Source organism: Pseudoalteromonas sp. 5Ae-yellow (assembly GCF_014077565.1).
In the GTDB taxonomy this organism is placed as follows: domain Bacteria; phylum Pseudomonadota; class Gammaproteobacteria; order Enterobacterales; family Alteromonadaceae; genus Pseudoalteromonas.
On record NZ_JACGWD010000027.1, the window covers coordinates 1 to 47,681 of the forward strand.

Annotated in this window: 40 protein-coding genes and 3 pseudogenes; 27 read left to right on the forward strand and 16 right to left on the reverse strand. The window is 38.7% G+C overall.

What is annotated here, in order from left to right:
- Nucleotides 1-172: 172 nt before the first annotated feature.
- On the reverse strand, nucleotides 173-1,210 hold the full coding sequence (locus H4J63_RS09165; protein WP_182196125.1) for a polysaccharide deacetylase family protein: 1,038 nt from the start codon (nucleotides 1,208-1,210) through the stop codon (nucleotides 173-175).
- A gap of 42 nt (nucleotides 1,211-1,252) precedes the next feature.
- On the opposite strand from H4J63_RS09165, the gene H4J63_RS09170 reads away from it, so the two are divergent.
- Nucleotides 1,253-2,524, forward strand: coding sequence for an MATE family efflux transporter (locus tag H4J63_RS09170; RefSeq protein WP_024604503.1), 1,272 nt, complete (start codon nucleotides 1,253-1,255; stop codon nucleotides 2,522-2,524).
- Nucleotides 2,525-2,533: 9 nt separating this feature from the next.
- Here H4J63_RS09170 and H4J63_RS09175 read toward each other — a convergent pair whose 3' ends face one another.
- Together H4J63_RS09175 and nfuA are read right to left on the reverse strand one after the other, a co-directional pair.
- Nucleotides 2,534-2,803, reverse strand: a complete 270-nt coding sequence (locus H4J63_RS09175; protein WP_002959572.1) for a hypothetical protein — start codon at nucleotides 2,801-2,803, stop codon at nucleotides 2,534-2,536.
- 9 nt (nucleotides 2,804-2,812) lie between these two features.
- Complete coding sequence (nfuA, locus tag H4J63_RS09180) at nucleotides 2,813-3,388, reverse strand: Fe-S biogenesis protein NfuA (RefSeq protein ID WP_002959571.1); 576 nt, start codon at nucleotides 3,386-3,388, stop codon at nucleotides 2,813-2,815.
- A gap of 146 nt (nucleotides 3,389-3,534) precedes the next feature.
- Between nfuA and H4J63_RS09185 the strand changes: the two are divergent.
- Nucleotides 3,535-6,089 (forward strand): annotated as a pseudogene (locus H4J63_RS09185) (M14 family zinc carboxypeptidase).
- Nucleotides 6,090-6,312: 223 nt separating this feature from the next.
- Here the strand turns inward: H4J63_RS09185 and H4J63_RS09190 are convergent.
- Nucleotides 6,313-6,990, reverse strand: a complete 678-nt coding sequence (locus H4J63_RS09190) for a ComF family protein (RefSeq protein ID WP_024596110.1) — start codon at nucleotides 6,988-6,990, stop codon at nucleotides 6,313-6,315.
- Between the two features lie 74 nt (nucleotides 6,991-7,064).
- Here H4J63_RS09190 and bioH point away from each other — a divergent pair, with 74 nt between their 5' ends.
- The 3 genes from bioH (at nucleotide 7,065) to H4J63_RS09205 (ending at nucleotide 9,060) form a co-directional block, all read left to right on the forward strand.
- The gene (bioH, locus tag H4J63_RS09195) at nucleotides 7,065-7,802 is read left to right on the forward strand and encodes a pimeloyl-ACP methyl ester esterase BioH (protein ID WP_182196127.1); all 738 of its coding nucleotides are present in this window, start codon (nucleotides 7,065-7,067) and stop codon (nucleotides 7,800-7,802) included.
- A gap of 90 nt (nucleotides 7,803-7,892) precedes the next feature.
- Nucleotides 7,893-8,201 carry a hypothetical protein gene (locus H4J63_RS09200; RefSeq protein ID WP_024604501.1) on the forward strand — a complete coding sequence of 103 codons (309 nt, stop codon included), beginning with the start codon at nucleotides 7,893-7,895 and terminating at the stop codon, nucleotides 8,199-8,201.
- Nucleotides 8,202-8,205: 4 nt separating this feature from the next.
- Nucleotides 8,206-9,060, forward strand: a complete 855-nt coding sequence (locus H4J63_RS09205) for a putative metalloprotease CJM1_0395 family protein (protein ID WP_024604500.1) — start codon at nucleotides 8,206-8,208, stop codon at nucleotides 9,058-9,060.
- Nucleotides 9,061-9,132: 72 nt separating this feature from the next.
- Here the strand turns inward: H4J63_RS09205 and H4J63_RS09210 are convergent, their stop codons facing one another.
- The 4 genes and pseudogenes from H4J63_RS09210 to H4J63_RS09225 all read right to left on the reverse strand — a co-directional run.
- Nucleotides 9,133-11,460 carry a Tex family protein gene (locus tag H4J63_RS09210; protein WP_024594285.1) on the reverse strand — a complete coding sequence of 776 codons (2,328 nt, stop codon included), beginning with the start codon at nucleotides 11,458-11,460 and terminating at the stop codon, nucleotides 9,133-9,135.
- Between the two features lie 168 nt (nucleotides 11,461-11,628).
- Nucleotides 11,629-12,210: a CBS domain-containing protein gene (locus H4J63_RS09215; protein ID WP_024594284.1), complete on the reverse strand. Its 582-nt coding sequence runs from the start codon at nucleotides 12,208-12,210 to the stop codon at nucleotides 11,629-11,631.
- Between the two features lie 50 nt (nucleotides 12,211-12,260).
- Nucleotides 12,261-12,572: a hypothetical protein gene (locus tag H4J63_RS09220; protein WP_033020846.1), complete on the reverse strand. Its 312-nt coding sequence runs from the start codon at nucleotides 12,570-12,572 to the stop codon at nucleotides 12,261-12,263.
- A 116-nt stretch (nucleotides 12,573-12,688) separates the two neighbouring features.
- Nucleotides 12,689-13,027, reverse strand: a pseudogene (locus H4J63_RS09225) (GreA/GreB family elongation factor); the annotation flags it as partial.
- A 106-nt stretch (nucleotides 13,028-13,133) separates the two neighbouring features.
- Here H4J63_RS09225 and gmtY point away from each other — a divergent pair.
- The 4 genes from gmtY to greB all read left to right on the forward strand — a co-directional run bounded on the left by gmtY (nucleotide 13,134) and on the right by greB (nucleotide 18,696).
- A complete protein-coding gene (gmtY, locus tag H4J63_RS09230; protein ID WP_039489106.1) occupies nucleotides 13,134-14,453 on the forward strand; it encodes a gamma-mobile-trio recombinase GmtY in 1,320 nt (439 codons plus the stop codon).
- Nucleotides 14,450-17,182: a VPA1269 family protein gene (locus H4J63_RS09235; protein WP_039489104.1), complete on the forward strand. Its 2,733-nt coding sequence runs from the start codon at nucleotides 14,450-14,452 to the stop codon at nucleotides 17,180-17,182. The genes gmtY and H4J63_RS09235 overlap by 4 nt, the downstream gene beginning before the upstream one ends.
- A gap of 2 nt (nucleotides 17,183-17,184) precedes the next feature.
- Nucleotides 17,185-17,790 carry a gamma-mobile-trio protein GmtX gene (gene gmtX, locus H4J63_RS09240; RefSeq protein WP_039489168.1) on the forward strand — a complete coding sequence of 202 codons (606 nt, stop codon included), beginning with the start codon at nucleotides 17,185-17,187 and terminating at the stop codon, nucleotides 17,788-17,790.
- A gap of 435 nt (nucleotides 17,791-18,225) precedes the next feature.
- Nucleotides 18,226-18,696 (forward strand): transcription elongation factor GreB, encoded by a 471-nt coding sequence (gene greB, locus H4J63_RS09245; protein ID WP_039489102.1) that lies wholly within the window; start codon nucleotides 18,226-18,228, stop codon nucleotides 18,694-18,696.
- Nucleotides 18,697-18,750: 54 nt separating this feature from the next.
- Here greB and H4J63_RS09250 read toward each other — a convergent pair whose 3' ends face one another.
- From H4J63_RS09250 to H4J63_RS09260, 3 genes are all read right to left on the reverse strand, one after another.
- Complete coding sequence (locus H4J63_RS09250; protein ID WP_238719449.1) at nucleotides 18,751-19,206, reverse strand: MerC family mercury resistance protein; 456 nt, start codon at nucleotides 19,204-19,206, stop codon at nucleotides 18,751-18,753.
- A 102-nt stretch (nucleotides 19,207-19,308) separates the two neighbouring features.
- Nucleotides 19,309-19,686 (reverse strand): MerR family transcriptional regulator, encoded by a 378-nt coding sequence (locus H4J63_RS09255; RefSeq protein WP_004588890.1) that lies wholly within the window; start codon nucleotides 19,684-19,686, stop codon nucleotides 19,309-19,311.
- 42 nt (nucleotides 19,687-19,728) lie between these two features.
- Nucleotides 19,729-20,118 carry a Cd(II)/Pb(II)-responsive transcriptional regulator gene (locus H4J63_RS09260; protein WP_004588889.1) on the reverse strand — a complete coding sequence of 130 codons (390 nt, stop codon included), beginning with the start codon at nucleotides 20,116-20,118 and terminating at the stop codon, nucleotides 19,729-19,731.
- 77 nt (nucleotides 20,119-20,195) lie between these two features.
- Here H4J63_RS09260 and H4J63_RS09265 point away from each other — a divergent pair, with 77 nt between their 5' ends.
- The 8 genes from H4J63_RS09265 to H4J63_RS09300 all read left to right on the forward strand — a co-directional run bounded on the left by H4J63_RS09265 (nucleotide 20,196) and on the right by H4J63_RS09300 (nucleotide 30,514).
- Nucleotides 20,196-20,810 carry a cation transporter gene (locus H4J63_RS09265; protein ID WP_004588888.1) on the forward strand — a complete coding sequence of 205 codons (615 nt, stop codon included), beginning with the start codon at nucleotides 20,196-20,198 and terminating at the stop codon, nucleotides 20,808-20,810.
- A gap of 55 nt (nucleotides 20,811-20,865) precedes the next feature.
- Nucleotides 20,866-21,597 (forward strand): transglutaminase family protein, encoded by a 732-nt coding sequence (locus H4J63_RS09270; protein WP_004588887.1) that lies wholly within the window; start codon nucleotides 20,866-20,868, stop codon nucleotides 21,595-21,597.
- Complete coding sequence (locus H4J63_RS09275; RefSeq protein ID WP_004588886.1) at nucleotides 21,584-22,486, forward strand: cation diffusion facilitator family transporter; 903 nt, start codon at nucleotides 21,584-21,586, stop codon at nucleotides 22,484-22,486. Before H4J63_RS09270 ends, H4J63_RS09275 begins: the two co-directional genes overlap by 14 nt.
- 55 nt (nucleotides 22,487-22,541) lie before the next feature.
- Nucleotides 22,542-22,892: a hypothetical protein gene (locus H4J63_RS09280; RefSeq protein WP_004588885.1), complete on the forward strand. Its 351-nt coding sequence runs from the start codon at nucleotides 22,542-22,544 to the stop codon at nucleotides 22,890-22,892.
- 83 nt (nucleotides 22,893-22,975) lie between these two features.
- Nucleotides 22,976-24,193, forward strand: coding sequence for a TolC family protein (locus H4J63_RS09285; RefSeq protein WP_008468875.1), 1,218 nt, complete (start codon nucleotides 22,976-22,978; stop codon nucleotides 24,191-24,193).
- A 64-nt stretch (nucleotides 24,194-24,257) separates the two neighbouring features.
- Entirely contained in the window at nucleotides 24,258-25,514 is a 1,257-nt protein-coding gene (locus H4J63_RS09290) for an efflux RND transporter periplasmic adaptor subunit (RefSeq protein ID WP_002962258.1), read from the forward strand.
- A gap of 11 nt (nucleotides 25,515-25,525) precedes the next feature.
- Nucleotides 25,526-28,726 (forward strand): efflux RND transporter permease subunit, encoded by a 3,201-nt coding sequence (locus H4J63_RS09295; protein WP_004588883.1) that lies wholly within the window; start codon nucleotides 25,526-25,528, stop codon nucleotides 28,724-28,726.
- A 345-nt stretch (nucleotides 28,727-29,071) separates the two neighbouring features.
- Nucleotides 29,072-30,514: an IS1182 family transposase gene (locus tag H4J63_RS09300; RefSeq protein WP_004589456.1), complete on the forward strand. Its 1,443-nt coding sequence runs from the start codon at nucleotides 29,072-29,074 to the stop codon at nucleotides 30,512-30,514.
- Between the two features lie 167 nt (nucleotides 30,515-30,681).
- On the opposite strand, the gene H4J63_RS09305 is transcribed toward H4J63_RS09300, so the two are convergent.
- Nucleotides 30,682-31,305, reverse strand: a complete 624-nt coding sequence (locus H4J63_RS09305; RefSeq protein WP_004589486.1) for a tyrosine-type recombinase/integrase — start codon at nucleotides 31,303-31,305, stop codon at nucleotides 30,682-30,684.
- 349 nt (nucleotides 31,306-31,654) lie between these two features.
- Here H4J63_RS09305 and H4J63_RS09310 point away from each other — a divergent pair, with 349 nt between their 5' ends.
- The 3 genes from H4J63_RS09310 to H4J63_RS09320 all read left to right on the forward strand — a co-directional run bounded on the left by H4J63_RS09310 (nucleotide 31,655) and on the right by H4J63_RS09320 (nucleotide 34,865).
- Nucleotides 31,655-32,488, forward strand: coding sequence for a tyrosine-type recombinase/integrase (locus tag H4J63_RS09310; RefSeq protein WP_182196129.1), 834 nt, complete (start codon nucleotides 31,655-31,657; stop codon nucleotides 32,486-32,488).
- Nucleotides 32,485-33,576, forward strand: a complete 1,092-nt coding sequence (locus tag H4J63_RS09315) for an IS91 family transposase (RefSeq protein WP_182196131.1) — start codon at nucleotides 32,485-32,487, stop codon at nucleotides 33,574-33,576. Before H4J63_RS09310 ends, H4J63_RS09315 begins: the two co-directional genes overlap by 4 nt.
- Nucleotides 33,577-33,935: 359 nt before the next feature.
- Entirely contained in the window at nucleotides 33,936-34,865 is a 930-nt protein-coding gene (locus H4J63_RS09320; RefSeq protein ID WP_004589485.1) for a hypothetical protein, read from the forward strand.
- A 300-nt stretch (nucleotides 34,866-35,165) separates the two neighbouring features.
- Here H4J63_RS09320 and H4J63_RS09325 read toward each other — a convergent pair whose 3' ends face one another.
- The 3 genes from H4J63_RS09325 to H4J63_RS09335 form a co-directional block, all read right to left on the reverse strand.
- The gene (locus tag H4J63_RS09325) at nucleotides 35,166-35,615 is read right to left on the reverse strand and encodes an antitoxin Xre/MbcA/ParS toxin-binding domain-containing protein (RefSeq protein ID WP_182196133.1); all 450 of its coding nucleotides are present in this window, start codon (nucleotides 35,613-35,615) and stop codon (nucleotides 35,166-35,168) included.
- An 88-nt stretch (nucleotides 35,616-35,703) separates the two neighbouring features.
- Entirely contained in the window at nucleotides 35,704-37,137 is a 1,434-nt protein-coding gene (locus H4J63_RS09330) for a DEAD/DEAH box helicase (RefSeq protein WP_182196135.1), read from the reverse strand.
- Nucleotides 37,134-37,658, reverse strand: coding sequence for a hypothetical protein (locus tag H4J63_RS09335; RefSeq protein ID WP_039490532.1), 525 nt, complete (start codon nucleotides 37,656-37,658; stop codon nucleotides 37,134-37,136). Before H4J63_RS09335 ends, H4J63_RS09330 begins: the two co-directional genes overlap by 4 nt.
- Nucleotides 37,659-37,758: 100 nt before the next feature.
- On the opposite strand from H4J63_RS09335, the gene H4J63_RS09340 reads away from it, so the two are divergent.
- From H4J63_RS09340 to H4J63_RS09360, 5 genes are all read left to right on the forward strand, one after another.
- On the forward strand, nucleotides 37,759-37,995 hold the full coding sequence (locus H4J63_RS09340; protein ID WP_004588153.1) for a helix-turn-helix domain-containing protein: 237 nt from the start codon (nucleotides 37,759-37,761) through the stop codon (nucleotides 37,993-37,995).
- 150 nt (nucleotides 37,996-38,145) lie between these two features.
- Nucleotides 38,146-39,612: an N-6 DNA methylase gene (locus tag H4J63_RS09345; RefSeq protein ID WP_182196138.1), complete on the forward strand. Its 1,467-nt coding sequence runs from the start codon at nucleotides 38,146-38,148 to the stop codon at nucleotides 39,610-39,612.
- The gene (locus tag H4J63_RS09350) at nucleotides 39,612-40,763 is read left to right on the forward strand and encodes a restriction endonuclease subunit S (RefSeq protein ID WP_259365596.1); all 1,152 of its coding nucleotides are present in this window, start codon (nucleotides 39,612-39,614) and stop codon (nucleotides 40,761-40,763) included. Before H4J63_RS09345 ends, H4J63_RS09350 begins: the two co-directional genes overlap by 1 nt.
- Nucleotides 40,763-43,273 carry an EcoAI/FtnUII family type I restriction enzme subunit R gene (gene hsdR, locus H4J63_RS09355; RefSeq protein WP_182196143.1) on the forward strand — a complete coding sequence of 837 codons (2,511 nt, stop codon included), beginning with the start codon at nucleotides 40,763-40,765 and terminating at the stop codon, nucleotides 43,271-43,273. The genes H4J63_RS09350 and hsdR overlap by 1 nt, the downstream gene beginning before the upstream one ends.
- 517 nt (nucleotides 43,274-43,790) lie before the next feature.
- The gene (locus H4J63_RS09360; protein WP_182196146.1) at nucleotides 43,791-45,077 is read left to right on the forward strand and encodes a hypothetical protein; all 1,287 of its coding nucleotides are present in this window, start codon (nucleotides 43,791-43,793) and stop codon (nucleotides 45,075-45,077) included.
- A 95-nt stretch (nucleotides 45,078-45,172) separates the two neighbouring features.
- Here the strand turns inward: H4J63_RS09360 and H4J63_RS09365 are convergent.
- Nucleotides 45,173-45,313, reverse strand: a pseudogene (locus H4J63_RS09365) (transcription elongation factor GreB); the annotation flags it as partial.
- Between the two features lie 195 nt (nucleotides 45,314-45,508).
- Between H4J63_RS09365 and ompR the strand changes: the two are divergent.
- Both ompR and envZ read left to right on the forward strand, forming a co-directional pair.
- Entirely contained in the window at nucleotides 45,509-46,228 is a 720-nt protein-coding gene (gene ompR, locus H4J63_RS09370) for a two-component system response regulator OmpR (RefSeq protein WP_024604499.1), read from the forward strand.
- 5 nt (nucleotides 46,229-46,233) lie between these two features.
- The gene (gene envZ / locus H4J63_RS09375) at nucleotides 46,234-47,547 is read left to right on the forward strand and encodes a two-component system sensor histidine kinase EnvZ (RefSeq protein ID WP_024604498.1); all 1,314 of its coding nucleotides are present in this window, start codon (nucleotides 46,234-46,236) and stop codon (nucleotides 47,545-47,547) included.
- The last annotated feature ends 134 nt before the right edge of the window (nucleotides 47,548-47,681 follow it).

Sequence of the window (47,681 nt, forward strand, 5' to 3'; positions counted from 1 at the left end):
TGGCTTGCTTTATCAGCGTTTAGGAAATAAGTTGATAAAATGTGAAGGGTACAGGAGCCGTATACGAGGTCCGTACGTACGGTTCTGTGAGAGGGATGAGGCATAAGCCTCACCCTACTCGATGTGCTCTAGAGTAGTTAATAAAATAACCCAGCGACATTACATCAGGCAGTTAAGGTTTAGGCGCTTCAATTACCCAAGGCTGTGAAAACCAAAAATAATCACTAGGACTTGAAATAGAAGGGGCAGTACAGTTAAAGCGAGAGCGCCCTTCATTAAGTACTTTTGGTGAGGTTATTTCAACTGTATTTTTATTTATCCATTTTAAATCAGCTTGTCCTACGCTTGATACGTAACAGGCAAATTGACTCTTATGGAAATCACCCATATTAAATTCAATTGTGAGTGCGGGTGGATTTTGTTGTGTAACGCTATCTTGATAAGTTAAATTGGTGATATTAAATGCGCGTGAGTTAAGCTTAGTAATAAGAGTTTCTAGTTTGCTGTAAAAGCCTGATGCAGGAAAACGTGGTAAGCGGCTAAAATTAGAATCTTTATTTACAGCGCCGGAGTGCTGACCAATACCCACAAAACCAAGCTCTGTCACAAGTGCTTGCAGCTCGTTATTAAACTCACCATACGGGTATGCTAAGTATTTATAGTCGTGGCCTATTTCTTCTTTTATACGCTTTTGAGAGCTAAGAATATCTTGCTTAATACGTGATTGCCATTGCGCATCAGTTTCGTTTTCAAGCTTAAGGTGTAAGTAATCATGTTGTCCGCTATGATTGGCTATTAATGCCCCTTTTTTAGATAATTCTTTGAGCTTACCCCACCCCATTACGTAACTCATGCCTTCGTCTATTAATTTAGGATTTACAAAGATAGTGTACGGGTAGCCAAACTTTTCTAAAATAGGTGCAGCTTGTTCATAGTTATTGTTATAACCGTCATCAAAGGTGATAGCGACAGTTTTATCAGGTAAGGTTTCACCTTGCTGAAGCGCGCTTATTAACTCATTAAGAGGAATAACGTTAAAGTTGTGCTCTTTTAAATAGCTTAAATGTTTAGTAAAAGTATTCGCGCTAACGCTCGTTACAGCAGGCAGGGTTTCACTAACATGATGATACTGTAAAATAACGGCTGCTTGAGCCCGCACAGATATACTAATGAGGATAAACAATACTAAATGAAACAATTTCTTATACATAATAAGGCACACCATAAAAGCTTGCTGTTGTTAGCGGGTCCGATGATACTATCAAATATCACAGTGCCGTTGTTAGGAATTGTTGATACTGCTGTAATTGGGCACTTAGGAAGCGCTCATTACTTAGCGGGTATTGCCCTTGGCTCTGCAGTTATATCTATTTTATTTTGGCTTGCTGGTTTTTTAAGAATGAGCACCACAGGACTCGTGGCACAAGCGTACGGAAAAAACGATTTAACCCAACTTGCCGCTTTACTTAAACGAAGCCTATTACTTGCAAGCGCAGTGGCTGTGCTATTAATTGTGTTATCCCCATTAATAAAGCACGCTATTGCTTATCTCTCCGCCGCCAATGGCGATGTACTCGCCCAAGCTTATCAGTATTTTAGCATTCGTATTTTTAGTGCTCCAGCAGCATTGTGTAATTTAGTGTTACTGGGTTGGATGCTTGGTGTACATTATGGTCGAGGCCCATTTTATTTATTACTCGTCACTAATATCGTTAATATAGTACTCGATATTTATTTTGTTGTTTATTTAGATTGGGCAGTTGCAGGCGCTGCATGGGCGTCACTTATTGCTGACTATACAGCACTAGTATTTGCACTGTTTTTAGTGGCTAAACTAGCTAAAAAACAAGACATTGATCTAAATGTACCGAACTGGTTGAGTATTAGCAAAATGGCTGAATTATTGAGTTTGAATAGAGATATATTTATTCGCTCTTTAATACTGCAATTATGCTTTAGTTTTATGACATTTTACGCGGCGCGTATAGGCGAAACCACATTAGCTGCTAATGCTGTCTTACTTAACTTTTTAATGTTGGTGAGCTTTGCTCTTGATGGCGTTGCTTACGCCTCTGAGGCAAAAGTAGGGCAAGCTAAAGGCCAAGGAAGTGTTAAGAATATAGAGCTGTGGGTTAAAATAAGCGTATTTTGGGGTATGCTTTTTGGTGTGTTATATAGCCTATTTTTTGCATTATTTGGCAACACCATAATCAAGCTTTTAACCAATGTGCCAGAGGTTATTCAAGAGGCAACGCATTATTTACCATGGATAATAGTATTACCAATTTTGGCCATGAGCTGCTTTTTGTTTGATGGTGTTTTTGTAGGGCTTACGCGAGCAAAGAACATGCGTAACAGTATGATACTTTCAGCTGGAGTTGGCTTTTTTGGTGTGTTTTGGGTGTTTATAGACTTGCAAAATAACGGGTTATGGCTGGCTATGAGCTGTTTTATGTTAATGCGCGGGGTTACATTAATAATTAAATATCACCTCTTAAAAATAAATAATCAGCTATTAGATTAAATAAATGGTTTATTTCCAGAGATCGGGGTCGTGGTGTTTAGGGCCCATATCTTTTAGAACTTGTGAAAAACGATTAGCAAAAATACCGCAGTAGCCCCAACCGGCAAAAAATAATGCGGGGAGTAAAATTATAACGCCAATTATTTGTAAGCTGTAGTGGGTGTAATACCCAATAGATATGAATATCACGGCTAGCACAAACAGTGCTAAGCCGCGAAAAAAGCGCTTTAAGCTCAGCTTAGGATTGCTCCCTAAGCGATAGATAAGCTGCTTTAGCATTTACAAGGCCTAATAGTAAGAGTGATCGCCCGCTTCGTGTTCTGTTATATCAGCAACACCGGTGATTTCTTCAAACTTAGCTATCATTTCTTTTTCAATGCCTTCTTTTAGTGTTACATCGATCATAGAACAACCGTTACAACCACCACCAAACTGAAGTATAGCTATACCTGCAGCTGTAATCTCAACAAGGCTTACTTGACCACCGTGGTTAGCAAGTTGTGGATTTACTTCGGTTTCTAGCATGTGCTGTACACGTTCGTTTAACGATGCATCGTCACCTATTTTACGCGCCTTTGCATTTGGTGCTTTTAGCGTTAACTGAGTACCCATTTTGTCGGTAACAAAATCGATTTCAGCTTCTTCTAAAAATGGCGCACTTTCTGCATCTACAACGGCATCAAAACCGTTAAAGTTTAGGCGAATATCGCTCGCTTCTACAGCGTCTTCTGGACAATAAGACACACCACATTCCGCTTGTGATGAACCAGGGTTTACAACAAACACACGAATATTGGTTTGTTGTGATTGATCTGCTAATAGTTTAGCAAAATGCGCTTGCGCTGTTTCGGAAATAGAAATCATAAAACCATCTATACTTGACTAAATTACTCGGATACTGCGTATCATACTCCGCTCATCGTGTTGCGGCTAGTGTTGAGCGTAAAAAGTTGGCATCTATTTTAAGCAATGGTAGCGTGCAAACAACGAACATTTTTTGAGTGATTTATATGCGTTTGGTATTAACATTAATGGTGGTGTTGCTTAGCTTTTCAAGTGTAGCTAAGCCACTTTCGTATTATTTTGAACAAGATGTAAAATTTGACCCTTCAATTCCTACTCCTGAGCAAGTACTCGGTTACGAAGTAGGAGAGTGGCACGTGAGACATGATCAGCTCGTACGTTATATGGAAATACTTGCTGATAAAAGCGACCGTATAAATTTTGAAGTGATTGGCCACACACATGAACAACGCCCCTTGTCATGCTAACAATTACAGCAGCTGATAAGTTATCAAGCATAGAGCAGACACGCCAAGCTCACTTAGCACGCTTAAGTAACGATGGATCAGATGCTAATTCTACAAAACAGCCTGCCGTTGTATGGATGGGATACAGTGTGCATGGTAATGAGTCATCAGGTAGTAACTCATCTTTGCTGGTGGCGTATTACTTAGCTGCTGCACAAGGCGCTGAAATAGATGAGTTATTAAATAACACGGTTATTTTACTCGACCCTTCGCTTAATCCTGACGGACTTGCTCGTTTTGCTAATTGGGCCAACAGTAACCGAGGTATGAACTTATCAAGCGACCCTAAAACTCGTGAACATGTTGAAAACTGGCCAAGCAGTCGTACCAATCATTACTGGTTTGATTTAAATCTTGACTGGTTATTACTACAACATCCTGAATCGCGCGCGCGTATTGCTAAATTTCATCAGTGGAAACCAAATGTCTTAACCGATTTTCATGAAATGGGACCAAACAGCAGTTACTTTTTTCAGCCAGGTATTCCTAGTCGTAAGCATCCTATAACACCGGATGAAAATGTAACGTTAACTAAAGCGATTGCTAACTATCACGCAAAAACGTTAGATGAAAACAACGCACTGTACTTTACTGAAGAAAGCTTTGACGACTTCTATTACGGTAAAGGTTCAACCTATCCCGATGTAAATGGCGGCATAGGCATTTTATTTGAGCAAGCAAGTTCTCGCGGGCATATCCAAGACACCATAAATGGACCTTTGAGCTTTCCTTTCACTATTAAAAATCAACTATTAACGAGTTTATCTACCTTTAAAGCCGCTGTTGATAACCGCCAAGCATTACTTGATTACCAAGCTAAGTTTTATAATCAAGCTACTGATTTAGCCAGTGATGAAAGCTTTGAAGGTTATGTAATTGAGGGCGCGGATGACAACACTCGTATTAAAGATTTTTTAGGGTTGTTAAAACAGCATCAAATAGATGCTTTTTCGCTTACTAAATCACTCAAGGCAAATGGCAATAACTATACAACCAATAGCTACTTTGTGCCCTTAGCCCAGCCACAGTACCGCCTAATAAAAGCTATTTTTAGCGAGCAAAAAAACTTTGCTGATAACACCTTTTATGATGTATCTGGCTGGACTTTAGCGCATGCGTTCAACTTACCTTTTGCAAAAGTAAAAAGCAGTTGGGGTTTAGAGGTTGCAAGTACACCGTGGCAAAAAGCGGTAAAACCTTCTTTTGCTTCACTTGAGCAAGGCTATGCGTTTGGCTTTTCGTGGGATGATTACCTAGCACCTAAAATGCTAAACAGACTGTTAAAGCAAGGTATTAAAGCGCGTGTAGCGCTAAGCCCATTAACAGCCAAATCAAACTCAAGTGAAGTAAGCTTTGATGCTGGTAGTATTATTGTGCCAGCAGGCTTACAAACGAATAATGATTGGGTTGGAATATTAAATAAAGCACAAAACGAGTTTGGAATTGCAATCAAGCCTATTAACTCAGGTCTTACAAGCAAAGGAGCCGATTTAGGGTCTCGTACAATGGCGGTTGTTAGCGAGCCGAAAGTATTATTGGTAGGTGGTAAAGGCGTAAGCCAGTACGAAGCTGGGGAAGTATGGTATTACCTCGATCGCTTTGTAGGTGTTGCGCCAACAATTGTTGAAATGGAGCGTTTAAACTCTATTGAACTCAGTAATTACAGCCATATAGTACTTGCTCATGGTAACTACAACAGCTTATCTGATACCGACAAAGTGGCTATAAAAAGCTGGGTAAGAAAAGGCGGCGTTATTTGGGGTCACAAAGGCGGCGCTAAATTTTTAGCTGATCAGCAATTACTCAAAGCAAGCTATCTATCAAGACAAGATGTAGCGAGTGCATTTAAAACGACAGGTTTAAGTTATGGCGATAAGGACCATTTAGCAGGACGTCAACGCATTGCAGGAGCTATTTTTAATACTAATGTAGATTTAACTCACCCGCTTACATTTTCACTTAAGCGCAATACATTGCCTGTATTCAAAAACAGTACTTGGTTGCTAGAAGCTTCCGGTGCGCCGTTCGTAAATGTGCTTACCTACACTAAAAATCCATTATTGGCAGGCTTTACCGATGCTGTTAATGTTGAACAAGTTGCTGGTGGTGCGGGCTTAATTGCACACTCGTACGGACGAGGTACAGTAATCGGCATGACCGACGACCCTGTATTTAGAGGTTACTGGTATGGGACTAGTCGACTACTAAGCAATGCTTTATTTTTTGGTCATACGTTTCGTGCAAATGGCGAATAATACCAATTTGCATAATTAAGTGATCTACTTTGAGGATGGAACAACGTGTTGATAGCTAGGCAAAAAGTTCGCTATTTAGTTGGTCTCGGCAATTGCTCCTGCATTGCTCTACCTTCTGCATCCATGCAGTCGTAAATGAGAATTTTTTAACGCCGGTAGCGGTACGTTTAGCCCAACAAAATGATTAAGTATTATTGCGGATTGGTTTAATACTTTTTAATAATTAAATAGGCGTTAAGCAAGTTGTAAAAGCCCACACTTGTTTAGCGCCTGCTTGTTTTAGTGCACTAGTAGCTGCGTTTAATGTTGCCCCTGTCGTCATCACATCATCAACAATAGCGACTGTTTTACCTGCCATGTCTTGTGTACAAATAAAGGCATTTTTTAAGTTTCTTATACGCTTTGCTTTGGATAGCTCCGACTGAGCTTGTGTTTTTTTATCGCGAATAAGAACATTACTTAGTGGGGCGTAATTAGCTAAACAGGGTTGCCATACTTGGCTTACCTGATTAAATCCGCGAGTAATAAAGCGGCTTTTATGAAGAGGTAAAATAATAAAGGTATCTGGCAAGTTAGGGCTTTGCTCAAAAAACTGCGTTAACTGTTTTTGTATAATTTGCTGCAATGCCTTTTTATAATGAATTTGATTATTAAATTTTAGCCTTTTAAGCCAATGCTCAAAGGGAGGTTGATAAAAAGCGCATGCAAATAATTTATCAAACTCGCAATTAGGAAACATCTCAATAATATCAGGTCGATGCAATAAACTCGTATGCTTACTAAAATCAAACAATGGTAAATCTTCAAGGCAATAATCACATAGCCCTAAAGAGGTCGTAATCGAGTTTTGACACTGCACGCAATAAGAGGGAAATAACCAATTTAAAACGGCTTGTTTCACAGACTCGCTCCTTGCATTGCAATCGCCTTTCTAAACGTTATGATGAGCCTAAGTTTGGTAAAGTTTAGGCAAATATGCAAAATGAGTTAGTGTTATTACATGGTTGGGGAATGAATCAGGGCGTATGGCAGTTAGTACAGCCAGAACTTGAGTTTTTATATTCAGGAAATGTACGTAGCCTTGACCTACCGGGATTTGGTAATAGCCTTGTTTGCCCAAGCCCTTATACTTTACATGATGCAGCAGTAATTTTAAGTGGGCAGTTAAAACCTAAATCTATTTTAATGGGATGGTCGTTAGGTGGTTTATTTGCACTGTATATTGCAAAGCATTGGCCCGAAAAAGTGTCAAAAGTAATTTTAATTGCTTCCACCCCTTTTTTTGCAGAATGTGACAATTGGCCCGGAATAAAAGCAAAAGTACTTACCCAATTTAAAGAACAATTAGTTAATCACAGAGAAAAAATAATAGAGCGCTTTTTAGCTATTCAAGCAATGGGTAGCGAGTCGGCGCGTGATGATATAAAGCAACTTAAACAATTGCTAAATCAGTACAGCGCACCCCAAAGCGATGCCCTGAGTGCTGGTTTAGATATTTTACAAAACGACGATTTACGTGACTTATTTGCTCATTGCCTAGTCCCTATTAGAGGAGTATTCGGCCGCCTTGATGCTTTAGTACCTTATAAAGCTATTAGCAAAATGTCAGCACTAAATACTGAGTTTGAATATGAAGTACTAGATAAAGCGTCCCATGCACCATTTATTTCTCATAAAAGTGAGTTTTTATCTGTCGTTAAATCAATGCTTTAAAATAGAGCTAAGAATAGCGCTGTTTAAAGCTTTATTTTGAGCAGAACCTGAGCGATAATTAAACAATGTTTATTTGGTGGAGGTTTTAATATGCCAATCGGATCAGTATTTAATAGTGGTATAGAAGGGTTTAACCGAGCTAGCCAAGGTATTGAAAAAGCCAGTGCTGAGATTAACCGTGCCAGTATAGAACAACAAGATGACGCGCAATTAGCGCAGCAACGTCAGCTTACGGCAGCACGCCCTGAAGAAGCGATTACTGCACCAGTAGCACAACCAGCTCGTGTTGATGAAGCGCTTGTTAACTTAAAAGTTGAAGAGTTTAATGCCAAGGCAAATACGCAATCAATTCAAACGGCCGATGATTTACTTGGCACGTTAATCGATATTAAAGTTTAGTATTATGAATATTGTCACGCCATTTCCGTCTATTAATATAAACACCGCAAATGTTTATACGGAAACCGCACGGCGTGACAACCAACTACGCGAAGTTATTCCGGCTCCCGCATCTAGTAGCGCAAGCAACACAGAAACCAAAGCGCAAAGTGATGCTGAAAAAGCAAAATTGCCAGGTAGTAGCGATGGTGCGACGTATAGCGCAACGGGAAAAATAGCAGGCGAAAAGTCAGTTCAGCAGCGCGATGGAAACTCAGAAAACCCTGAGGGCACTGAGCAAGAAAGTGAAGCAATTGAGAAAAAAGAATCTGAGCAAGAAGAGCTGCAATTAGAACAAGAACAACAACAAATTACAGAACTAAAAGCACGGGATACTGAAGTACGAATACACGAACAAGCACACGCTTCTGTAGGCGGGCAATATGCTGGCTCGCCAAGTTATGAGTATCAACGTGGCCCAGATGGTACTAACTACGCAGTTGGCGGAGAAGTACAAATAGATGTATCAGAAATTCCGGGTGACCCGCAAGCGACTATAGACAAAATGCAAACGGTACGCGCTGCCGCATTAGCGCCTGCAGAGCCTTCGGGAGCTGATCGCTCTATTGATGCAGATGCTACGCAAAAGCTAGCAGCGGCTCAAGCTGAGCTTGCACAACCTGAAAAAGAAGACGACGAAGGCGCAAAAAGTAAACTTGAAGCGTCATTCTCTAGCGATGAAAGCAGCGATACAAAAACAGCTAAAAGTGACGAGCAAACACGTGATGCCGATGTTGAAGCACGGGCGGGGCGTATTGCTAACTTTTATCAAATGGCTACATCGCCAGCGAGCCAAAGTAGTTTTTCAGCGTTAAGTTAATAATTTAGCAAAACATAACCACAAAAAAACCGCTTACGCGGTTTTTTTCGTTTTAGCTTAGTTGTACAAGTATTATTTTTTTACTTTAGCATTAGCGAACGCATCGGCAAATGCATTGCCCATTAACGCATTACCGTTGTCACGTTTAGGCTTTGCAGCGCGAGGTTGCGAATTATTAGCACGTGCTTGTGGCTTTTGCGTAGCTGGAGCTGCTGACTTATTACTTGTGTCAATATCGTCATCTAAGCGCATAGTAAAGCTTATGCGTTTACGTGCAGCGTCTACTTCAACAACTTTAACCTTTACAATATCACCAGCTTTAACAACTTCACGCGGATCTGATATAAATTTATTCGTGATTGCTGAAATATGCACTAGACCATCTTGGTGAACACCTACATCAACAAACGCACCAAAATTAGCAACGTTTGAAACCACGCCTTCTAAAATCATACCTGGTTTTAGGTCACTAATTTTTTCAACACCGGCTTTAAACTCAGCTGTTTTAAATTCAGGGCGAGGATCTCGACCTGGTTTATCAAGCTCAGTAATAATGTCGGTAACGGTTGGTAAGCCAAATTTTTCGTCAGTGTAATCGTTAGCAGCAAGTTTAGTTAAAAAGTCGCTGTTACCAATTAGGTTACTGACATCGACGCTATTGCGTTCACAAATACGTTTAACAACAGGATAAGCTTCAGGGTGAACTGATGAGTTATCTAGAGGATCGCTACCATTGTTAATACGTAAAAAACCAGCCGCTTGTTCAAATGCTTTTGGCCCTAAACGCTCAACCTTTTTAAGCTCACTACGTTTAGTAAATGTGCCGTTAGCATCGCGATAATTAACGATATTTTGCGCTAATGTTTTGTTTAAACCAGATACGCGTGTAAGTAGCGGTACCGATGCCATGTTTAAATCTACGCCTACTGAGTTTACACAGTCTTCAACTACTGAAATAAGGCTTTGGCCTAATTGGCTTTGCGATACATCGTGTTGGTATTGGCCAACGCCAATTGATTTTGGCTCAATTTTAACAAGTTCAGCAAGAGGATCTTGAAGGCGGCGCGCAATAGAGACAGCCCCTCGTATAGAAACATCTAAATCTGGGAATTCATTAGCTGCAAATTCAGAAGCTGAGTAAACCGATGCACCCGCTTCGCTAACCATAATTTTACTAAGCTTAAGTTCGCTGTTTGCTTTCATAAGCTCAGCAACCAACTTATCTGATTCGCGTGATGCAGTACCGTTACCAATCGCAATTAGCTCAACTTTATGCTGACGACAAAGTTGCTCTAACGTACGCACTGATTTATCCCAATGATTTTGTGGTGCATGAGGGAAAATAGTTTGTGTAGCTAGTAATTTACCTGTGCTATCAACAACGGCAATCTTACAGCCAGTACGAAGGCCTGGATCAAGACCTAAAGTAGTACGGGGGCCTGCAGGTGCTGCCATTAATAAATCTTTTAAGTTTTTAGCAAATACGTCGATTGCACCAGCTTCTGCTTTTTCGCGCATTGCTGCAAAAAATTCATTCTCTAGGTGTAATCCTAACTTAATTTTCCACGCCCATTGCACAACGTTTAATAACCAAGGACTTGCCGCTTTATATTTAATATCTAAACGGTAATGGTCAGCAATCATGTTGGCACATAGTTGCGCTGAATTTTCAGCGCTAGGCTCTGGATTAACATTTAACTGAAGTACACCTTCATTTCGGGCTCTAAGCATAGCAAGCGCGCGGTGAGAAGGTACTTTTTTGAGAAGTTCTTGATGCTCAAAGTAGTCACGGTATTTTGCACCCGCTTGCTCTTGGCCTTTAATTACAGTGCTTTCAATTGCGCCGTTTTGGCTTATGTGACTTCTAAATTTAGCAAGTAATTTTGCGTCTTCAGCAAAGCGCTCCATCAAGATAAATTTAGCGCCTTCGAGTACAGCTTTTGTATCTGCAAAGCCTTTTTCAGCATTTACAAACTGCTCTGCTTGTTGCTCTGGGTCAAGGTTAGCATCTTTAAATAGTGCATCTGCAAGTGGCTCTAAACCAGCTTCAATTGCTATTTGGCCTTTAGTACGGCGCTTAGCTTTATAAGGTAGGTATAAATCTTCAAGTTCAGTTTTACTTTGTGCATTGGTTATATCGGCACTTAGCTCTGGCGTTAATTTATTTTGCGATTCGATGGTCGATAAAATAAAACTACGGCGCTCTTCTAGTTCACGTAAATACGATAAACGCTGCTCTAAAAGGCGTAATTGGGTGTCGTCTAGGCCACCGGTAACTTCTTTTCTGTAGCGGGCAATAAAAGGAACAGTTGCGCCTTCATCAAGTAATTTTGTAGCTGCAACAACCTGTTGCTGCTGTGCGTTTAACTCACCGGCTAAACGTGCAGAGATATCGCTCATGCAAAAACCTTTTTATACAATAAAATAAGACCAGAAGCGTGTTACTGGCGCCGTTAATTGCTTGAATAATATCACAGGAGGTAGTAATAAAAAGCTCTTAAAGCAAGCTATTTCACTTGCTTTAAGATGGTTGGGAGGGGAGTAAATCAATTCAACTAAAAGAGCGCCCTAGTGAGGATGCTCAATGTTTTCTAATACTTCACTGAAAGAGTGAGCAATAGGGCTAATATGTAGTGGAATATGTAATGTTTTAGCTATTTGGCGAGCTGAAATTAAACCACAAATTTCGCTACTTGCTGTTGTTACTAATAAAAACATTACACCTTGATGCTCCATTGTTTGCAGCGCATCACCAATACATGCATAGCTTAAACTTTGCATGCTTACACCTGTAAGTCGGCTAATTGGCGTCATAATATCGCGCAAGCTTACTTCACTTCGTGGGGTATTTAAACGCTCTGCAATAATAGTAATTTTAGAGCTTTGTAAATCGGCGCTAGAAACAAGACCAATCAATTTTTGGTTCTCGTCGGTTACTAAAACAAAATCAGATTGTTGTGCACTAACTTGTTTAAGTGCATCTGTAATCGTTGTTGTATGCTCTGCACGAATGGGCGTTTTTTGAGTAAAGTTATTTACCATTTTTAGTGCTGGAGATGATAAATCAATCAATGGTTGGTCATCTGCAAATGTGCTTGCAATAACGCCGTGAGAAACATTTTGAGTACGTAATTCTTTAAAGTTAGACATAGTAGTCACCTTAGTAGTTATAAAATTTAATTAAGTTGTAAAATAATGAATTAAATTAAATAGCTAGGTGGTCCGCGTTGGTATGCAGTGCTAAAAGGTCTGTTTAGATTAGTGCTCTTATAAAAAGAATCTACGACATTAGGAAGTGGTTGAGGCGACCTAAAGGTAATAGTGTTAACGTGAGAGTCTACGTCAAAATCGAGGTTTGCTTGGTCAGGAATATCACAAGTAATAAAGTGATTAGATAGTTTAGCGTTATCAAGGTTTACGTCAGTGTTGCTGGCATGCAGCGTCAAACTTACACTCATTAAAAGTGCAAACAATACGGCATTACTAAATATGCGCTGTACTATGTTTGACATAATCACGACCTTAATTAACTGCTTTCAAATTAAACAAATCAACTTGAATAATTCAGTTATAGCTTATTGTTTTAATTTACACAATCAAAAGTTAACATGATCTGAATCAAAACTTTTTATTTCTTTTTTTGGTAATCGATACTGTTTACATACCACTGCTTTTTTCCCTGAGGAGTGGTCACTTCAAATTCATCATCTACTTGTTTTTTAATCAACGCACGCGCCATAGGTGAGTCTATTGATATGTAATCTTTACGGTCGTAAATTTCATCAGGACCTACAATTCTGAACTTTTTAACTTCACCTTCTTCGTTTTCAATTTCAACCCATGCACCAAAAAATACTTTTCCATCTTGCACGGGAGAGTAGTCAATAATTTTTAAATCAGGTATGCGTTTGCGTAAGTAGCGTACCCGGCGGTCAATTTGGCGCAGCAATCGCTTGTTATACTGATATTATAACCCCACCCAAATATATACTAAAATCACTACTTTAATACTTGTTAGATGATAGAAAAGAGTTAGTATTAAGGAAAAGTAAATATACTATATAATAAAAAGTATGGCATACATCCAAAAAATAAACGTAAAGTATCATGATAAAGAGGCTGGTAGTATTTGTGAGTTACCAGCTCTTTATACAGAGAAAGGTGTCGTGATATCACATATAAGATATCTTGCTTGGTACAGCTCTAAAAGTGAGTCATGGAAAGAGCGCTCTATATTTTCTTTAAAGCTCCTACTCACATATATTGATGTCGTACCAAACTTTGAAAACTCAACTTTATTATTAAAAGGTTTTACTAAAGCACTATTAGTAGGAACAATCGATTACGATAAAATGGATGACGAACTTGGATTGTATTGGAAGGCAAGAAAGCCTAGAGATGCAAATAATATATTATTTCATATAACGCATTACTCTGATTTTTTAGCTTTACAGGAAGGGTTTGACTCATCAAGGATAAACCCCTTCAGAAAAGCAACCAGTTATGAAGAGAGATTAAATTGGTGTGCATATTATCATAAGCACGCAAATGTGTTCCTAAATCATTTATCTAATCAAAATGACGCTGCCTTTAATGCGAAGAGAGTAAGATTCATTGATCGGTTATTAGAGCCTAAAATAAATAATGAAAAAGCGATGAAATTCCCCGATGAGCACTTTGAAAAGCTTCTTTATATTGGAATGGTAAAAGGCTCAACACCAGACTATAAATCTCAAGCTATGACCATGTTATTAAATTATGGTGGATTACGTAAAAGTGAGCTATTTCACCTTTATGTTTCAGATATAACTTTACACCCAATATATCGAGATGAAGCATTAGTTAGGGTCTATCATCCAGAAATAGGCCGCTCACCTGACAGTAGTTTTGCAAATAGGCGAGAATACTTACTCGAAAGCACTTTCTATAAACCAAGAAATACATACCGATTATCAGAAAGACTATATGCGGGTTGGAAGTCACCTTTACTCACAAATAAAGACGGCTATTTTGAAGTGATATTTAACCCGCCTGAAAAAGCAAAAGAATTTTTAATATCTTGGGTTAACTATCTTAAATATCAACGGGTAGAGCCGGCAAAAACAGACACTCACCCATTTGCATTTACCAACTCCACAGGAGCGCCTGAAACGATAAAAAACTTTCAGCGAATTCATAAAAGAGCAGTAAAAAAAATTGGGTTGGAAGTTCAAAAAGAGCTTGGAACTACAGAGCATGGACACAGGCATGCATATGGTTATCGCGCACGACAACTTGGTTTAAGCCAAGTTGAAATTCAAAAAGCAATGCATCATAAGAGCTCTCTATCCTGCTTGGTATATATACAACCAACCTCAGAAGATATTCGTAGTAAGATGAGAGAGATTAAATGAGCAAACTTAAAGGTGACTCGAGCCTTCCATTAAATATACCTGTATCAATAAAAACATTGGGTGAATACAAAGCAATATGCAAAAAAAACGGTATTACTAACTCAAGATTACATTTAGAAAATTACAAAAGCATACCAGGCCTAATTGCACATCCAGAGAGGGTTTTTAAGGATGAGTGGGTGAGCTATAAAGATACATTTGATGTCCCTGATTTTTATTCCTATAAAAAGTTAAAGAGTATTATTAAGCCATTAGCTCTCAAATCACAAAAGGAATACAGGGCATTTGTTAAAAAGCAAGATGACCCTCAAATACCAAATGACCCACAGGGGGTATGGGAAAGTGAATGGGAAAATTGGTTTAAATTTTTAGGTAAAAAAGAGCCTTACAATTTAAAATTTATTGCAAAACCATATATAGCTTGGGCTGTAAAAATAGAAGAATTTATGACCCAAGCATTAGGCGGAGGTTCTAAAAACTCTTTGCTTTGTCGATTCGTTCGAATTTATATAGAAAAACACGATAAAAGCTTAACTCCAGAAGCATTTCTTACAAAGCAAAAGGTTAATATTAGACCCTTAAAGCAAGAATTAGAAAAGTTGAATACCGATAATATGCGGCGTAACTTGATAATTGCAGTGAATGAATTTTTAGACTTTGTAATTACCAACGATCTAACTAGTGAAGATGAGGAGACTGGAGAGATCATTCGTGTAATGGATGCTAGAAATCCTTTATCGCTGCTATCAAATTCAGCAAGTGTGATGTCTCCGCAACGCGCTGAGTCAACTAAACCTTGCTTGCAGTATTACTTTGTTAAAAAGGCCCAAGAGTGGATAATTCCAGCTAATGCAAAAACTTTTAAAGACCTAAAGCATTTGCAAAAATTTGATGCTGATTGGCTGAAAGTATCATCGAAGGAAGTAGATCGAAGTGACCCTGATTGCGTGATAAAAAAGATTGGAGATCAGCTTTATATGTGGTCTCCAATAAATTGGTTGCATACGTTCACTTTAACAAAAGTTCCATTGCGGGGTCGTCAGATTGCATATAATGATTCAGGTGAAGCAGATGATGTAATAGCTAATGTTGATCAAAATGGAAAAATAATTTGGGAAAAAAATAAATCTATTTTTTCGGGGTTAACAAAAAACCAAGCGTTTATTAAAAGAATGCCTGACGAAAACGCAGGGATGTTTATCACTACAAACAAAACAAGTAATAATGGTCAAGGTTATTCAATACCTTGGATACCTGAAGACCTTATTTATTGGTTAGTAAAACTTCGTAAGTGGCAGCAAAAATATAATCCTATAGATAACCCTACGAACTGGTCTAGTTGTAAAAGAACAAATTTAAATGAGTTGCAACTTAAGGCTAAAGGAATAAATTGTTTTTTATTTAGGGCGTATCAGGATATTGAGCCACAAAGTGTTGGTAATTCCCTAACACCAAGGTTAGCTGCCGCACTTTATAATGTTCAACCATCAAATTTAGAGCTTGCAACGCTATCAGGGAAGGAAGCAACGTTAAATCAGTATAAGTCTAAGTATACCCCTCACTCAATGCGTGTGAGCCTTATAACGGCTTATATAATGGAAATGGGGATGCCTATTGAAATAGTTATGAAAGTTGTGGGGCACTCATCAATTGTAATGTCTATTTATTACTGCAAAATTACGCAAGGCGATATTAGAAAGCGATTAGAGCAGGGCGAGAAAGAAGCATTAAAAACGAGGGTTGACGCTACTCAGAGTTTAATTGAACAAAATAAAATAGAGAAAGTAAAAAATGAATTGGTATCAAATAATGAAGAGTTACTAAATTCATTAACAAACTCTATTCCAGCAGGGAACTTCATTTTCAGGGATTATGGTATCTGCCCATATGCCGCAACTCGCTGTGAAGATGGCGGAGAACTTAATGGTAGTGGTACATCATTACGTGTACCGGCTCCATCTGGTTATCTAGGGACGCAAAATTGTCTTCGCTGTCGTCATTTTATTACAGGCCCCGCATTTATTGGTGGGTTGCTATCCATCACTAACGAAATATTATTTCACTCTAACACCCAGTCATCTCAATGCACAAAGTTACAAAGTAAAATTACTATGCTTGAGAAAAGTTTAGACGAATTAGATCGCCGAGAATACGTAGCTAATTTAAAAAATGAAAAAATTGACTTATCAGAGCGTAAAATTCTTGAGTTAAAAATAAGAAAAACTGAGTCAGAATATGAAAGTGCAGCAAAAAAAATGGATATGCTCTTATGTGACTTACAGTCGTCCTACAAGCTAATTAAAATGACACAATCAATAGCTAATCAAAAAGACAGCTTGTCCCTCGTTAAAATGAGTGATTCAGAAATAGAAATATCTTTAGAAGAGACATCTTCATTTGAGCAACTTCAAGAGGTTTGTGAGAATGCAACGATTTATGAGTCGGCCAATGCATCGCATGCCATAATTCCAAGATCTCAACAGTTGGATAAAATGGCTGTATTCAATGAAATATCTCCCGGCTTATTCTTACTCACAGAAGAGCAACAATTGCACGCTGGAAATCAATTAGCGCGCCTTTTAAAGTCTCGTTTAAAAACATGGTCAAAAGTTAGTCGTGTAATTAATTGTGATATTAAGCTCTCCGACCTTCTTGGTGATGAACAGATTTCAAAGTCTGAAATCGAATTTATTAATAAAAATAATACGTTAATTAATAGTGAGTTATGAGTATGTCACCTGAAGATCTACTAACTGAATTACAAAAAGGTTGCTCTACTAAGATTAGTGAAACCCTCGAAGCAATCTATAGGGTTTGTATGGAGCAAAGAAAAAGAGGTGTTGATGACTATTCTATTTCTACAATATCAAAGTTAGGCACTCAACGAGGGGTTCCAAAAGCACAAAGTATTCGTAATAAATCGGGTGAAAAGTATAGAGCACTTATTGCATCATTTGCAGAGAACAGCCCAGTAAAAGATCTTGGTAAGCAAAAGCATCAAGGGTTAGACTGGATAGATGAAATAAACAATCCAAAGCATCGATTACTAGCAAAAATTCAAGCTTCCGAGCTAATTGCGACTCGAAAAAAGCTACAAGAAATTATTCCACCAAACCTTCAAATTGATATTTATGACTACAAGTCTACTGGGCTTGGTTCTGAGCATAAACTATCGAATCAAGAGCGCAGAGCATTAGAATATTTATTATCAAATAGCTTTCAAAGCAAATGGAAATTAACGCCAACGGATTATGGGGAGCTTATTGATGAAAATAAGCATGCTGTTTTTAAAGCGGCTACCCTTGACGCTATAAAAAAAGCTTTAGATTTTTTATAGCCGTAATATCTATAACACACGCTAAAATTTAATTTGCTGTCTGGTTATTATAATCTTTGTAGTTTCAATAAAGGAAAGCTTCATTTGGATAGAAAAATTAAAAGACCCTATAGTTAGGCTTCAAGATAACATTTTCTACTCTCAAGCATTAGCAGCTGAAAAACTAGCAAAGGAGATATAGTACCGATTGGTCCAGTCATAGAATTTTATGAAGGTGGGTAGTCTTCGTCACCAAACTCAAAATAGACTGACTTAGAAGTAGAAGATCTTGAATACCTCATATCTAAAGAGTTTATGCGCCGAGCAGGTTTGGAAGTGGGGCCAAACGGTAGTATATTATCAAGTAATGATAAAGATAACTTTCTCCCGGTTGCAACTTTAGATGCTGTTAAAAAAGCATTGCAGTATTTGTAATATTGGGATGGGGCAAACTAATTGTATACCAATCTAATAACGCGTGAAGGATTAGACAAGCTAAATAAAGAGCTTAATTACCTTTGGCGCGACTACAGACCTGAAATAACAAAAAAAGTAGCTTGGGCTGCTAGCCTTGGCGATCGTTCAGATAATGCCGATTATAAAGAAAATAAAAGATTACTTAGACAGATAGATTCTCGAATTAGGTTCCTTAGAAAGCGCATCGAAGCAGTCAAAGTTATTGACTACTCTCCTCAACAAGTCGGCAAGGTTTTCTTTGGGGCATGGGTAGAGGTTGAAAATGATAATGGTGAAACAAAAGCTTTTCGCATAGTTGGCCCTGATGAGATCTATGGTCGTAACGATTACATTTCTATTGACTCTCCTATGGCCAGAGCGATGCTAAAAAAGGAAGTTGATGATGATTTTCAAGTTAAAACGCCAGTAGGGATAAAAGAGTGGTTTATTAACAAAATTGAGTATAAGTAAAGAGCTAGTACAGCTTATGCAACAACTAATTTGAAAAACTCCGAAAGAGAGTATTTATATTTCAGCCTTCTGAGCTTTAGTCATCAAAATCTCTTTTGGTATAAAGACGGTTAGTCTGCTTAGAGCGAAAAGCAGACATTGACCGTTAATCGTTTCAACGACGGCAATTAGCCATACGTTGCATGTTTGCTCCCTTACTGGTTTTACGATATCCAAAACCGACATAACGACCATTAAGCAAATACCAAAGTAAAATAGGTATGTGCTCCAATCATATAGCCAAAGAGGATAAAGCGTTAATAGCACTGCTACAGGCCCTAGAATGCTGAAGACAGCTCTGGTATGGTTTTTATTTTTGTGCCAGTTGTATAAGTTTACCAATAGTTCCAAAGATGCAAAAATAGGTAAAAGCGTATTTACAGCTATTCCTTCGAAGTGAGAGAAGAAGCCTAGTCCTAATGCCGATGCAAGTGACCTTAATGCAGGGAGGCAGGCCGTGCCGCTAGCCAAACGCCACTAGAGCCTACTCTGTCTAATATTTTATTTATCATTTGAAAGTCTATTGGTTGATATTACCATCATTCTAAACTCCGTATACAAGTACGGAGTCAATCATTTTAATGAGTCAATTATGGGGCAATGTGTTGGATCTTCGTTTTGCATACAGGTATTTGTCATACCCACAATTACTTTCTCTAAACGTTGAAGGTCATTAATTTTGTCTCGAATGATTGCTAACTTTTGTCGGTTTAATAGCTCAACTTGAGCGCAGTTGCTGTCCATAGACATTAGCGATTTTATTTCTCTTAACGTAAAGCCGAGCGCTTTGGCTTTTGTGATAAACCTAAGTTGTCCTGCTATTGATTCGTCATATTGTCTATAACCAGATATTGGTTTTTCAGGTTGTGTAATCAGTCCTTCTCGTTCATAAAAACGAATGGTTTCTACATTTAAATTTAATGATTGTGCTAATTTGCCAATGGTTTTCATTATTGCCTTTGTGAATACTACTAATCTAAAGTTATATTTAGTTCAACTATCTAATGACTTGATAATGCCACAGACTTCAATTGTACCGTCAGACCCGCAAGAGCTTGCCATTAGTTTTAACTCTTTTTTGAGTGCATTCAATTCCTTCATTCGTTGATTAACTAAAGTTAGTTGCCGATCAATTAATGCATTTACACTAGAGCAACTCTCCTCTGGCTTGTTTTTTAATTCAATGAGTCGCTTAATATCATTAAGCGGAATATCTAAACTTCGACAATGCTTTACGAACTCTAGCTCTTTAAATGCCTTATTAGAATACAACCTGAAATTCCCTTCAGTGCGATCAGGATCTGACAGCAAGCCCTCCTTTTCATAATATCGGATGGTTTGTACTGAATACCCCGATGTTTTCGATAACTCACCAATTTTCATAAAATTTCCAAATAAACTTGACCCTATAGTCACTATAGGATTTATAGTTAGAGCATACAAGTTAATCGGAGATGAAAATGAGCGATTGTGGGTGTGAAGTTGAGCTAAAAGATAACCAGCAAAAAACGGTGCTTTATTGGCTTCTGGCTATCAATGCCTCGATGTTTGTTTTTGAAATTGGCTTTGGTTGGTTATCAGAATCAACGGCTTTAATTGCAGATTCGTTAGACATGCTAGCGGATGCAATCGTCTATGCAATTGCACTATACGCGGTGGGAAAGTCAATCCAACATAAGGCTAATGCTGCTTTAGTGAGTGGCTATTTCCAACTGGGGTTAGGCGTGCTAATTCTAATGGATATTGCTAGAAGGCTGTATGGTGAAAGTGAGCCTCACTCTTGGTTTATGATTGGCGTAGGCATGGTTGCTTTAGTTGCAAATGTGATTTGTCTCATCCTTATTCGAAAGCACAACAACGATGAAGTACATATGAGAGCTAGCTGGATATTTTCAGCGAATGATGTAATTGCAAATCTTGGTGTCGTTATCGCAGGCATACTCGTTATGGTGCTGAAACAGCGTTGGCCTGATATCGTCATTGGTAGCATCATTTCAATGTTAATTCTTCGAGGCGCTTACCGAATACTAAGCGATGCTAAACAAGAATTAGCTGTTGCTGAGAAAACACGTTAAACACCAAATGAAGATAAACAATCAACCTTTGGTTGTTCAAAGTAAGGAAACATCAATGAATAGCAAATATCTAGAAAAAACCAAGATAGTAAATTTTGAACACTCTACAATTCAATCATTAATTTCTGAGCGTAATTGGCAAGAACTCGATGACTTCAACAAAATTGGTGCAGCCTACCAATTTGTTAAAGATGAAATATTATTTGGTTACAATGAGAGTGATGATATTTCAGCAAGCAGTGTTTTAGCCGATGGTTACGGACAATGCAATACCAAGGGTAACTTGCTGATGGCTTTGTTACGAGGATTAGGTATTCAATGTCGTTTTCACGGCTTTACTATTGAGCAGCGATTACAAAAAGGAGCTATTCCAACTTATGTATTTTGGTTAGCACCTAAATATATCATTCATAGTTGGATTGAAGTTTATTTCAAGGATCGTTGGATAAACTTAGAAGGCTTTATATTAGATGAACAATATTTAAGTTCACTACAGCACAAATTTAGTCAAATAAAAAACGAATTTTGTGGTTATGGTGTTGCAACAAAGTGTTTCTCTTCGCCAGATACAGATTGGCGTGGTCAAGATACCTATATACAAAAAGAAGGTATTCATGATGATTTTGGTGTTTATAATTCCCCTGATGAGTTTTATCTCGAAAAAGGAACTAACTTATCAGGAATCAAACGTTGGATGTATCAACGAGTGATCCGTCACTTTATCAATTTTAACGTAGTCAATGTAAGAAATTTAAAAGTTCTTGAGGTGGAAAATGCACAATCATAGCCATAGCCATTCGCATGGAAAAGACGACCGTATAGGTTGGACATTTTTCCTTAATGTTTCATTTACTATTATCGAATTTATTGGTGGTTGGCTAACCAACAGTACCGCTATTATGGCTGATGCTGTACATGACCTGGGTGACAGTTTATCTATAGGATTCGCTTGGATACTGAGTCGTTTCTCGGATAAAGAAGCATCCGATAGATTTAGCTATGGCTATCGTCGTCTTACCCTGTTTGGCGCATTAATTAACAGTATTGTATTAGTTATTGGTTCTGTCTGGGTGCTATTTGAAGCAATACCAAGATTATCTAATCCTGAAATGCCAATGGCTGAAGGAATGTTGGGTCTTGCATTACTTGGGGTTGCTGTTAATGGGTATGCAGTATTTAAACTAAAAGCGGGTAAAACGCTGAACGAAAAAGTACTTACGTGGCATTTGCTTGAAGACGTACTTGGCTGGGTTGCAGTCCTAATTGTTTCTATCGTGCTGCTTTTTGTAGATCTACCAATATTAGATCCTTTGCTTTCTATAGGCTTTACACTGTTTATATTGTTTAACGTTTTGAAAAACCTGAAAACAACATTGGCACTATTTCTTCAAGCTACACCTGATGAAGAAGTGCAGAATAATATTGAAAAAGCGATAAAGGCTATACCTGAAATTAATGGGATTCATCATATGCACTTTTGGTCATTAGACGGGGAAAGTCACGTATTAACTGCTCACCTAGAGTTAGCCCATAACTTTGAGGTTGATAAATTAATTAGGCTAAAACAACAAGTGGCTAAGGAACTTTCTTCTTATAATTTATCTCATACAACCATTGAGTTTGAGTTTCCTCAAGAAACTTGCCGTGACGAGCATGAAAAACATGCGCATGGCTAGTTTAGAAAACCTTTTTTTGATATTATAATTTTTCATATTTAAGTAGGTGTTTATTTTGAAATTCAATGTTGCGTTAAAAATACTATTAGTCGTTTCGATTGTTTTGCAATCGTTAACTGCTGTTGTATCCGCAACACCTGAGAATCACCAAATAGATATAGAGCACCTTCAAATTCAACATGATCATGCAGATGATCGAAATGTCTCAAATGATAATGTAGGTGATGAGCAGCATAATGAAAAAGATTGTCATCACTGCGGACATTGCAGTGGCAGCCACTTATCTTGGATTTTAGTCAGTAATTCAAATACCACGGGCAAACTAAACATTATCAATAAAACGCCTTATCAAATTGATCAAACAAGTACCTTTCTTGAAGCGATACTTCGTCCGCCTATTTCTTAATTAGATTAATTTTTAATGACCTATTTATCCTTTAATAATGGATAAAGGTTTCGTGTTTATTAATTTTAAAATTAAGAATTTTTATGTATATATATTTAAAAAATGCAGGTTTAGTCCTGTCTTTATGTATGGCTGTGAGTTTTTCAGTTGCCACTTATGCCAAACAGAAAAGTATTTCATGGCTAGATAGTCAAATAAATAAAGATCCCGAAGTTGTTGCGGCTAAAGAGTTACTTAATGCAAGTAATCATAGAGCCAAGAGCTTAACTAAAGCCGTATATAACCCAGAGCTTGAAGCAAGCTATGAAAAAGAGGGTGATTTTGATAATTATTCTATTGGTATCAGTCAAACGATTGATTTTTGGGATAAGCAATCAGCAAATAAAAGCATTGGTGAAATTGGTGTTTATGCAAACCAGCAACAATTGTTATCTCTACTCGATTCTAAAAAGGCTAACGCTTTAACTGCAATAGTTAATTGGCAAGCAGCAAAAAAGGTGGCTCAGTTACTTTCAGTAAGAGAAAATCAATTACAAACGCTCGTTGGAATTATTGAAGATAAGCGAAAAGCAGGACTTTTAGAGCCACTTGACGCTGAACTGGTTTATTTAAACTTGTCCCAAGTTTTCAGTGAAATATCTGAGTCGCAAATTGCTTTGAAAAATGCAGAGGTAAATGTTCAGGAGTTATTGCCTGATTGGACGCCTAATACTACCAATTTGTTTTCATTTACTTTTGGAGCAACAAACTATTCATTTAACTCTCAGTGGGTTGAGGAACATCCAAAAGTTAAACTCGCTAGAGCGCAATGGAAGATAAAACAATCTAAAGCTCAACTAACCACTATGGAATCTAAAGCCAATCCAACCATTGGAGTTAACGCAGGGAAAAGTGGAGATGAAGACTTGATTGGCGTGACTTTCTCAATGCCTTTAAATATCAGAAATAACTATTCAGATACTGTTAAAGCCGCTTATTCAGAAGCAATTGCAGCAGAGGCTAACTTTCGGTCGGTTTATCGAAAGCAGTCATTTGAAGCAAAAGCTAATTATGAATCGCTTATTGTCAGTAAAAAATATTATGAGCAATGGCAAAAACTGACAAAAGGCAGATTAGATAGCAGCGAAAACTTATTAAATAAGCGCTGGGAAGCTGGTGACATTAATACTTCTGACTACTTACTTGCATTAAATCAACGTGCGGAAGGGCTTCATGCAGGAATACGTTTGGAAAATCAATTCAAGCTTGCAGAAATATCCTTCATTTTAAGTATGGGTCAGTTATCCAAATTTGAGATTTGAGCGCTTTGTTTTTTCAGTAGCGAAAAACGAAATCTTAAATTTATTAAAAATATAGGTTACAAAAATGAATACAGTAATTAGTAAAAAATTTTTAGCCGTAGTAATTAGCTGCCTGTTAGTTGGGTTTACTACAAATCATGATGCTTTTGCACAGTCGTCAGATGGAACTGGTTCTGTCACAAACGTTTCGAAACAAGAAGAAAAAGAACATCAAGATGAGCATGAACACGAAAAGGGACATGAAGAAGATAAAGGTGACCATGACGAGCACGGCCATGAAGGTGGTAATAAAGAGGGAGAAGAAGGACATGAAGAAGGTATCACTATTGATCCAAAGAAGATGTCGCTTGCTAACATTAAAGTGGAAAGTGTTAAGCCTGAATATCAATTTAGCTCCGTATATGCACCTGGCGAAATAAAAGCTAATGGCTATAAAAGTTATGTGGTATCACCACGTACAGAGTCAGTCATTATCAGTCGCCATGCAGCGCTTGGCGAGTATGTAGAAATAGGTCAGAAGTTAGTTACATTATTTAGTGAAGCAATGGCACAAGCACAAGCTGACTATTTAATCGCTTCAACCGAATGGCAACGTGTAAAAAAGCTGGGTAATAAGACGGTGAGTGAAAGTCGATTATTACAAGCTGAAACAACATACAATGCGAGCTATGGCAAGCTCATTGCTTTAGGGTTAACTGAAAAAGCAATAAATGGTATTTCTAACAAAGACATTAAAGCATTTGGACAATATGCATTAACGGCGCACCGTGAAGGTGTCGTGCTTCAAGACGACTTTATCCAAGGGCAACGTGTTGATGCTGGGGATTCAGTCATGTTGTTAGCTGATGAAAAACAACTATGGGTTGAAGCAAAAGTTTCTCCAAATAAAAAGCTAAATTTATCAATTGATTCTCCTGCGGTACTTAAATTAGAAGGCCAGAGTTACAATGCCAAAGTTATCCAAGAAGCCCATACAATTGATCCCGTAACTCGTACAAGAATTATTAGATTGGGGGTACAGAATGCTGATGATAACCTTCATTCAGGTATGTTTGTAAAAGTTTACTTTCAGTTTGCCACAAAGCAGAAAGTGATGGCTGTGCCAGAAGAAGCATTGATCCGCAGCGCAGATGGTGATTGGACCGTATTTGTCGAAGACCACCCTGGAGAATTTAAAGCTGTAGAAGTAGAACTAGGCCGAGCCTTAGGTGATTTTAGGGAAATCATTGGCCTTGATAGTGGGACGCGAATTGTAACCAAAGGCGCATTTTTTGTTGCTTCTGAAATCGCTAAAGGCGGATTTGATCCGCATAACCACTAAGGAGCAAGACTATGTTTAATAAAATAATAGATTGGTCTGTTAATAATAGACTCCTGATTTTGATTGCGCTGTTTGCCACAATTGTCGGCGCAATTATGGTTATACCAAAACTAAATTTAGATGCCTTTCCTGATGTTACTAATGTTCAAGTTGCTGTAAATACTGAAGCGCCAGGACTAGCTGCTGAAGAAGTTGAACAACTCATTACGTACCCCATTGAAGCGGTCATGTATGCCTTACCTGATGTAGAACAAGTGCGCTCAATTTCTAAAACAGGCTTGTCTGGCGTCACGGTTGTTTTCAAAGAAGGCACCGACATTTACTTTGCAAGACAACTTGTATTTGAGCGTCTTCAAGCCGCAAAAGAACTGATACCAGAAGGTGTCGGCACACCCGAAATGGGGCCAAACACCTCAGGGCTAGGCCAAGTATTTCAGTACCTTCTTATTTCAGATAAAGATGCAGGCTATGATGCTATGGCACTCAGGAGTCTCAATGATTGGGTAGTAAAATTACTCGTTATGCCTGTCGATGGTGTTACTGATGTACTCTCCTTTGGAGGTATTGTTAGGCAGTACCAAGTAAATGTAGATCCATCTAAGCTTCTTTCTTATAACCTAACGCAAGAAGACGTTGTTGGTGCCCTAGATAACAACAATGCCAATGTTGGCGGATGGTATATGAACCGTGGGCAAGAGCAGCTTGTTATTAGAGGTGCAGGTTGGTTTGAAAGTGGTGACGCTGGTATTAGTAATATCAAACAAGTTCCCGTCAAAACAGTTGATGGGACAGTTGTGACGGTTTCGGATATTGCTAAAGTTGAAATGGGCAGTGAAATTCGTCAAGGTGCTGTCACAATGACGCGCAAAACCGAAGACGGTAAAGTCGAAAATTTAGGTGAAGTTGTCTCTGGCATTGTCTTAAAACGCATGGGGTCTAATACTAAAGCCACCATTGATGGTATCAATGCAAGAATCCCATTGATTAATCAAGCATTGCCTAAAGGTGTTCGCTTTGAACCATTTTATGATCAGGCTGATTTGATTGAAAAAGCCGTTGATACAGTAGTTGATGCACTATTACTAGCATTTATTTTCATCTGTATTGTATTAGCACTATTTTTAATGAATATACGTGCAACCTTCCTTGTCCTAATATCTATTCCAATTTCAATTGGTATCGCGTTAATGATCATGGCTTGGTGGGGCATTTCTGCAAACCTTATGTCATTGGGTGGCATTGCCGTAGCCATTGGTATGCTAGTTGATGGTTCAGTCGTGATGGTTGAAAACATGTTTAAGCATTTAAATAGACCAGACTCTACCCATTTAAAAACTGTAAAAGAAAGAGTGCCTAGTGCTGATACTGATCCACATGATGTAGAACAAGATGAGCATGGTATTAAGTTACGTCTTCAAAATGCGGGTAAAGAAGTGGCTCGTCCCGTATTTTTTGCAGCTTCTATTATTTTAGTCGTATTTACGCCTTTATTTAGCTTTGAAGGTGTTGAGGCAAAGTTATTTCAACCTATGGCAATAAGCATCATTTTAGCTGTTATATCTGCTATTGTGGTTGCGTTGTTTGTTGTACCCGCTTTAGCTACTTATTTATTTAAGTCAGGTGTAAAAGAGAGGGAAAGCTTTGTTCTTAGGCCATTAGACAAACTCTACAGAAAAGGGCTTACATTCGCACTAAAACGCACCAAATTAGTCATTTCAGCCGCACTTATATTAGTTTTCTCTGCCTTTGCATTAGTTCCATTAATTGGTACTGAATTTGTACCTGAGTTAGAAGAAGGGACGATAAACTTAAGAGCAACGCTTGCACCTTCTTCCAGTTTAGATACCGCGCTCACTGTGGCACCAATTCTAGAAGAAAAACTAATGGCTTTCCCTGAAGTAACCTATGCATTAAGCCGAATTGGTCGAGCAGAAATAGGTGGAGACCCAGAGCCTGTGAATAACATCGAAATTTACATAGGGTTGAAGCCTGTTTCTGAGTGGACCAGTGCATCTAATCGATATGAACTTCAAGGAAAAATGGAGAGATCTTTAGAAGAATTCCCTGGGTTGCTACTCAACTTTTCTCAACCTATTGCGACTCGTGTCGATGAGCTACTATCTGGTGTTAAGGCTCAGTTGGCGATAAAGTTGTTTGGGCCTGAACTTGAGGTACTGGCGGCTAAAGGTCAAGAAATAGAAACAGCAATTAAAAACATTGAAGGTGCAAGGGATGTTGCATTGGAGCAAATTGCTGGTGAAGCGCAATTGGTGATAAGTCCTAACAGGCAAGAACTATCACGCTTTGGATTGTCTGTGAGTGACATAATGGAGGTTGTGCGTGATGGTATTGGTGGTGTTGAAGCCGGACAAATAATCAATGGTAATGAACGTTATGATATTTACGTTCGCATAGAGGAAGAGTACCGAAGTAACAAAGAAGCTATTGCTGATATTCGGCTTCAATCACCTACTGGTGCTTGGGTGCGGCTGGGTGACGTAGCCTCAGTCTCATTTGAGTCAGGCCCACCACAAGTTAGACGCGATGATGTACAACGAAGAGTCGTTATCCAAGCAAATGTACAAAATCGAGATATGGGAAGCGTGGTTGCCGATATCAGAACGGTAATTGCTGAAAAGGTTGACTTACCTTCAGGTTATTCTGTTTCGATTGGCGGCCAGTTCGAAAGTCAAAAACGTGCTCAAAATAGGTTAGCTATAGTTGTACCTTTATCGTTAGCACTAATCGCACTACTACTTTACTTTGCCTTTGGTTCTGTTGGTCAAGCTATGCTGATATTGGTCAACGTGCCGCTTGCTGTAATTGGCGGAGTTTTCTCCTTATATTTATCTGGACAATACTTGTCTGTACCAAGCTCCGTTGGCTTTATTACCTTATTTGGTGTAGCGGTATTGAATGGGGTCGTTATGGTAGAAAGTATCAACCAACGTATTAAAGACGGTCTAGAAGCATCTAAAGCCGTTTTTGAAGGCGCTACTTCAAGATTAAGACCTGTACTTATGACTGCTATAACATCAGCTTTAGGTTTGATACCGATGTTAATGTCTAATGGTGTTGGTGCAGAAATACAGCGCCCATTAGCGAGTGTTATTGTTGGCGGCTTGGTAACTGCAACACTGTTAACATTATTTGTTTTACCTGTTTTATATCGCTGGTTTTCAGAGAAAAAAATAAAAGAGCTATCCAGATAAAATTACTGTGAACTCTAACCCCACGCTAAAGTCACGTTTAGCGTGGGGTTATTGAGTAGATGAACGAAAAGAAAGATTAGATTTAACAATAAACTAATAGTCATGACTGCTTTGTCGGAATATTTGTCGTTAAACAGGCCAAAGCTAACTTCCGCTTTCGTATCTTTGCAGTCTTAATCTCTATGTGTCTCAAGGTCGGATTATGGCACAGACTGTGTGAAAACTCTGATCACCTTTTGGTCTAAGTATGTTCTGCTTATGATCTATTAATCTATACATTTAGTTCACTTAATATACTGATATTTATATAATTAGACTATTGATTCAGTTGAGGGTTGAGGCAGTATGTCAAAGTTTATAAGCGGTGAAAGTCGTGACCAATCAACGTTATTTCCAGAATCGTTGGAAGACTACGTCAGTGAAGATAATACGGTCAGAGTGATTGATGTTTTCATTGAGGAACTAAATCTAGCTGAATTGGAGTTTAAAGGGTTAACTTTAAAGTCCACAGGCCGCCCTAAGTATCATCCAGCCACATTATTAAAACTGTATCTTTATGGTTACCTCAACCGTATTCAATCATCCCGCCGATTAGAAACCGAATGCCAACGCAATATTGAACTGATGTGGCTACTTGGTAAGTTGGCACCCGACTTTAAAACGATTGCTGATTTTAGAAAAGACAACGGAGATGGTATAAAAAATGTGTGCAAAACGTTTGTTGAAGTCTGCCGTCGTCTGAATATGTTTGAGAAACCAGTTGTTGCCATCGATGGTAGTAAGTTTAAAGCTAGCAACAACAAAGGCAATAATTTTACGCCAAGCAAAGTTAAATTCCACATCGACCGAGTCGAAAAGAATATTGAACGTTACCTTGAATTACTTGATGAAGCCGATAAAGAGCAAGCTAACGTCACAAAAATTAAAGCCACAAAAGATAGGCTAGCTGACTTTCGCAGCCAGTTAAAAAAACTACACGAGATTAAAGAACAAGTTGAAGCTCATCCTGACAAGCAAATATCCACTACTGATCCTGATTCACGTTTAATGAAAACTCAAGGTTTTACAAGAGTTGTGAGTTATAACGTGCAAAGTGCGGTTGATACCAAGCACCACCTTATAGTGGCGCATGAGGTGACCAACGTGCCAGATAGAGGCCAGCTTGCGTCAATGACAAAACTCGCACAAAAAGCATTGCGCAAGGAAGATATAAGGGTATTAGCAGATAAAGGTTACTTCAGTCAGCCCGATATAAAAGATACTATCGATTTGGGTGCAGAGCCAATCATGCCCAAGACGGATACATCGTCCTCTGAAAAGAAAGGGATATTTAACCGCTCACTCTTCAAATACGATGCAAATAAAGATATTTACTTATGCCCCGCTGGTAATGAACTTCAAAATCGAATGCAGGTATTTGAGCAAGGTAAATACCTTGATGTTTACTTCAATCACATTGCTTGTCGAGATTGTAAAATAAGAAGTCAGTGCACTAACTCTAAAAAAGACCCTAGGCGAATAAGGCGGTGGGTGCATGAGATTCTGACAGAAGAAATGCTTCAAAAGCTAAAGAATGAACCTGAATTGATGCTTCATCGCAAGCAAACTGTTGAGCACCCCTTTGGCACAATTAAACTCTGGATGGGAGCTACCCACTTACTAACACGAGGTTTAAAAAGCGTGGGGACAGAAATAAGTCTTCATGTCCTAGCTTACAACTTCAGAAGAATGATAACAATTATGGGAGTTAACGGCCTAAGTAAAGCAATTAGAGTAGCGTTGCCATAGCAGTTTCGCTCGCGCGGAGAAAATTGCGATACTGAGAAAAAATCGATCGCAACCATCTTAAATGGTTTCAAACTAAGAACATACCCAAGACAATTTATTAAAAATTAGTTTTCACACAGTCTGGGCACGTGCCAGACTCTAACTTCGAGTCTGGCTTAGGTTCAAATTTAAGCATCGATCTGTTCTGATACTTCTAACGCATCATCAACTTCTATTCCCAAGTACCTGACAGTGCTCTCTAGTTTTCTATGGCCAAGTAGAAGCTGACAGGCTCTTAAATTTTTAGTTTTTTTGTAAATTAGTGATGGTTTGGTACGTCTCATTGAATGAGTGCCATATTGAGTCTTATCTAACCCAATTGAGGTGACCCAAGAGTCAACTATACGTCCATATTGACGGGTTGAAAGGTGTTCAGAGGAATGAATTCGTGACTTAAACAAGTAATCATAAGAATTGAGAGTAAATTGCTCTATGAGCGCCACAATTGATTTCCTTGTATTTCCAGTAATTTCAAATTGAACAGGCATACCAGTCTTTTTTTGAACGACTATTGCCCGTGATTGGATTGCTTTACCATGTGCAATGTCATTAACTTTTAGTGAAACTAAATCACACCCTCTTAGTTTGCTATCTATGGCTAGGTTAAATAGTGCTAGATCTCTTATTTTATGAAAAAGTTCCAGTCGTATTCGGATAGCCCATATTTGCTGTAATTTTAGAGGTAACTTTTGTCCTACAAGCTTATTTTTATTCCAAGGCTCTTTAGGCTGATATATAGTTAACTGGTGCATTAGTTGTACTCCGGTGTTTATGGAGTTTTAAGCTTAGCTCGCTACAAAAGAATTCGGGTATGAGCGATGAGCGGTCATTGAGGTGAGTAGTCATTAATTTAGTAAGAATAGAGGAAACTTTCCTCTTTTTTACATGTTTATATTGGCAGTAGGAAGAGTAATATTTATTGTTGGCAATAATTTACGCTATTTGCTATTAATATAAGTTCATTAAATAAGGACGTTTTCGCGCTAAAAAAGGGAAAGTGTCCTCTGATAAAGTTGTTGAACTAAGCCGCTACGCGGAGATCCTATTCTGACCATTTGAGCCACACTTACCTTGGGGTTATCCCATATTTGGAGGTAAGTCATGAATATACTCATTGAACAAGTCAAAACTGAAATAGCCTACCGTGGTTATTCACAAAGTACCTGTAAAAGTTACTGCGAGCATTTACTTAAACTCAGCCATTATTTTAATAAACCACTCGATTTAATTACTGATGATGAGCTGAATATCTTTTTTAAAGATCCCGCCATTCGCAAGCTCTCCAGAGCGAGTCAAAAAATACAAATAAACAGCATTTGGTTTTTGTTTAAGAATATTTTACACCGCCCACTGAACTTAGACATAGCCTTGCCTAAAGCAAAACCTCGGGCACCTACTTATTTATCGCGTGATGATATTCGACGACTTATAGAAAGTTGCACGGATATGCGCTTAAAAACATTGATAGTGGTGTGTTATGGATGTGGTTTGCGTATTGGCGAACTGCTGCGCATCAAAGTGCAAGACATCGATGGACAGCGTAAAACCATTTTAATTGAACATGGTAAAGGAGATAAGTCACGCTATGTTGTTGTATCAGATAGCGTGCTAAATCAATTACGTTGCTATTGGAAAATGTATCACCCAACGGGCTGGATGTTTTATTCACGATGGTTAATGGATAAACCCATGTCACCCTCAAGCTTCAGAAAGGCATTGAAAAAACATGCACAAATGTGTGGTTTAAAGCACTGTAATCCACATGTATTACGCCATGCTTATGCAACACATCAACTTGAGTTAGGGATGCCGCTTCATCAACTTCAACATCAGCTTGGTCACAGTGACATTAGAACCACGCAAAGTTACTTACACTGGTTACCTGAATTAGGGCATGGTGGCATTGATTTACTCGCAAGTTGGGGAAACCAATGAGCGGCTTGCACCTCGCTGATATTTTAAATTCTGGCCTTGGGAATTATCGGCAGCACCACATAATGAGTTATCAACAGTTACGAGTCTGCCAACACCTTCAATCATGCAGAACGGGGCAGCTCGGTTATCAAGCATGGCAATGTGATAACTGTAGTGAAGTACAACAAATTGGGTGTAGTTGTCGAGACCGTCATTGCCCACGTTGCCAAGGGATGGCTACGGCTAAATGGGTGCAAAAACAGCAGGAAGATTTATTACCGTGTCGGTATTTCCACCTTGTTTTTACGCTCCCGCATGAGTTAAATATCATTGCGCACTACAACCCAAACGCGTTATATCACTGTTTATTTAAAGCCGCATGGCAAACGCTGTGTAAATTTGCGAAACGAAAGAGGCATGGCCAGTTAGGCATGACAAGCGTACTGCATACGTGGGGGCAGAACTTAAGTCAGCATATTCACCTGCATTGCTTGATACCCGCAGGCGCGCTTGATAAAGCGCACTGGCATGAAATAGAAAAAGGCTATTTATACCCCGTTAAAGCATTATCAACAGTGTTTAGAGGGAAAATGCTCGCGGCGCTCAATGAATGCGATAGTTCATTCGCGAAGGTAAGCACACCAACCAAATGGTGTGTTTATAGCAAAGCCTGTTTAACGTACAGTGAAAAGCTAGTTAGTTACCTTGCTCGTTATACCCGAAAAGGCGTGATGTCAGAATCACGATTAGTGTCAGCGACTGAAGAAACAGTGAGCTTTAAATACCGCGATTATGCAGATAACAACCGCGATAAAGTCATGACTCTGAGTTGTGATGAATTTTTACGGCGCTACTTACAACATGTATTGCCCAAAGGGTTTATGCGCATTCGCCACTATGGCTTTTTAGCTAATGCGTGTCACAAGCGAAAGTTAGAGTTAATAAAGGCTCAAGTATCAGCAACCCCATGCAAAGCGGTGAAGCCGAAGGTAGAGCAAGAACGATTAATACCCCATTGGTCTTGCCAGTCATGCAAGACGGGTACCTTACGATTTATTGGTGTGATGAATTTAGATGAGGCGACAAATAAAATAGCGCGAACGAGTTAGCAGCCTTGCTTGCTGCATCAAATCAATAAGTTAACCTGCTTAATTGCTCAGGCTAATAGCGACTGTGCGAGCGAAAAATATCCTTGCTTAACGGTTAAACATTCGGTTTAATGAATAGATAATAAACGCTGAGCAATGCAGGGAAAGCTTAAATTATAATAGGTAAGCTTATTAAATTAGCTGATTTAGCTAGAGCCTCTAAAAAGCAAATTCCCATAGCATAAACAACACCAACTCTGACACACCGAGCAGGTAGCGCCTCAGTCCAACAAGCGATTATGCAACACAAACTGCGTGTCGCATAAATACTAAAGTGTTAGCACTCTATTGGATCATTAATTCAGCATGAAGGAAACTATATGGCAACCACCCCAGAGGAAATAAAAAGTTTATGTGAGCAGTGGTGTTCATCTGTTAAAACACCTGATGGTGGTATGGCAATCGGTGCTAATTCTGAAAAATATAGACTTTTTGCAAATGGAGTCAGGTTCCACGAGTTGGATCATCAGGCTTTATTGGCTTCAATTCTTGGTTTATCTAAAGTGTTACTACTCCCAGGATTAAATACAATCGTTGTAGATGATCACTTTGGGTTATGGTCATGGTGTGCTGAAGTTCTCGTAGGTAGTCGCTCTGAATACTTTAGTAATGAAGAACATGAAATGAAGTCATTGTTTCAGGCTTCAATCAGAGCTTCACTTGTAAATTGTAAGAAGCCAGCCAGATCATCAGAAGAGCAGCAGTTACAATACGAATCTGAACAAAAAATTCCGCATCATGCTAGATACTTCCTATATGACTCATCTCTAATATTGGCTTATATCGGTTTCCCATTACTTGAATCGACTCTAAAACGAGTAAGTTCAACATACTTAAATATGGATGGGACGGTTAAGTCTACTTTTCAAGTAAAAAATCGTGCTGGAAAACCGAGACCTTATAAAATTGGTGCGCAATGCTCCAGCATCAGAGATGTTTTAAATCTTGTGTATGATGAAATCGCAGATTCTGAACTCAAGGTACTTTTGCAAGAATTCAGAGTTCATATTTCAAGCTTAGATGATTCTCAAGACCCATTTGACCTTATATATTCATGGAGAAATCAATCTTTACACGGAAGTACAAACTTCCAAACTATTGGTGGAACTTTACTTAATTTATCTCTGCTTCTTTGCATATACAGTTTAAAAGATAATTACGAAGAATTAAGAAATAAAGTGATTGAGCAATGTAGGCGAGAAGAAAGTCATGATCATAAAAGCCCTTGGTCATTTTATCCTCCGTACTAGTGCATACAAGGCACTTAAGCGGAACTAAAACAGTGGATTAGGTTTCGCTTCACTACACATTATAACCCACTGTTTTAGTCCGCTTAGTGCGGCGTCATCACCGTCCGCTTAGTGCGGCGTCATCACCGTCCGCTCATGGCACAAATGCGACTATCAGAGAAAATTGAGTCATTAATAAGCTCAAATCAACGTTTTAATCTCTAAAGTGATAGCTTCTTGTTAAGTTAAGAAAAGGATAGAACTTGGTTTCATGTTGGCAGTCTGTTGATCGTGCGCTTTACGTCCTAAGACACTTTACTCTTAGGCGTTATAGCCATATTTGAGCCTGTTTACGGTATTTTTAATTAATTCACGGCCAGCTATTGTATCTATAAATGTTAAAGGTTTTTTAGAGTCGAATTGGAGTGACGAGGTATTTAACCAAATATTAAAACGTTCTATATTTTCAAAGTAATCAAGACAAAAAGAGCAGACTTTTGCAATTTCAAATGCATTTTCACTTAAAGTGGTATTTAAGGGCTTTAATTCTTTTTTATAGCGTACATATGAGCTCTTGCTAGTTCTAATAGCTGAAGAAAATGCTCGTATATCCCAGCCTAACTCTATCCTTAGACGCTCAGCATTTTTGATATATACACCTTGATGTATAAAGTTAATTTGCTCTAGGTGACTTGAACTTTCACTGATCTTTCTATTGGTTAAAATCTCTATAAAGTCTATTTTTTTATGAATTTCAGAGAAGCTATACATAGCAACACCTTAAATTAAGTTATATTTCCTCGTGTAACTGAAATTGATGTTACCTGTAGAGGTCTACTTGAGGTAAATTCTAGCGTATTTACCGCAATTCACTTAACCCTAAAGCGATCGCTTCTTGTTGAAAACGGCCTGATATATTAATAATTCGCTCATAGGCACCGGTTAAAAAATGTTCCTCTGTCGCTTCAGGTCTATTGCTCATAACTGGCTGATCAAAAAAGTCAGCAAAGTTATCAAAATCAAACTGAGCTTTGGAGGTTTTTTTATTTTTCTTATTAAAGGTCATTTCACTTAAACCTTCATCTTCAGTAGGTTCTTCAGCAGTAGCTTTCATCTTTTCAAACTTAACTACATCAGCTTCAAATGGAACATCTTGATTAACTCTATACGCGTACTCTAAAAGCTTAGGTTCGGCAGGCATGTACATAATAGCTTCTTGGTTTTTAGAGTTTGTTACCCTCAGTATACGGCCCAATATTTGGCGATAATGCATTTCTGTTTTTATGTTTGTAAGGTGGCAGCAAACCTGCAAACGAGGGATATTTGTACCTTCGCTAATCATACCAACAGAAATAATCCACTTAGTTTGTGCATACCTAAACTGCTGAATAATACTTGTAGGTTCATTTTCTCGGTAGGTTACAACAGTGCTATCCTCGTCAAAGTGAGTTCGCATTAACATAGAGATTTGATGGGCATGCTCAACAGACGATGCAACAATCAACCCCGCTGCATCGGGGTTTTTCAATCTGATTGAAGCCAGCTTCTTTTGAGCTGAAGAAATCATGTATTTTATCACCGCTTCATTTTCAATAACCTCTTGATAAGAAACGCTAGAGTCGTTTAATAACGCTTTAAAGCAGTTAAATGTTTTGGTTTCAACGTCATCTACAACTGTAATATGGCTATTATCAACAGCTACTATTTGTGGAACCCGACAAACATTATCTCCAATAGCCTCAGAAAGCCCGTAAACGTAGTCACACGCTATTTTATTGTTAGGTTGCTGATACGATGAAAGAACAATAGGAGCAGCGTCAGAACGCCAAGGGGTGCCTGTTAAGGCTAATGTATACTGTGCTTTATTTTGAATGTTAAGTATTATCTGCTCACCCCATGCATTTGCATTGGCAATATTAGAGCCAGCACAATGATGAATTTCATCAAATATTACAAAAACACGATATCGTTCAAATAACTGCCAAAAGTGCACATCTAAATACTGTAAGCTTTGATAGGTTAAAGCTCTACCTTTAGCGCCAATAAGCCCATCAAATCGTTCATTCGTTTTTAGCTGTAAGCTTTCCTTAAAGTCTTGAGAAACAATAGACGACGGTGAAAAACAAATAATCACATCGACCATATTATTTTTTAATAACTGGTTAGCTAATTCCGAAGCCATTAAGGTTTTACCCGCCCCAGGAGTTGCCAAGGCTAAAAAGTGGCTATTGCCGCTCTGGTATTGTGTAAGCGCTAAATTAATACACTCGGCTTGCCATAGTCTTAGTTTCATATTTTCTCTAATGCTTCGTTTTGCTTCATTAAGCCTTCAATCGCTCTAATCTTGCCAAGTATTCTTGTATTGTTGTCTCTCGCTTTGTTGTATTGTGGCTGAAGTTCATCTACTAATTCGGGTGACTCCAAATAAAGCTCTTTGTATGCCTCAGATTCCCCCATATTCAATAATAGCTCGGCTTTATAATGATTTAACTTACTAAGTAATAGCGCGTGCTTATCATCTGCCTTTTCTGTAGTTCCAATAGGTATTGCACTAGCTAGCTGAGTAATTACCTCAACGTTAAAGCTTTCTGTTTTATTGAATCGCGTAAATCCTTTTTTATTTGATACCATTTTTTTCAGCCAGCCTTTTTTAACAAGCTTGATCAATTCGGCATATATACTTCGCCTAACTGCTGTAGGTACCAAAGAAGAATCACTTTTTAATGCTAAGTACGCCGAGCGTACATCGCTTGTTGTAAAGTTATCAAAATTTGGTGCAACAATAATTTGAGCTACGAGAGGGTCAAATTTCAAAGTAAATCCTAATAAACTTCTTATAATAATGGGTATTATAGGGCGTGGTAGTTAAGCCCTCAACATGAAAATCTAATCATTTTGCCTTGAGGAAAACCAGGTGAGTGATTTAGTTAAACATTTTGGTGAAAAGCTACGAGAAAAACGCAAAGAAGCAGGCTACTCGCAAGAAGGTTTTGCCGCCTATGTCGGTATAGAGCGCGGTAATTACGGAAAAATGGAAAGAGGTAATGTTAATATTAAACTCGAAACCTTATATAAATTAGTAAACGCATTAAATTGCGAGTTTGAAGAGATACTACCGGCAAGGCAAAAGTATAAAATTGACCTAGATTAACCAAAAACTACTTGGTACTAATATATTATTAATTTTTTAATTAATTAGGGTATATTAATCACTATTACCTCAGGAATATAAATAAGCGAGTGAGTTGCTTTAAGCAAAAAAATCATCTCAAACTCACTGGCTAACAAGGACTTAATTTACATGTTCGAACAAACCTTTAAAAACATCGACGACATTTTTCATAAAGACGCAGGCTGCTCTAGCGAACTAGACTACACCGAGCAATCGTCGTGGATGCTATTTTTAAAATACCTTGATGATTTAGAGTTTACTAAGTCTCAAGAAGCCGAATTGATGGCAGAAGACTACCAATACATTATCGATGAGAAGTACCGCTGGAGTTCTTGGGCTGCGCCTAAAACCGCTAATGATGAGTTTGATCACGATAACGCCTTAACCGGCAGCGACTTAATGGATTTTGTTGATGGCGAGCTTTTCCCCTATCTTAAAGGCTTTAAACTACGTGCCAAAGGCCCTGACACCATTGAATATAAAATTGGTGAAATCTTTAGCGAGATCAAAAATAAAATTCAAAGTGGCTACTCACTGCGTGATGCGCTCGAAAAAGTAGACGAATTACGCTTTCGCTCACAAGAAGAAAAGCATGAGCTTTCACACCTGTACGAAGTAAAAATTAAAAACATGGGCAACGCTGGCCGCAACGGGGGAGAATACTACACACCACGCCCATTAATCCGCGCCATGATAGACATATTACAGCCACAAATAGGCGAAACCATATACGATGGTGCAGCAGGCTCGGCAGGTTTCTTATGTGAAGCTTATGACTACCTTCGCCAAGGCGGTGCCAGTAAAAAGCAGCTTTCAACCAGCGACTTAAAAACTTTGCAAGAAAACACCTTTTACGCCAAAGAGAAAAAGTCGTTAGCGTACGTTATCGCCATTATGAACATGATTCTACATGGCATCGAAGCGCCTAACGTTATCCACACCAATACGCTGGGCGAAAACCTACAAGACATTACCCCAACCAACCAGCACGACATTGTATTGGCTAACCCGCCATTTGGCGGTAAAGAGCGTAAAGAAGTTCAGCAAAACTTCCCGATTAAGACCGGTGAAACTGCCTTCTTGTTTTTGCAGCACTTTATCAAAATGCTCAAGCCTGGTGGCCGTGCCGCTATTGTTATTAAAAACACTTTCTTATCGAATACCGATAACGCCGCCATTGCCTTGCGTAAAGAGCTATTAGAAAACTGCAACTTACACACCGTGCTAGATTGCCCAGCGAAAACCTTCTTAGGCGCAGGGGTAAAAACTGTGGTGTTGTTTTTCACTAAAGGGGAACCAACACAAAAAACATGGTTCTATCAGCTAGACCCTGGCCGTAGTTTAGGTAAAACGAACCCATTAAACGATAACGATTTAAAAGAATTTATCGAGCTACAAAAGGGCTTTGAAGACAGTGCTAAGTCTTGGTCATTGGCGACGTCTGAACTAGATGATGCAACTTGGGATTTATCGGTTAAAAACCCCAACCAAGCAGAAGAAGCGCCCCTGCGTGAACCGCAAGCCATCATTGAAGAAATTATTGCGCTGGATAAAGAGAGTGAAGCGATTCTGAGTAAGATTCAGGAGTTGTTGTGATGGCTCTTTCTACGAATACAGATTGGAGGTATGGAGTACTGGAAGATGCTGTTACTAAAGGCTCCTCCAATATTTCACACGGTAAAATAAAAGAAGATGATGGACCTTATCCAGTTTTCGGTGCTAAGGGCTATATACAGAATATTTCTTTCTACCAACAAGAAAATGACTACATAGCAATAATTAAAGACGGTGCAGGGATTGGTCGTGTTTCAGTGCATCCTGCAAAGTCATCTGTATTAGCTACAATGCAATACCTATTACCAAAGGAAGGCTTTGACTTACGTTTTATCAAATATTTTCTAGAGTCTTTAGATTTTGAGGAATATAGAACAGGAAGTACGATTCCTCATATATATTTTAAAGATTATAAATCTGCACCTTTCCCTTTAATTTCTGTCCCCGAACAAAAACGCATCGTCGCCATTCTCGATCAAGCCTTTGCCGATATAGAACAAGCCCGCGCCAAGACCGAGCAAAACCTCAAAAACGCCCGCGAGCTGTTTGAAAGCTACTTGCAGCAAGTGTTTAGCCAGCGTGGTGAGGGGTGGGGCTTTTATAAATTAAGCGAACTCTGCAATCTCATTTCGGGTCAGCATATTGATGCTAAAAATTATAATAATGAACAAAGGGGCATTGGATATTTAACTGGGCCATCTGACTTTGGAGTTATAAATCCAACTGTTACTAAGTGGACTGAACATCCTAAAAGAACTGCGATCAAGGGAGATATTTTAATAACAGTAAAAGGGTCAGGTGTAGGTAAGGTAAATATTATGTCTGCTGGTGAGTTAGCAATAAGTCGACAGCTAATGGCTGTTCGTCCCACAAATGCTGTTGGTGATTTACTTTACTGGTTTTTAAGTATGCAGTTTGATTATTTTCAATCACTTGCAAATGGTGCAGCTATACCTGGAATATCTCGTCACGATGTTCTTGATCTTAAGTTGTCTATTCCTCTATCGGGCGATCAACAAGAATTGGTTGATCGCATTTCACAATTCAATCTAGAAACTGTTGATTTAGAGAGAATTTATACGGACAAATTGAGTTCACTCGACGAACTCAAAAAATCCATCCTGCAAAAAGCCTTTTCAGGTGAGTTAACGAAAACGCTTGAGGTTGATACAAACAAAGGAGCGGTGGCCTAATGTCACAAGCAAGGATGCGTAACGAAGCAGATACACGCGCGGATTTAATCGATCCTAAATTAGTCACTGCCGGTTGGGGTGAGGTTGATAACAGCTTTATTCGCCGTGAACTGATTTGCCCTGGCCAAATTATGGCCGGTGGTAAACGCGCTAATAAAGTGCCTTGTGATTATGTGCTGGTGTACAAAGGCCGTAAGCTTGCCGCAGTCGAAGCTAAAAAAGAAAGCCTGACTTATAGCGAAGGTGTGCGCCAAGCGAAAGACTATGCACAACGCCTGCAATGCCGTATTGCATATGCCACCAACGGCCATGAGATTTACCAGATTGATATGCTCACAGGTATTGAGACGCTGGTAGATGAATATATGTCTCCCCAAGCGCTTTGGGAGTTAACCTTTGAGCAAAAAGGCGATGCACCAGAAGCGGATTATACGACAGCTTGGCGTGATGCGTTCTCTACTATTCCCTTTGAGGCCAAAGGCGATTGGGCACCGCGTTATTATCAAGAAAACGCCATTCATAATGCTCTTGAAGCCATTGCCCAAGGTAAAAATCGCATCCTGCTAACATTGGCCACAGGTACAGGTAAAACCTGTATTGGCTTTCAAACCGCATGGAAGTTATTTAAAACTCGTTGGAGCTTAACTGCACAAAAAGACGTTAGCCTTGCTAAAAAGCGCCCCCGTATTTTATTTTTGGCCGACCGTAATATATTAGCTAATCAGGCGTTTAACGATTTTTATTCGTTTGGTGATGATGCCATTGTGCGTATCACCCCTGAAGATATACGTAAACGAGGCGGTGTGCCGAAAAATGCTAGCGTATTTTTTACAATTTTTCATACTCTTATGTGTGGGCCTAAAACTGAATTAAAAGAAGCCACAACAGAAGAAGATGAAAATGCGCCACTCAAAAAGGCAGAAAACCCGTATTACGAACAATACCCAGCTGATTTTTTTGATTTAATTATTATTGATGAATGTCACCGTGGTGGCGCGAATGATGAAAGTGCTTGGCGCGATATTCTTAAACACTTTGAACCCGCAGTTCAGCTAGGCTTAACTGCCACACCAAAGCGTACCGATAACGCTGATACCTATGGTTACTTTGGCGAACCCGTTTACAGCTACACATTAAAAGAAGGCATTAACGATGGTTTTTTAACGCCATTTAAAGTGTTACCCATTGTTGGCACTATGGATGAGTACAAGTACATAGAGGGAGATGGTGTTGTTGTAAAAGGCGATCCTGAGCCTGGTAAACTATATAAAGAAGGTGACTTTAACCGTATTATTACCATACCTCAGCGCGAAGAGCGCCGTGTGCACTATTGGATGGATCACTTTAATCCTAAAGAAAAAACCATCGTGTTTTGTGCAACACAAGTTCATGCCGGTATGGTACGCGATTTTATTAATCAGTACGCAGTTAAAAAAGGCTGGACTACCAACACTAACTATTGTGTTCGTGTCACCGCTAACGATGGTGTCGCGGGTGAAAATGATTTAAAAACCTTCTGTGATAACGAAAAAACCATTCCGACAATTTTAACCACCTCACGCAAACTCTCTACCGGTGTAGATGCACGTAATGTACGCAATATTGTGCTTATGCGCCCTTGTAAGAATATGATTGAGTTTAAGCAGATAATAGGGCGAGGCACTCGCACATACGATGGCAAAGACTACTTTACAATTTACGACTTTGTAAAAGCGCACCATAACTTTGCCGACCCTGCTTGGGATGGCGAGCCAATACCCAGCGAAGTATGCTCAGAGTGCGGCACAACTCCATGCCAATGTGAAGACACTGGCGGGGATGGAGCCGGTGAAAAGAAACCGTGCAAGGTGTGTGAACAAAAACTATGTATTTGTGAAAAACCAGAGCCTGAAGGCTGTGATAAATGTGGCGAAAGACCATGTGTATGTGAAAAGCTTGAAATAAAGCTCTCAGACGGCCGTACACGACAAATTAAGCATATTTCCTCAGCAATGTACTGGAGTGCTGAAGGCAAGCCCATTACAGCAAAAGAATTTGTTGAACGTATGTTTGACGACTTACCGCGCTTTTTTGAAAATGAAGACCAACTACGCGAAATCTGGAGCGATCCAACCACTCGCGAAAAGCTATTAGAAGATTTAACCGAAGCGGGCTACGATAGCGAAAAACTCGATAGTATGAAAGCCGTAATTGATGCACAAGACTGCGATGTATACGATGTTTTATCCTACGTAGCGTATGCCTCAGAGGCACAAACACGCACTGAACGAGCTCAACAAGCAAAACCTAAAATAAACTCTGCTTTTAGCGATTATAAACAACAAGAGTTTATAAACTTTATATTAAGTAAATACATTGAAGATGGCGTGCAAGAACTCGCACCTAAAAAAATGCGCAGTTTAGTAGAGCTTAAATACAACACCATTAACGACGCCGCCATTGAGTTTGGATCACCGACAGCGATACGCGATACGTTTATTGGTTTTCAGAAGTATTTGTATGCAAGGTAGTTAAATTATATAACTATCTGTAAGCGGAGGAACAACGAATTAACTTTCTCAAGTTGATGTCTCTGAGCTACTACATATAACAGGTTCAAATAAATACTGCTTTAATAGCGTTTACTCATACATTGATACTCAGAATATTATACTGTAGCCAACGCGTTTGAGCATAAGTTTCAAATTTTCCTCAGGAATTTTTTAAATTCATTTAGCTATGCACTTACGTTATTTTGTTTATCGAATTTCTAATGACTAATTAAACATTTTCGTTTAAACCCAGACACATCATGATACCCATATCATTCTCTACTTAATTTGCTGTAATAGGGAATACTGTTGCACCCAGCCATAGCATAAAAGCAAGTTATAGATGTAATAGTTCAGTCTTAGTTTATAAAAATGAAAGTAAAAATGTATATTGTTAACTTTGTTTGAATTTAGGTGTTTTACATTTAGAATAGTAATAAATTACTAATAAACTAATTGAAGCCAATTCTTTAGGCTTTCTTTGTCTGGAAAAAAAATGAAAAATTACGCTTATATTTGTTATGAACAAGCGGTTAGTGAAGCTGAAGTTGAACTAATAAATCAATTTTGGGAATTAGAGAAAGGTGAGAATATTAAATTTGCAAATAATGCTCAAAATGTATTTAAAGAATTTAAAAGCAAACTAGATAAGCCTTTGTCAATAATAAAAAGTAAAAGTAGCTGTACCAATGTTCATTCAGCATTTAACTGCGATAGCTGCAATAAAAAAAAACTATTTTCTACTCGTAAAGAGTGCATTGAGCAGTTTGAGTCTGAGCGATATGTGTGTAAAAGTTGCCTTGTTGAGTGCTATTTAAAAGATGGAAAATTAACAATAGAAAAGTTAGGTGAGTATATTGAGCAGAGGCTAAAGTCTGAAAGTGCAATTTCTTGTTTAACATATATCGAAAAACTATATTTATTTCTTCTACTTACACGGTTTAATGATGGCAATAAGGCGCCGATTAAGCATCATTACGATGCTCATTCAGAAACTCTCGGTTGCGAAGAAGCAGAAAAAAGAATGATGAAAAGCTTAATTTCCAAAGGTTTTTTAGTCCGCATCACTGAGCATGACTTTAGGGAGGCTCAAGCTCAAGGTCGTGAATCTATAAGATCTTTTCTAGGCGCTTGTTTGCATCTATTTATTCGCGAAGATAATATTGTATCTGAATTGCCAACTTATTCGACTTCATTCATCAACTCCTTTGGATTGTACTTACGCTACTCTGAGGAATATAGCTCAGTTAGCGAATTAACTAAGAGGTTATATGATGATATTTGCGCTCGCAAAGTTAGTAAGAATGATGTAGAGGAGATTCAAGAACTATTGGAAAAAAATAGGATATACAACATCCTGTTGATTATAGAAGACGCTTGTTGTGACTTTAAAGTTACAGTGCAAAAATCACTCCGTTTTGGGAATCTTTTACAGTACCTTGCCAAAAATTATTCATTACCGATTATTAGCTATGTTGTATACAAAGAAGCAAGAAATTTAAGTGCATATTTATATAACAGAAATATCCCCAGTTACATATCTGATAAACTTTTAACAAAGAGAATAGAAGAGTATTTAGACTTAATAAAAAGAAAGAATTACTCTGCTGTTTACACTCGTAGATTGCCTGAAAATATTAGAGTATCAGAAATGGAGGCTTTTTTTTGTAGGGAATTTAATGAAGATTGCTTTAACTGGTTTCATTTAACAAATGAGGAGGTTTTGGACTCCTGGATATCAGGTGCAACAATTGAGTTTAATGTTCCATCTTTACTAAGTTGAAGAGTACATTAAAATAGTACGTGTACTATTTATAAGTTGTTGTTTTTAATGTGAACTTTGTATGCATAGTATGTTTTCTGGGGTTATAAAAGTTAGTCTGCGTTCTCAGAGCGATCTCCGAGGCTGGCTGCCCAGCTAACTATTTTTGTTACTTCTGGGCGTTTAACGTTCCATAGTTGATCGTGTTCTTGTTGTAATTGCAAGTAACCTTCGCGGGTAACTAAATTTGTTTTCATGGCCAATTCTTTATTAACTCTAATGGTGTGCACGTTATTAAATTTGCCAAAACTTGTCGAGCGTAAAATGTAATAAAGTACGAGTAAGGAAGCTTTGAAATGTTCAGTAACAATCTAAGCAAGTAATTAGTTTTTGATTATTAAGTTTTTCATTTATATTAACTAGTAATTGGATATAAAAATAAGAAAGAGATTATGGGACACGAGACCACAAAAGTATTAGTTGTTGATGACGATATGCGCTTACGCAGTTTGCTTGAACGTTACTTAGTAGAGCAAGGCTTTATTGTTAGAACCGCAGGAAACTCGGAGCAAATGGATAGACTCCTAGAGCGTGAAAACTTTCACTTAATGGTTCTCGATTTAATGCTTCCAGGCGAGGATGGCTTATCTATTTGCCGCCGACTACGCCAAAAAGAAAATGAAATTCCTATTGTTATGCTTACTGCAAAGGGCGACGAAGTAGACCGTATTATTGGTCTTGAACTTGGCGCTGACGATTACATTCCAAAACCATTTAATCCACGTGAGCTACTTGCTCGCATAAAAGCAATTTTACGCCGCCGCGCAAAAGAAGTGCCAGGTGCTCCTGCTGCTGAAGAAAACTTAATCGCTTTTGGTAAATTTACGCTTAATTTAGCAACGCGCGAAATGAGTGAAGGGGATAAAACAATATCGCTTACCAGTGGTGAGTTTGCAGTGCTCAAAGCGCTTGTTTCGCATCCGCGTGAGCCACTTAGCCGCGATAAGCTAATGAACTTAGCGCGTGGGCGTGATTACAGTGCGCTTGAGCGAAGTATTGATGTGCAAGTGTCGCGACTTCGCCGCATGATTGAAGTAGATGCTGCTAATCCGCGATATATTCAAACCGTTTGGGGTTTGGGGTATGTGTTTGTTCCCGACGGTGGAAAGTAATATTTATGGGCATGTTTCCGCGCAGTGCTTTTGGGCAAACTGTTTTTTTAGTGGCGGCTTTGTTGCTAATAAATCAAATAGTGTCTTATGTTACGGTTAGTTTTTATGTTGTAAAACCAACTATTGAGCAAGTTAACTTGATGCTTGCTAAGCAAATTAAAACGGTATTTATTGACTGGGAAGATGGCGTTGAAATAAACGACGAAGTATCTGCGAAGTTTTTTGAAATTACCGGCATTGAAGTGATGACTCAGCGCGAAGCGATGCGTCAAGGGCTTGGGCAAAGCCGCGAATATTCTATGCTATCGCGTAGCATGACTGAGCAACTTGGTGGTTATTCTCGTGTACGTATTAGCCAAACTGATCCATTGATTTATTGGGTTGAAGCACCGCAAGCGCCAGGTTATTGGGTAAAAGTACCGCTTAAAGGCTTTAAAGAGAATAACTTAGAGTTTTTAACTTTTTACTTATCAAGTATTGGCTTTTTAAGTGTGCTGGGTGGGTGGTTGTTTGCAAGGCACCTTAATAGGCCATTAAAAGCACTGCAACAAGCTGCAGTAAAAGTAGGTAAAGGCGATTTTTCTACCAAATTAGAAGAAGAAGGCTCAACAGAAGTAATAGAAGTAACGCGCGCGTTTAATCAAATGTCGCGCGGAATTGCCGCACTTGAAAACGACCGCCGTTTACTAATGGCTGGTGTATCGCATGATTTACGTACGCCGCTTACGCGTATCCGTTTAGCCACCGAAATGATGGTTGATGAAGACGACTATCTTCGTGAAGGTATTATTTACGATATAGAAGATATGAACGGGATTATCGATCAGTTTATTGAGTATTTACGCCACCATAAACGTGAAGAGCTAAGTTGCGAAGATATAAATGCTTTAGTTGCCGAGGTTGTAAATTCTGAGCTTCAGCATCAACGTACTATTACGTTTAAAAGTAATCCAAATATAGGCAATATACCCTTAAGCTCTGTGGCTATTAAACGTGTAATTACCAACATGATTGGTAATGCGCTGCGTTATTCTGAGGGCGATATTGAAGTACTTAGTTACTTTAATTCAAACAAAAAATATGTAGTTATCGCTGTAAACGATAGTGGTCCTGGGATCCCTGAAAACGAATTAGAGTCTGTGTTTGAGCCCTTTAAGCAAGGCGATGCTGCACGTGGCAGTGAAGGTAGTGGCTTAGGCCTTGCCATTATTAAACGCATTGTTGATATACACGACGGTAAAGTAAAACTAGAAAACCGCCCAGAAGGCGGTTTAAGTGCACAAGTATATTTGCCAATAAAGGTATCAACCCCTGCATAGTAAATGCAGGTAGTGTTTAGAAATCTGTGTCATTTCAGTATTATTAAGAAAACAGGAGTGACACATGACTCAATCTTTCGACTTCAACAAAGCATTAGCTGAACTTCAAGCTGGTAAAGGCCTTACTGGCGAAG

Coding starts and splice junctions, on each gene's coding strand:
- H4J63_RS09300 (WP_004589456.1), top strand. CDS start 29,072: ATGTCAAAGTTTATAAGCGGTGAAAGTCGTGACCAATCAACGTTATTT.
- H4J63_RS09200 (WP_024604501.1), top strand. CDS start 7,893: ATGCCAATCGGATCAGTATTTAATAGTGGTATAGAAGGGTTTAACCGA.
- H4J63_RS09330 (WP_182196135.1), bottom strand. CDS start 37,137: ATGAAACTAAGACTATGGCAAGCCGAGTGTATTAATTTAGCGCTTACA.
- H4J63_RS09295 (WP_004588883.1), top strand. CDS start 25,526: ATGTTTAATAAAATAATAGATTGGTCTGTTAATAATAGACTCCTGATT.
- H4J63_RS09315 (WP_182196131.1), top strand. CDS start 32,485: ATGAGCGGCTTGCACCTCGCTGATATTTTAAATTCTGGCCTTGGGAAT.
- nfuA (WP_002959571.1), bottom strand. CDS start 3,388: ATGATTTCTATTTCCGAAACAGCGCAAGCGCATTTTGCTAAACTATTA.
- H4J63_RS09210 (WP_024594285.1), bottom strand. CDS start 11,460: ATGAGCGATATCTCTGCACGTTTAGCCGGTGAGTTAAACGCACAGCAG.
- H4J63_RS09360 (WP_182196146.1), top strand. CDS start 43,791: ATGAAAAATTACGCTTATATTTGTTATGAACAAGCGGTTAGTGAAGCT.
- envZ (WP_024604498.1), top strand. CDS start 46,234: ATGGGCATGTTTCCGCGCAGTGCTTTTGGGCAAACTGTTTTTTTAGTG.
- H4J63_RS09170 (WP_024604503.1), top strand. CDS start 1,253: ATGATACTATCAAATATCACAGTGCCGTTGTTAGGAATTGTTGATACT.
- H4J63_RS09345 (WP_182196138.1), top strand. CDS start 38,146: ATGTTCGAACAAACCTTTAAAAACATCGACGACATTTTTCATAAAGAC.
- H4J63_RS09255 (WP_004588890.1), bottom strand. CDS start 19,686: ATGAAAACCATTGGCAAATTAGCACAATCATTAAATTTAAATGTAGAA.
- H4J63_RS09235 (WP_039489104.1), top strand. CDS start 14,450: ATGAGCAAACTTAAAGGTGACTCGAGCCTTCCATTAAATATACCTGTA.
- H4J63_RS09270 (WP_004588887.1), top strand. CDS start 20,866: ATGAATAGCAAATATCTAGAAAAAACCAAGATAGTAAATTTTGAACAC.
- H4J63_RS09165 (WP_182196125.1), bottom strand. CDS start 1,210: ATGTATAAGAAATTGTTTCATTTAGTATTGTTTATCCTCATTAGTATA.
- H4J63_RS09205 (WP_024604500.1), top strand. CDS start 8,206: ATGAATATTGTCACGCCATTTCCGTCTATTAATATAAACACCGCAAAT.
- H4J63_RS09320 (WP_004589485.1), top strand. CDS start 33,936: ATGGCAACCACCCCAGAGGAAATAAAAAGTTTATGTGAGCAGTGGTGT.
- H4J63_RS09265 (WP_004588888.1), top strand. CDS start 20,196: ATGAGCGATTGTGGGTGTGAAGTTGAGCTAAAAGATAACCAGCAAAAA.
- ompR (WP_024604499.1), top strand. CDS start 45,509: ATGGGACACGAGACCACAAAAGTATTAGTTGTTGATGACGATATGCGC.
- H4J63_RS09310 (WP_182196129.1), top strand. CDS start 31,655: ATGAATATACTCATTGAACAAGTCAAAACTGAAATAGCCTACCGTGGT.
- hsdR (WP_182196143.1), top strand. CDS start 40,763: ATGTCACAAGCAAGGATGCGTAACGAAGCAGATACACGCGCGGATTTA.
- H4J63_RS09305 (WP_004589486.1), bottom strand. CDS start 31,305: ATGCACCAGTTAACTATATATCAGCCTAAAGAGCCTTGGAATAAAAAT.
- H4J63_RS09220 (WP_033020846.1), bottom strand. CDS start 12,572: ATGTCAAACATAGTACAGCGCATATTTAGTAATGCCGTATTGTTTGCA.
- H4J63_RS09350 (WP_259365596.1), top strand. CDS start 39,612: ATGGCTCTTTCTACGAATACAGATTGGAGGTATGGAGTACTGGAAGAT.
- H4J63_RS09285 (WP_008468875.1), top strand. CDS start 22,976: ATGTATATATATTTAAAAAATGCAGGTTTAGTCCTGTCTTTATGTATG.
- H4J63_RS09175 (WP_002959572.1), bottom strand. CDS start 2,803: ATGCTAAAGCAGCTTATCTATCGCTTAGGGAGCAATCCTAAGCTGAGC.
- gmtY (WP_039489106.1), top strand. CDS start 13,134: ATGGCATACATCCAAAAAATAAACGTAAAGTATCATGATAAAGAGGCT.
- H4J63_RS09325 (WP_182196133.1), bottom strand. CDS start 35,615: ATGTATAGCTTCTCTGAAATTCATAAAAAAATAGACTTTATAGAGATT.
- H4J63_RS09215 (WP_024594284.1), bottom strand. CDS start 12,210: ATGTCTAACTTTAAAGAATTACGTACTCAAAATGTTTCTCACGGCGTT.
- H4J63_RS09290 (WP_002962258.1), top strand. CDS start 24,258: ATGAATACAGTAATTAGTAAAAAATTTTTAGCCGTAGTAATTAGCTGC.
- H4J63_RS09260 (WP_004588889.1), bottom strand. CDS start 20,118: ATGAAAATTGGTGAGTTATCGAAAACATCGGGGTATTCAGTACAAACC.
- gmtX (WP_039489168.1), top strand. CDS start 17,185: ATGTCACCTGAAGATCTACTAACTGAATTACAAAAAGGTTGCTCTACT.
- bioH (WP_182196127.1), top strand. CDS start 7,065: ATGCAAAATGAGTTAGTGTTATTACATGGTTGGGGAATGAATCAGGGC.
- H4J63_RS09275 (WP_004588886.1), top strand. CDS start 21,584: ATGCACAATCATAGCCATAGCCATTCGCATGGAAAAGACGACCGTATA.